This window comes from Cyanobium sp. HWJ4-Hawea, assembly GCF_024345815.1.
Classification (GTDB): Bacteria; Cyanobacteriota; Cyanobacteriia; order PCC-6307; family Cyanobiaceae; genus Cyanobium_A.
On the sequence record NZ_JAGQBV010000011.1, the window covers coordinates 1 to 52,205 of the forward strand.

General features: G+C 62.7%; 55 protein-coding genes, 1 tRNA gene, 1 other RNA gene, 1 pseudogene and 1 riboswitch. Of the genes and pseudogenes, 27 read left to right on the plus strand and 31 right to left on the minus strand.

The window, feature by feature from the left end:
• On the minus strand, window positions 1–913 hold a 913-nt coding region (locus KBY58_RS03930; protein WP_255003035.1), incomplete at its 3' end, for a four-carbon acid sugar kinase family protein.
• 17 nt (window positions 914–930) lie between these two features.
• On the opposite strand from KBY58_RS03930, the gene KBY58_RS03935 reads away from it, so the two are divergent.
• Complete coding sequence (locus KBY58_RS03935; RefSeq protein ID WP_255003037.1) at window positions 931–2,145, plus strand: FAD-binding oxidoreductase; 1,215 nt, start codon at window positions 931–933, stop codon at window positions 2,143–2,145.
• Here the strand turns inward: KBY58_RS03935 and KBY58_RS03940 are convergent.
• A complete protein-coding gene (locus KBY58_RS03940) occupies window positions 2,075–3,028 on the minus strand; it encodes an alpha/beta fold hydrolase (RefSeq protein WP_409995712.1) in 954 nt (317 codons plus the stop codon). The genes KBY58_RS03935 and KBY58_RS03940 overlap by 71 nt on opposite strands.
• Window positions 3,029–3,044: 16 nt before the next feature.
• Here KBY58_RS03940 and KBY58_RS03945 point away from each other — a divergent pair, with 16 nt between their 5' ends.
• Complete coding sequence (locus KBY58_RS03945) at window positions 3,045–3,392, plus strand: hypothetical protein (RefSeq protein ID WP_396099729.1); 348 nt, start codon at window positions 3,045–3,047, stop codon at window positions 3,390–3,392.
• Here the strand turns inward: KBY58_RS03945 and KBY58_RS03950 are convergent.
• Window positions 3,352–3,906 (minus strand): methyltransferase family protein, encoded by a 555-nt coding sequence (locus tag KBY58_RS03950; protein WP_255003041.1) that lies wholly within the window; start codon window positions 3,904–3,906, stop codon window positions 3,352–3,354. The genes KBY58_RS03945 and KBY58_RS03950 overlap by 41 nt on opposite strands.
• Before the next feature lie 73 nt (window positions 3,907–3,979).
• On the opposite strand from KBY58_RS03950, the gene KBY58_RS03955 reads away from it, so the two are divergent.
• Both KBY58_RS03955 and KBY58_RS03960 read left to right on the plus strand, forming a co-directional pair.
• Window positions 3,980–4,120, plus strand: coding sequence for a hypothetical protein (locus tag KBY58_RS03955; protein ID WP_255003043.1), 141 nt, complete (start codon window positions 3,980–3,982; stop codon window positions 4,118–4,120).
• On the plus strand, window positions 4,120–6,636 hold the full coding sequence (locus tag KBY58_RS03960) for a glycogen/starch/alpha-glucan phosphorylase (RefSeq protein ID WP_255003045.1): 2,517 nt from the start codon (window positions 4,120–4,122) through the stop codon (window positions 6,634–6,636). Before KBY58_RS03955 ends, KBY58_RS03960 begins: the two co-directional genes overlap by 1 nt.
• Here the strand turns inward: KBY58_RS03960 and KBY58_RS03965 are convergent.
• A complete protein-coding gene (locus KBY58_RS03965; RefSeq protein ID WP_254934482.1) occupies window positions 6,633–7,154 on the minus strand; it encodes a hypothetical protein in 522 nt (173 codons plus the stop codon). The two genes, KBY58_RS03960 and KBY58_RS03965, sit on opposite strands and share 4 nt — an antisense overlap.
• Window positions 7,155–7,190: 36 nt before the next feature.
• Complete coding sequence (locus KBY58_RS03970; protein WP_254934481.1) at window positions 7,191–7,535, minus strand: hypothetical protein; 345 nt, start codon at window positions 7,533–7,535, stop codon at window positions 7,191–7,193.
• A 777-nt stretch (window positions 7,536–8,312) separates the two neighbouring features.
• Here KBY58_RS03970 and KBY58_RS03975 point away from each other — a divergent pair.
• Window positions 8,313–8,585 (plus strand): hypothetical protein, encoded by a 273-nt coding sequence (locus tag KBY58_RS03975; RefSeq protein ID WP_255003047.1) that lies wholly within the window; start codon window positions 8,313–8,315, stop codon window positions 8,583–8,585.
• Window positions 8,582–8,974 (plus strand): type II toxin-antitoxin system PemK/MazF family toxin, encoded by a 393-nt coding sequence (locus KBY58_RS03980; protein ID WP_255003049.1) that lies wholly within the window; start codon window positions 8,582–8,584, stop codon window positions 8,972–8,974. The genes KBY58_RS03975 and KBY58_RS03980 overlap by 4 nt, the downstream gene beginning before the upstream one ends.
• Before the next feature lie 381 nt (window positions 8,975–9,355).
• On the opposite strand, the gene KBY58_RS03985 is transcribed toward KBY58_RS03980, so the two are convergent.
• Window positions 9,356–9,429: transfer RNA gene (locus KBY58_RS03985), tRNA-Arg, on the minus strand.
• Between the two features lie 34 nt (window positions 9,430–9,463).
• Here KBY58_RS03985 and rnpB point away from each other — a divergent pair.
• Both rnpB and rnc read left to right on the plus strand, forming a co-directional pair.
• An RNA gene (rnpB, locus tag KBY58_RS03990) (RNase P RNA component class A) lies at window positions 9,464–9,878 on the plus strand.
• Between the two features lie 7 nt (window positions 9,879–9,885).
• On the plus strand, window positions 9,886–10,653 hold the full coding sequence (gene rnc / locus KBY58_RS03995; protein WP_255003051.1) for a ribonuclease III: 768 nt from the start codon (window positions 9,886–9,888) through the stop codon (window positions 10,651–10,653).
• Here rnc and KBY58_RS04000 read toward each other — a convergent pair.
• Entirely contained in the window at window positions 10,631–10,810 is a 180-nt protein-coding gene (locus KBY58_RS04000; protein ID WP_254934479.1) for an NAD(P)H dehydrogenase subunit NdhS, read from the minus strand. The two genes, rnc and KBY58_RS04000, sit on opposite strands and share 23 nt — an antisense overlap.
• Before the next feature lie 52 nt (window positions 10,811–10,862).
• On the opposite strand from KBY58_RS04000, the gene rimM reads away from it, so the two are divergent.
• Both rimM and KBY58_RS04010 read left to right on the plus strand, forming a co-directional pair.
• The gene (gene rimM, locus KBY58_RS04005) at window positions 10,863–11,402 is read left to right on the plus strand and encodes a ribosome maturation factor RimM (RefSeq protein WP_254934478.1); all 540 of its coding nucleotides are present in this window, start codon (window positions 10,863–10,865) and stop codon (window positions 11,400–11,402) included.
• Between the two features lie 45 nt (window positions 11,403–11,447).
• On the plus strand, window positions 11,448–12,905 hold the full coding sequence (locus KBY58_RS04010) for a mannose-1-phosphate guanylyltransferase/mannose-6-phosphate isomerase (protein ID WP_255003053.1): 1,458 nt from the start codon (window positions 11,448–11,450) through the stop codon (window positions 12,903–12,905).
• Here KBY58_RS04010 and glmS read toward each other — a convergent pair.
• Window positions 12,892–14,808 (minus strand): glutamine--fructose-6-phosphate transaminase (isomerizing), encoded by a 1,917-nt coding sequence (glmS, locus tag KBY58_RS04015; RefSeq protein ID WP_255003055.1) that lies wholly within the window; start codon window positions 14,806–14,808, stop codon window positions 12,892–12,894. The genes KBY58_RS04010 and glmS overlap by 14 nt on opposite strands.
• A gap of 87 nt (window positions 14,809–14,895) precedes the next feature.
• Complete coding sequence (gene psaC / locus KBY58_RS04020) at window positions 14,896–15,141, minus strand: photosystem I iron-sulfur center protein PsaC (RefSeq protein ID WP_007099573.1); 246 nt, start codon at window positions 15,139–15,141, stop codon at window positions 14,896–14,898.
• Window positions 15,142–15,302: 161 nt separating this feature from the next.
• Between psaC and acpP the strand changes: the two genes are divergently transcribed.
• The 6 genes from acpP (at window position 15,303) to KBY58_RS04050 (ending at window position 21,734) form a co-directional block, all read left to right on the plus strand.
• Window positions 15,303–15,545 (plus strand): acyl carrier protein, encoded by a 243-nt coding sequence (gene acpP, locus KBY58_RS04025; RefSeq protein WP_255003056.1) that lies wholly within the window; start codon window positions 15,303–15,305, stop codon window positions 15,543–15,545.
• Window positions 15,546–15,553: 8 nt separating this feature from the next.
• Window positions 15,554–16,801 carry a beta-ketoacyl-ACP synthase II gene (gene fabF, locus KBY58_RS04030; RefSeq protein ID WP_255003057.1) on the plus strand — a complete coding sequence of 416 codons (1,248 nt, stop codon included), beginning with the start codon at window positions 15,554–15,556 and terminating at the stop codon, window positions 16,799–16,801.
• 35 nt (window positions 16,802–16,836) lie between these two features.
• Window positions 16,837–18,843, plus strand: a complete 2,007-nt coding sequence (gene tkt, locus KBY58_RS04035; protein WP_255003058.1) for a transketolase — start codon at window positions 16,837–16,839, stop codon at window positions 18,841–18,843.
• Between the two features lie 4 nt (window positions 18,844–18,847).
• A complete protein-coding gene (locus KBY58_RS04040) occupies window positions 18,848–19,339 on the plus strand; it encodes a GtrA family protein (protein ID WP_255003060.1) in 492 nt (163 codons plus the stop codon).
• The gene (locus KBY58_RS04045; protein WP_255003062.1) at window positions 19,336–20,025 is read left to right on the plus strand and encodes a glycosyltransferase family 2 protein; all 690 of its coding nucleotides are present in this window, start codon (window positions 19,336–19,338) and stop codon (window positions 20,023–20,025) included. Before KBY58_RS04040 ends, KBY58_RS04045 begins: the two co-directional genes overlap by 4 nt.
• Window positions 20,026–20,117: 92 nt before the next feature.
• A complete protein-coding gene (locus KBY58_RS04050; RefSeq protein WP_255003063.1) occupies window positions 20,118–21,734 on the plus strand; it encodes a hypothetical protein in 1,617 nt (538 codons plus the stop codon).
• Between the two features lie 389 nt (window positions 21,735–22,123).
• Here KBY58_RS04050 and thiC read toward each other — a convergent pair whose 3' ends face one another.
• From thiC to ruvB, 6 genes are all read right to left on the minus strand, one after another.
• The gene (gene thiC / locus KBY58_RS04055) at window positions 22,124–23,509 is read right to left on the minus strand and encodes a phosphomethylpyrimidine synthase ThiC (RefSeq protein ID WP_255003064.1); all 1,386 of its coding nucleotides are present in this window, start codon (window positions 23,507–23,509) and stop codon (window positions 22,124–22,126) included.
• Between the two features lie 42 nt (window positions 23,510–23,551).
• A riboswitch (TPP riboswitch) is annotated at window positions 23,552–23,655 on the minus strand.
• A gap of 29 nt (window positions 23,656–23,684) precedes the next feature.
• Entirely contained in the window at window positions 23,685–24,275 is a 591-nt protein-coding gene (locus KBY58_RS04060; protein WP_255003065.1) for a HEAT repeat domain-containing protein, read from the minus strand.
• Window positions 24,268–24,501: a DUF3188 domain-containing protein gene (locus KBY58_RS04065; protein ID WP_255003066.1), complete on the minus strand. Its 234-nt coding sequence runs from the start codon at window positions 24,499–24,501 to the stop codon at window positions 24,268–24,270. The genes KBY58_RS04060 and KBY58_RS04065 overlap by 8 nt, the downstream gene beginning before the upstream one ends.
• Window positions 24,498–25,730 (minus strand): amidohydrolase, encoded by a 1,233-nt coding sequence (locus KBY58_RS04070; RefSeq protein WP_255003067.1) that lies wholly within the window; start codon window positions 25,728–25,730, stop codon window positions 24,498–24,500. The genes KBY58_RS04065 and KBY58_RS04070 overlap by 4 nt, the downstream gene beginning before the upstream one ends.
• A 38-nt stretch (window positions 25,731–25,768) precedes the next feature.
• Window positions 25,769–26,518, minus strand: a complete 750-nt coding sequence (locus KBY58_RS04075) for a tetratricopeptide repeat protein (RefSeq protein WP_254934649.1) — start codon at window positions 26,516–26,518, stop codon at window positions 25,769–25,771.
• A 17-nt stretch (window positions 26,519–26,535) separates the two neighbouring features.
• The gene (gene ruvB / locus KBY58_RS04080; protein ID WP_255003069.1) at window positions 26,536–27,606 is read right to left on the minus strand and encodes a Holliday junction branch migration DNA helicase RuvB; all 1,071 of its coding nucleotides are present in this window, start codon (window positions 27,604–27,606) and stop codon (window positions 26,536–26,538) included.
• 62 nt (window positions 27,607–27,668) lie between these two features.
• On the opposite strand from ruvB, the gene smpB reads away from it, so the two are divergent.
• Window positions 27,669–28,166, plus strand: a complete 498-nt coding sequence (gene smpB, locus KBY58_RS04085; RefSeq protein WP_255003070.1) for an SsrA-binding protein SmpB — start codon at window positions 27,669–27,671, stop codon at window positions 28,164–28,166.
• On the opposite strand, the gene KBY58_RS04090 is transcribed toward smpB, so the two are convergent.
• Both KBY58_RS04090 and KBY58_RS04095 read right to left on the minus strand, forming a co-directional pair.
• Window positions 28,163–30,130, minus strand: a complete 1,968-nt coding sequence (locus KBY58_RS04090; RefSeq protein ID WP_255003071.1) for a serine/threonine protein kinase — start codon at window positions 30,128–30,130, stop codon at window positions 28,163–28,165. The two genes, smpB and KBY58_RS04090, sit on opposite strands and share 4 nt — an antisense overlap.
• Window positions 30,130–31,158, minus strand: a complete 1,029-nt coding sequence (locus KBY58_RS04095; protein WP_255003072.1) for a cysteine synthase A — start codon at window positions 31,156–31,158, stop codon at window positions 30,130–30,132. The genes KBY58_RS04090 and KBY58_RS04095 overlap by 1 nt, the downstream gene beginning before the upstream one ends.
• A 66-nt stretch (window positions 31,159–31,224) precedes the next feature.
• Between KBY58_RS04095 and egtB the strand changes: the two genes are divergently transcribed.
• The 4 genes from egtB to KBY58_RS04115 are packed head-to-tail and all read left to right on the plus strand — an operon-like array spanning window position 31,225 to window position 34,606.
• Window positions 31,225–32,502, plus strand: a complete 1,278-nt coding sequence (gene egtB / locus KBY58_RS04100; protein WP_255003073.1) for an ergothioneine biosynthesis protein EgtB — start codon at window positions 31,225–31,227, stop codon at window positions 32,500–32,502.
• A 19-nt stretch (window positions 32,503–32,521) separates the two neighbouring features.
• Entirely contained in the window at window positions 32,522–33,493 is a 972-nt protein-coding gene (gene egtD / locus KBY58_RS04105; RefSeq protein ID WP_255003074.1) for an L-histidine N(alpha)-methyltransferase, read from the plus strand.
• An 18-nt stretch (window positions 33,494–33,511) separates the two neighbouring features.
• Complete coding sequence (locus KBY58_RS04110; protein ID WP_255003075.1) at window positions 33,512–33,742, plus strand: hercynine metabolism small protein; 231 nt, start codon at window positions 33,512–33,514, stop codon at window positions 33,740–33,742.
• A 42-nt stretch (window positions 33,743–33,784) separates the two neighbouring features.
• Window positions 33,785–34,606, plus strand: coding sequence for a YdcF family protein (locus KBY58_RS04115; RefSeq protein WP_255003077.1), 822 nt, complete (start codon window positions 33,785–33,787; stop codon window positions 34,604–34,606).
• 4 nt (window positions 34,607–34,610) lie between these two features.
• Here KBY58_RS04115 and KBY58_RS04120 read toward each other — a convergent pair whose 3' ends face one another.
• From KBY58_RS04120 to KBY58_RS04150, 7 genes are all read right to left on the minus strand, one after another.
• Complete coding sequence (locus KBY58_RS04120; protein WP_048016474.1) at window positions 34,611–34,874, minus strand: hypothetical protein; 264 nt, start codon at window positions 34,872–34,874, stop codon at window positions 34,611–34,613.
• Window positions 34,875–34,917: 43 nt separating this feature from the next.
• Window positions 34,918–36,414 carry a lysine--tRNA ligase gene (gene lysS, locus KBY58_RS04125; RefSeq protein ID WP_255003078.1) on the minus strand — a complete coding sequence of 499 codons (1,497 nt, stop codon included), beginning with the start codon at window positions 36,412–36,414 and terminating at the stop codon, window positions 34,918–34,920.
• A 39-nt stretch (window positions 36,415–36,453) separates the two neighbouring features.
• Entirely contained in the window at window positions 36,454–37,257 is an 804-nt protein-coding gene (rpaB, locus tag KBY58_RS04130; protein ID WP_254934458.1) for a response regulator transcription factor RpaB, read from the minus strand.
• A gap of 164 nt (window positions 37,258–37,421) precedes the next feature.
• Window positions 37,422–38,750, minus strand: coding sequence for an ABC transporter substrate-binding protein (locus KBY58_RS04135; RefSeq protein ID WP_255003079.1), 1,329 nt, complete (start codon window positions 38,748–38,750; stop codon window positions 37,422–37,424).
• Window positions 38,747–39,313, minus strand: coding sequence for a rod shape-determining protein MreD (locus KBY58_RS04140; protein ID WP_255003081.1), 567 nt, complete (start codon window positions 39,311–39,313; stop codon window positions 38,747–38,749). The genes KBY58_RS04135 and KBY58_RS04140 overlap by 4 nt, the downstream gene beginning before the upstream one ends.
• Window positions 39,310–40,056 (minus strand): rod shape-determining protein MreC, encoded by a 747-nt coding sequence (gene mreC, locus KBY58_RS04145; RefSeq protein ID WP_255003083.1) that lies wholly within the window; start codon window positions 40,054–40,056, stop codon window positions 39,310–39,312. The genes KBY58_RS04140 and mreC overlap by 4 nt, the downstream gene beginning before the upstream one ends.
• Before the next feature lie 5 nt (window positions 40,057–40,061).
• Window positions 40,062–41,108, minus strand: coding sequence for a rod shape-determining protein (locus tag KBY58_RS04150; protein WP_255003085.1), 1,047 nt, complete (start codon window positions 41,106–41,108; stop codon window positions 40,062–40,064).
• 127 nt (window positions 41,109–41,235) lie between these two features.
• On the opposite strand from KBY58_RS04150, the gene KBY58_RS04155 reads away from it, so the two are divergent.
• Window positions 41,236–41,634 carry a single-stranded DNA-binding protein gene (locus KBY58_RS04155; protein ID WP_255003087.1) on the plus strand — a complete coding sequence of 133 codons (399 nt, stop codon included), beginning with the start codon at window positions 41,236–41,238 and terminating at the stop codon, window positions 41,632–41,634.
• 5 nt (window positions 41,635–41,639) lie between these two features.
• On the opposite strand, the gene KBY58_RS04160 is transcribed toward KBY58_RS04155, so the two are convergent.
• Together KBY58_RS04160 and ahcY are read right to left on the minus strand one after the other, a co-directional pair.
• Window positions 41,640–42,275: a DedA family protein gene (locus KBY58_RS04160; protein ID WP_255003089.1), complete on the minus strand. Its 636-nt coding sequence runs from the start codon at window positions 42,273–42,275 to the stop codon at window positions 41,640–41,642.
• Window positions 42,276–42,283: 8 nt separating this feature from the next.
• Window positions 42,284–43,711 (minus strand): adenosylhomocysteinase, encoded by a 1,428-nt coding sequence (ahcY, locus tag KBY58_RS04165; RefSeq protein ID WP_254934451.1) that lies wholly within the window; start codon window positions 43,709–43,711, stop codon window positions 42,284–42,286.
• Window positions 43,712–43,904: 193 nt separating this feature from the next.
• On the opposite strand from ahcY, the gene tsaE reads away from it, so the two are divergent.
• Window positions 43,905–44,285, plus strand: coding sequence for a tRNA (adenosine(37)-N6)-threonylcarbamoyltransferase complex ATPase subunit type 1 TsaE (gene tsaE, locus KBY58_RS04170; RefSeq protein ID WP_255003094.1), 381 nt, complete (start codon window positions 43,905–43,907; stop codon window positions 44,283–44,285).
• Here tsaE and mutT read toward each other — a convergent pair.
• From mutT to mgtE, 3 genes and pseudogenes are all read right to left on the minus strand, one after another.
• Window positions 44,282–44,674 (minus strand): annotated as a pseudogene (gene mutT / locus KBY58_RS04175) (8-oxo-dGTP diphosphatase MutT); the annotation flags it as partial. The gene tsaE and the pseudogene mutT overlap by 4 nt on opposite strands.
• 19 nt (window positions 44,675–44,693) lie before the next feature.
• On the minus strand, window positions 44,694–45,713 hold the full coding sequence (locus tag KBY58_RS04180) for an RpoD/SigA family RNA polymerase sigma factor (RefSeq protein ID WP_254934647.1): 1,020 nt from the start codon (window positions 45,711–45,713) through the stop codon (window positions 44,694–44,696).
• Window positions 45,714–45,822: 109 nt separating this feature from the next.
• Window positions 45,823–47,199 (minus strand): magnesium transporter, encoded by a 1,377-nt coding sequence (mgtE, locus tag KBY58_RS04185; RefSeq protein ID WP_254934450.1) that lies wholly within the window; start codon window positions 47,197–47,199, stop codon window positions 45,823–45,825.
• A 90-nt stretch (window positions 47,200–47,289) separates the two neighbouring features.
• Here mgtE and KBY58_RS04190 point away from each other — a divergent pair, with 90 nt between their 5' ends.
• Window positions 47,290–47,775 carry a glutathione peroxidase gene (locus KBY58_RS04190; RefSeq protein WP_255003090.1) on the plus strand — a complete coding sequence of 162 codons (486 nt, stop codon included), beginning with the start codon at window positions 47,290–47,292 and terminating at the stop codon, window positions 47,773–47,775.
• Between the two features lie 20 nt (window positions 47,776–47,795).
• Here KBY58_RS04190 and KBY58_RS04195 read toward each other — a convergent pair whose 3' ends face one another.
• Both KBY58_RS04195 and gyrB read right to left on the minus strand, forming a co-directional pair.
• Entirely contained in the window at window positions 47,796–48,122 is a 327-nt protein-coding gene (locus KBY58_RS04195) for an SH3 domain-containing protein (RefSeq protein ID WP_255003091.1), read from the minus strand.
• 5 nt (window positions 48,123–48,127) lie between these two features.
• On the minus strand, window positions 48,128–50,086 hold the full coding sequence (gene gyrB / locus KBY58_RS04200) for a DNA topoisomerase (ATP-hydrolyzing) subunit B (protein WP_254934447.1): 1,959 nt from the start codon (window positions 50,084–50,086) through the stop codon (window positions 48,128–48,130).
• Between the two features lie 114 nt (window positions 50,087–50,200).
• On the opposite strand from gyrB, the gene miaA reads away from it, so the two are divergent.
• From miaA to KBY58_RS04215, 3 genes are all read left to right on the plus strand, one after another.
• A complete protein-coding gene (gene miaA / locus KBY58_RS04205) occupies window positions 50,201–51,109 on the plus strand; it encodes a tRNA (adenosine(37)-N6)-dimethylallyltransferase MiaA (RefSeq protein ID WP_255003092.1) in 909 nt (302 codons plus the stop codon).
• 63 nt (window positions 51,110–51,172) lie between these two features.
• Window positions 51,173–51,745, plus strand: coding sequence for a translation initiation factor IF-3 (gene infC / locus KBY58_RS04210; RefSeq protein ID WP_261350161.1), 573 nt, complete (start codon window positions 51,173–51,175; stop codon window positions 51,743–51,745).
• A gap of 74 nt (window positions 51,746–51,819) precedes the next feature.
• On the plus strand, window positions 51,820–52,205 hold a 386-nt coding region (locus tag KBY58_RS04215), incomplete at its 3' end, for a GntR family transcriptional regulator (RefSeq protein ID WP_255003093.1).

Sequence of the window (52,205 nt, forward strand, 5' to 3'; positions counted from 1 at the left end):
TGCCACTGGCCAGCAGGTGCTCCAGCTGGGCATCGGCCAGGGGCACATGGGAGCCCACCACCACCAACCCCGGCAGGAAATTGCCCCCTAAATCCCGGCGGCGCAGGGCCGCCAAACCCCTGGCATCGAACGGCGGCTCCGGCAGCTCCAGCAGGCCGTTGATCAGGCTGGCGGCCGATTGATAGAGGAACCGCCGCGGCCGGCCCCAACGCTCTGCTGCAGTTGGAGCCGTGAGCTCCCGCACCGCAGCTCCAAAGGCCTCCAGGTGCTGCGGCCGCTCCGCATCCAGCACCACCCAGGGGTTACCTGCCAGCCCGGCCAGGTGGCTGATCAGGCTGTCCTTTGAACCCTCCAGCAGTTGGCTGCTGAGCAACTGAACCGGGCCCGCCCGGCCGCCGGTTTTTTCCCTGATCCAATCCGGCAGGAAGCTGGTGCCGTAGCCAAACAGCCGGTCCTGGGCGAAGGCGCTGCTGTGCACCGGTTGGCCGTGCAGATAGTGAACCCCTCCCGCCGTGGTGCGGCCACCGGGCAAAAAGGCCGGGGCCAGAAAGCTGGCATCGAAGGGCCCCAGTTCGGCTGCTAATTCCTCGGCCAACACCTCGGCCTCCAGGGGGAAATGGCCCCGCAGGGTCGAATCACCGCGGCTGACGATCCAGCAGCGTTCAAAGGTTCCGTTGGCCAATCCAGCCGCCAACTCCGGCTTCAGGGCGCGGCAAATTTCCCGGATCCGCTGGCGGGCATCGCCTGGATCGAGGGCCCGGGTATTGGCCAGCAAAAACAGCAGGGGCGAAGGATGGGCCAAACCCCGGCGCAGGCTGGCGGCATCCCAGCGCAGCAGCAGGGGGCAACTGTGCACCGTCTGGGAGCCGGTGGGGTCGTCGTCTAAGACGACAATCTTGATGGGGGCGGCCATGGCACCATCGTGCCGTGATGACCCCTCAGCCCAGGGAACTACAGGAGCTGGTGCGCACGCTGCATCAGCAGGGCACCCCCTGGCTGCCTTCTGGCCTGGGTAGCCGCCTCGACTGGGGACCCCCTAGCCCGATGGAGTTGGTGCTGAGCTGCAGGGAGCTCAATGGGGTGATCGAGCACAGCCCCGGCGATTTCACCGTGCGGGTGCGGGCCGGCACACCCCTGCTGGAGGTGCAGGCGGCCCTGGCCCAGCACCGGCAATGGTTGGCCATAGATATGCCCTGGGGCAGCGGGCCAAGTGATCTCACCAAAACAACCGGCGCATCCAGTGGCAGCATCGGCGGCCTGGTGGCCCGGGGTCTGGCGGGGGGCTATCGCCAGCGCTACCTGGGCATCCGCGACCAACTAATCGGCATCAGCCTGATCCGCGCCGATGGGGTCGAGGCCAAGGCCGGCGGCAAGGTGGTCAAAAACGTGGCCGGCTACGACCTGATGCGACTGCTGGCCGGCAGTTGGGGGTCGCTGGGCCTGATTACCGAACTGAACCTGCGCACCCTGCCGATTCCGCCCGGGCGCCTGGGCCTCTGGATCCAGGGCGACCTAACTCCCCTGGCCGAACTGGGCCGCTGGCTGCTCAACTCCAGCCTGAGCCCGGAGCGAATTGATTGGTGGCGGCCCGCCCCTGGCCCCCTGGGCCTGGTGGTGAGCCTGGCCAGCATTAGCCGCCAAACCCTCAACGAACAACTGCTTTGCCTGCAGGAGAAAACAGCGGCGATGGGCCTGGCGAGCACCCCCCTGGAGGCCGAAGCCCTGGCCGAGCTGGAGGCTGATGGGCGTGGGGTTGAAGGGCGCGGAGAAGAGGCGCGAGGGGCTAGTGCCGGGGCCGGTTGGCTGTTGCGGCTGGGGCTGCGATCCAGCGAGGCCCGCGCCCTGCTGGCATCCCCGAGCCTGGAGGGGTTTTCGCTGGTGCTGGGGGCAGGCAGTGGCCTGGGTTATGCCTGGTGCGACAAGCATTCGGCTACGGCCATGCCGGCCTACCGGGTGGAGGCCCTGCGGCGGCTCTGCACGGAGCTGGGGGGTTACCTCAACGTGCTTAAGCAACCGCCCACCAGCAGGATTCCAGCCTGGCTGGATACCCCGGCGCGGCCCATGGTCGAAGCGATCAAGCGCCAGTTCGATCCAAAGCAACAGCTGGCCCGGGGCCGCCTGCCTGGGGTTCAGCCACTGCCCTAGGCAGGCCAGGCAGCCCCGCCAGCCAGTCGAGCAGGGCGGCATTGACCTGCTCTGGCACCTCATCATGGGGACAGTGGCCCGCCTCCAGCACCACCTCCTTGGTGCCCTCAGGGGCATGGCGCTGGAATACCGAACGCCGGCCCACCGCATTGATCCAGGGGTCACGGATCCCCCAAAGCAACAACAGGGGCGAGCGCAGCTCGGCAAACAATTCATCGAGGGGCTGGCCCTGGGGAATATCAAACACGGTGCGGAACACGCCAAAGGCGCCCGGATCCAGTGATGGCAGACGAATCGCCTCCACCAGGGCATCGTCGACGTTGGTTTTGTCGATATAAACCTGGTTGAGGGTGCGGCGAATCGTGGCGGGGCGGCGCAGGTTTTCAAATAGCAGCCTTTGCAGCACCGGGCTTTTCAGCAGAGCCCCACCAATTGTTTGGCGGGCAATCGCCCCCCAGCCCTTGGGCGGCGCCTTCTCGTCGCTGAAGGGGCCCGCCGCATTCACCAGCACCACCCCGGCCGACTGCTCCGCCAGGGCTGCCCCAGCTGCCAGGGCGGCAAAGCCCCCCAGGGAATTGCCCACCAGCACCGTGGGCCGGCCGATCTGTTCAGCCACATAGGCGCAAAGTTGGTCGCGCCAGAGCGCTCCGCCGTAGCTGAGCTCCGCCGGCTTGGCGCTGCGGCCAAAGCCCAGTAGGTCGATGGCGTGCACCTCATGGCGCTCGGCCAACACTGGGATGTTGTGGCGCCAATGGTCGGTGGAGGCGCCAAAGCCATGCACCAGCAGGATCGCCGGGCCCTCGGGCTGGGCAGGTGCCGCCGTCACGGCATAGACGGGATGGCCGGCGTAGCTCCAGGGCTGCGGATTCGACACAGGAGCCACCACGTAGGTCGCCAGGGTGGTTGATGCTAGGGAGATCCGCAGCGCACCATTGCCCCTCACCAGCCCGGACTGGATCCCCTTCCTGCCGGGGATCGCCCTCTGGGCCCTGGCGCTCTATCTGCCCTTGAGCGTCCCCCTTGCCCGCCTGGAGGAAGTGTTGGCGGCAGGCTCCCTGCCGGAGGCGGTCCAGCAGGTGGTGCTGGTGATCAGCAGCCTGCTGCTAGCCCTCACCATCGGGGTGCTGGCCGACCTCGCCCTGAGCTGGGCCCTTGGCCCCGACTGGGCCAGCAGCCTCGGCCTGATCGCCGCCGGCTGGGGGTTGTTCACAGCACTCGCCAGTCGAGCCAGGGAAGGTGGGGAATAATGGCCGGCGTGCGTCGGCGGTAATCCAGATAGCTGGGGTGAACCGCCGCCAGGGCCCGCTCCTCCCGGCGCGCCTTGCCACCCAGCACGGCCGCCAGACCCAGCAACAAGCCCAGATGCAAAAGGCTGCCCAGGGCCATGGCCACCCCCAGCGAGCACAACAGCACCGCTTGATAGAGGGGATGGCGGCAGCGGCCATAGGCACCGCTGATCACCAGAGGGGCGCCCGGGATCGGATCGGGCAGGGGGGTCAGGCTGGCTCCGAGACCGAAGAACGCCTGGGCCGCCAGGGTTAGGCCCACCAGGAACAGCCCAGCTCCGCCGAGGGCCAGCGGCAGGGGCCAGGCATAGCCAAAGGCTCCCGGGGCAGGCCAGGGGGGCAGCAGGTGCGCCGTGATTAGGCCCAACTGGGCCAGCAGCCACCACTCGCCATGGCGGTTGTCGAACCAGCCGGCCCAGGTGAAGCCCCAGACAGTGCGCCAGTTAGGGGCGCAGCCATCCTTTTTGTTCGGCATCGCTGAGCTGGCCGGAAAGCGCCAGCCTGAGAAAGCAGCAGTCTGAGCAGGATCGCCCCCAGGCAATTTTGATGTGCTGTTCACCACCAAAGGGCCTTTGATCCGCAATTTCCATGGCTACCCGTGGCACATTCGACGCCTGACCCATGTCTTCCCAGCTGAGCCGGCGATGAACAATCAAATCGACCGCTGGCGCTGGGAGCTTTCAGCCTGATGACCACACCACGCAACCTGCGCCTGCCCACCCCGGGCTGCTTCGCCGACCCTGACCGCAGCGGCCTCGCTGCGGAAGACGTGTTCGACGGCATGACCGAACACCTCTTTTTCACCCTCGGGAAACTGGCCCCCACCGCCAGCCGCCATGACCTCTACATGGCCCTCAGCTTCGCGGTGCGCGACCGGCTGATGACCCGCTATCTGGCGGGTATCGAAGCGCTCAGCGCCACCCCCACCCGCGTGGTGGCCTACCTATCGGCCGAATTCCTGATCGGTCCCCAGCTGGGCAACAACCTGCTGATGCTGGGCATCCAAGAGGAGGCGGCAGAGGCCCTGCGCCGTTTTGGCATCGACGACATCAACGACATCCTCGACGTAGAAGAGGAGCCGGGCCTGGGCAATGGCGGCCTCGGGCGGCTGGCGGCCTGCTTCCTCGAATCCCTGGCATCCCTGGAAATCCCTGCTACCGGCTACGGAATTCGCTACGAATTCGGCATCTTCGACCAGCTAATTCGTGACGGCTGGCAGGTTGAAATCACCGACAAATGGCTCAAGGGTGGATGGCCCTGGGAAATCCCCCACCCAGACCAGGCCTGCTTTGTGGGCTTTGGCGGCCGCTCCGAAAGCTACAAAGACGAGCAGGGCGCCTACCGGGTGCGCTGGATCCCTGAAGAGCATGCGATTGGCATCCCCCACGACGTGCCCGTCCTGGGGTATCGGGTGAATACCTGCGACCGGCTGCGGCTGTGGCGGGCCGATGCCACCGAGTCGTTTGACTTCTATGCCTTCAACAGCGGCGACTACTACGGCGCCGTCGAAGAGAAGGTGGGTTCGGAAACCCTCTCGAAGGTGCTGTATCCCAACGATGGCACCGATGAGGGCCGTCGCCTGCGCCTGAAGCAGCAGCACTTCTTCGTTTCCTGCTCCCTGCAGGACATGATCCGCAACCTCGATGCCCGGGGCATCCCAATCACCGATTTTCCCGACCACTGGGCGGTCCAGCTGAACGACACCCACCCCTCGATTGCGGTGGCCGAGCTGATGCGGCTGCTGATCGACGACAAGCACCTCGAGTGGGATGCGGCCTGGGACATCACCAGCCGCTCCCTGGCCTACACCAACCACACCCTGCTGCCGGAAGCCCTAGAGAAGTGGGGCCTGCCCCTGTTTGGCTCCCTGCTGCCGAGGCACCTGGAGCTGATCTACGAGATCAACAACCGCTTCCTCCAACAGGTTCGGCTCAAGTACCCCGCCAATGAGGCGATCCTGCGCAAGGTTTCGATCATTGATGAGGACGGCACCAAGGCCGTGCGCATGGCCCATCTGGCCACGGTGGCCTCGCACCACGTCAACGGCGTGGCCGCCCTCCACAGCGACCTGGTCAAAAGTGAGCTGTTCCCCGAATTTGCGGCCCTCTGGCCGGAGAAATTCACCAATGTGACCAATGGGGTCACCCCCAGGCGCTGGATCGCCCTGGCCAACCCCCAGCTCTCGGCCCTGCTCAACGAGGCCATCGGCGATGGCTGGGTCAACGACCTCGACCAGCTCAAGGGCCTGGAGCGCTTCAGCGAAGACAGCGCCTTCCTGGAGCGTTGGGGCGCCACCAAGCTGGCGGTTAAGACCCATCTCAGCAACTACATCCATCGCCACAACGGAGTTTTGGTGGATCCGGCCTCGCTCTTCGACGTGCAGGTAAAGCGGATCCACGAATACAAGCGCCAGCACCTCAATGCCCTGCAGGTGATTGCCCACTACCTGCGCATCAAGAACGGCACCGCCGGCGACGCCGCCCCCCGCACCGTGATCTTTGGCGGCAAGGCCGCCCCGGGTTACGCCATGGCCAAGCTGATTATTCGCCTGATCAACGGCATCGCCGAAACGATCAATGCCGACCCCGAGATGGAGGGGCGGCTGAAGGTGATCTTCCTGGCGGATTACAACGTCAAGTTGGGGGAAAGGGTCTATCCCGCCTCCGATCTTTCGGAGCAGATATCCACCGCCGGCAAGGAGGCCTCCGGCACCGGCAACATGAAATTTGCCATGAATGGGGCGCTCACCATCGGCACCCTCGATGGCGCCAACGTGGAAATTCGTGAGCAGGTGGGAGCTGAAAACTTCTTCCTGTTTGGCAAAACCGCAGAGGAAATTGCCGCCCTGGGCAGTGCCGGCTACCGCCCCTGGGAGCTAATTGGCAGCATGCCCGAGCTCACCGAGATCCTGCGGCTGATCGAGCAGGGCCACTTCAGCCATGGCGACAGCGACCTATTCCGGCCGCTGCTGCAAAACCTCACCGGCAGCGATCCCTTCTTTGTGTTGACTGATTTCAACGACTACCTGCGCGCCCAGGGGGAAGTGGACCAGGCCTGGCTTAACCGGCCCCACTGGAACCGGATGTCGTTGTTGAATACTGCCCGCACAGGCTTTTTCTCCTCCGATCGCTCGATCAAGGATTACGCCAAGCGGATTTGGAAGGCCGAGAGCTACCCGGTCACGATCACCTGCGAACTCGACTAGTTCGGCAGGTCCGGGGTTTGGTGCAGCAGGCGGTTCAAGCGCAGCCGGTCCGCATTGAGCGGATCGGGGGCCAGTTCACCGGCCAACTCCCGGAAGGCCTGCTCCACTTCCTCGGGCACCCGCACATCAAAGATGCGCTCCATCAGGGCCTCGATCGAAAACAGGTGGGCATTGATGTTTTCCAGGTCAGCCATGGCCTGCTGGAGCTGGTCGGGCCCATCTTCAGCCGATTCAGAGCTGGCTTGATGGCTCTCTGCAGCGATCGCCCTCGGGGCCGGGGCCAGGTTGGCCGCACCCTCCTGATCTTTATTTAGCTCTTCCTGCTTCTCGTCTTGCTTTTGGAGCTCTTCGCGTTTCTGCAGCTCTTCCATCACCCGGCCCGCCAGGGTGCGAAAAGATTGCAAGGCAGCCCAATTGAGCTCCTGCTGCTGGCGCAGGGTGGGATTTTCACGGATCAATCGGTCGTGTTCCCGATAAAACCGTTGGCAATCAGGGCATTGGCAGGGCTCTTCTGGCACCGCAGTCCCTAGTCCTTTGAAGGACCATCATGGCATTCAGGCGGCCAGGGGTCCGTCATCAAGGAAGTTGTCGCCATAGGCATCGCCTAGGTCATCGGTCAAATCACTGGCTGCGGGCAGGGGAATCTCGATGGTGGTGACCACGTTGATCACGTCGCGCAACCGCATCGAATCGGCAAACCAACCCATGGCCTGTTCCACATCCCCGCGCTTTTCAGCATCGGTGGCCTGTTCTTCGTGGGCCTCAGCCAGCAACGCCAACCAACAGAGGCAACGGGCCTGCACCACCGAGAGATCGAGCTCATCGGGCTGGCTATCGGCAATCCGCTCACTTTCCTGTTGCACCAGCAAACGCAGGCGCAGATCGTGGAGCTGGGTCATCGCAGTGAAACGATTCCCCATACGCTAGCGGCGGTGGCCGAAATGGCCAAGCCACCACCTGTAGCGGCGGCTACCGAGTTGCTGGCAGGGGGATTACGGGGCTGGCGGGACTCGAACCCACGACCTACGGTTTAGGAAACCGAGTGAGCTGCAGACGTCACAAAGACTTTTGGGGCGGGGTCGAGGCCGGAGTGAGCCGCCGCGGCCGCTGCTGTTCTCCCACTAAACCTCTGCGTCCAATCTCCATGACTAGCCATCACCCCAAGCACTCGGACAACTTGTCCAGACAGGTCTTGCCGGCCGTGCCCCGAGTTCCCCGCACACGCTGACACCCAACTGCACTCATGACGATGCGGAAGCCCTGGTTCTGGAGCACCTGGAATTCGCTTATCGGGGGCCGGGCACTACTCCGCCCGAACGCCGATCCCTCGCGACGATCTTCAGCAGGGAGCTGCTATTGGTCTGCGGAAGGCGGCCCGCCGCTACGACCCAGGCCACGCCCCGGGCATTTCTTCGCCTTTGCCCGCCCGTTCATCAACGGCGAGATCGGCCACTACCTGCGTGACAAGGGGTTCCCGCTCGGGATCCCTGGCCGCTGGCGGGAACTGCATGCCCGCAGCCGAAAGTTGATGCAGAGCGGCTGCTCCGCCGAGGAAGTGCCCCTGCTGCTGAGGATCAGTCTGGAGCGATGGCCCGAGACCGTACAAGCCTGCGCCGTAAGAGTGGTGGCTCTGCCGGTGGAAGGGTGGGAGCCAGAATCTTGATCTCCAATTACTCTTGAACTCAAGACCGCTGGGGTTGGCGGTTAACGAACCGGCCATGACACCAGCCGATCAAGCCACTCCTAAAGCAGATACAGCCTTTTCCGTCCGCCGCCGCCAGGGACGTGACCGGAGCGTGATCCAGGTGAGTAGCTCCGTGAGCGCCATGGATGCCCTACGGGCGCGCATCAGGACCCAAAGCAAGAAGGTGGCTGTTCATATCCAGACCGATCTGGCAGCCCAAGCATTCATCGACGACTGGACCACCCCTGAGCAGCAGAACCGTTGATCGCAGTCTTGGAGCTCAAGGCAGGTCAGATCGTCACCGTTGACTGGCGCAAGGATCCCGATGATCCAGCTATGGATCCCCACCCCCCTGAGCCCAACAGGCTTAGGCCAGCAGTGATGGTGCAGGACACAGAACTTTTTGATCCCTCCTACCCCACGGTTCTGGTTGTACCGATGACCGGTGACCGCGAACTGGTGATGGCAGATCTGACGGTAGTTCTGCAGCCCACAGCGACCAATGGCTGCAAAAAGGTGAGCTACTTGGTGCCTCAGAACCTCACGTGCGTTGCCAAGACGCGCATCAAAGAGGTGACTGACTCCCAAATCACCGAGGCGCAGCTGCAGAAACTGCGCCAGCTGATCGTGCTGATGATCGGCGCCCTCACCTGAGACTCCCGTCGGCAATAGGGGGAAAGCTCCACACACCCTGAGCCAGCCCTTCTTGGGAGACGACGGCATGCGCCTGGACAAAGTTGCCATGACCCGCTCAGGCCACCTCAGGTGCCCACCCCTGCTGCGATAAAGAAGTTCAGGTTGCCCGCAGGCGTACCCGACCACCCGACACATCAAGGGTGACCCCGTGGCCTTTCAGCTTCAGAGCAGCGTTCTGGCGGGCGAGCCAGGGATCGGACGGGGGCACCAGATTTGCCTAATCATGGTCGATTCGGGCCAATTTGCCTAATTTTTTGCCTAACGCCAGAGCCCGGCTGAAGCGACCTTTTTAGCCCTTGCTTCCCAGAAAAACCTAGCCAAGACTGGGTTTATGAAAGACGGGGCTGGCGGGACTCGAACCCACGACCTACGGTTTAGGAAACCGTCGCTCTATCCGGCTGAGCTACAGCCCCCCGCGGAAAACCCGCAGGGGCATTATGGGATGTGAAAGCAGGCGAGGTGGTCGCGATCAAGGCGGGCAGGCCCTTGGGCCCAGCCACACTTGATTGAGGAAAGTCCGGGCTCCCCAATGGCCAGGCTTGCTGGGTAACGCCCAGTGCGGGTGACCGTGAGGAGAGTGCCACAGAAACACACCGCCGATGGCCCGGGTTTACCCGTGGCACAGGTAAGGGTGCAAGGGTGCGGTAAGAGCGCACCAGCAGCATCGAGAGGTGCTGGCTAGGTAAACCCCGGCTAGGAGCAAGGCCCAGGGACAACGGTTGGCCATGGAACCAGTCCCGACAAAAGTGCGCCGCTTGAGGCCACCGGCAACGGTGGTCCTAGACAGATGATCACCCCCAAGGTGCAAGGCTTTTGCCACGGACCAAGGTGAACAGAACCCGGCTTATGTCCTGCTTTCACCCCCTTAAATGAACCCAGATCGACGCCAGCAACTGGTTGCCTTTCTGCAGACGCTTGGGGTCGATCCCCTCGCCCCTGGCGGGCCCGGCGCTGCGGAGCAGGCCCTGGCGCCGGTGGAGGAGGCCCTTACCCACAGCTCCACCGGCAGGGTCCAAAACCACGAGCGGTTGGAATTTTTAGGCGATGCGGTGCTGCGGCTGGCGGCCTCGGATTTTCTGCAGCAGCAGCATGGCGAGCTGAGCGTGGGTCGCTGCTCAGCCCTACGGGCCCAACTGGTCAGTGACCGCTGGCTGGCCGAGCTGGGGGAGCGCTGCGGCATTGATGCGGTGCTGCAGCTGGGGCCGATGGCCAGCGGCGACCTGGCGGGTAAAGCCACCGTGCGGGCCGAGTGTGCAGAAGCCCTGATCGGTGCCCTCTATGAGGCCTGGGGCGGCAGGGAGGGTGGCGGGCTACAACCCGTGCACCAATGGCTCACGCCCCACTGGCAGGCAGCAAGCCGGGAGCTCCTGGCCGATCCCGACCTACACAACTGGAAATCGGCCCTACAGGAATGGAGCCAGGCCCAGGCCGCAGGTTTGCCCAGCTACAGCTGCAGCGAACAAAGCCAGGTGCATGCCGATCCCAAACGGTTTCGCTGCACGGTGGCGATCAATGGCGAGCAAAGGGGCGAGGGATCCGGGCCCTCTAGGCGCGCCGCCGAACAGGACGCGGCCCGGGTGGCCATCGCATCGATCCGCAAAGCCGGCCCTGGGCTCAGGCCTGCTCGAGGGTCTTGAGCGGCAGGGTCACCAGCTTGTCCCAGTTGCCACCCTCAAACAGCACCGCGGCCCGGCTGCCGCTGATCCGCTGCACAAAGCCCTTGTAGCCGTTGTAAATCGAGCGGCCATCACGCACCACCACCGTGGAACCGGGAAGGATCGGCAGAGCGGCCATGGAAGCCAAGGGGACGTGTTGCCATTATCGACTTAACCAAGGCCGGCTGGCGATGGAAAACGGTCAAAGTGCCGACTTGAACGAAGAGTTGATGGTGGTGGGCAAGCTGGTGGCGGCCCAGGGGCTCAAGGGTGAGCTGCGCATTTTGCCCCTGAGCGATTTTTCCCAGCGCTTCACCGAGGCGGGTCAACGCTGGTTGCAACGCCGCCAGGATCCCCCGCGCAGCATCGAGCTAATCAGCGGCAGACAGCTGCCGGGCAAGGAGCTTTTTGTGGTGCGATTGGCCGGGGTGGAGAGCCGCGAAGCCGCTGAAGCCCTGGTGGGGGAGCAGCTCCTGGTGCCCGCCAACGATCGCCCCCAGCTGGCCGAGGGGGAATTTCACCTGCTCGATCTGGTGGGGCTTGAGGTGCGGCTCGAGGGAGAAAAAATTGGCACCATCAGCGACCTGATCCACGCCGGCAACGATCTGCTGGAAATCGACCTGGGCGTGCGCAAAATCCTGGTGCCCTTTGTGGAGGCGATCGTGCCCCAGGTGGAGATCAAGGCCGGCTGGGTGGCAATCACTCCACCGCCTGGCTTGCTGGAGCTCTAGGCCCAAGAACCGTTTGAATGGTGCTGCCTCCAGCAACCGGCCGCCGTGAGCACCCTGGTACCCGTAATCCTCTGCGGTGGCACCGGCACCCGGCTGTGGCCCCTGTCTAGGGCCAGCTATCCCAAGCAGTATTGGCCCCTAGCTGGCGCCGGGGATGAAACCCTGCTCCAGCAAACCCAGCTGCGGCTTAAGGGCCTCGCGGGCCTGGCGCCGCCGCTGCTGATCTGCAACGAAGACCACCGCTTCATCGTGGCCGAGCAAATGCGCCAGATCGACGTGGAACCGGCGGCGATCCTGCTCGAACCGATTGGTCGTAACACCGCACCGGCCGTGGCGGTGGCAGCACTGCAGGCCACGGCCTGGGGCGAGGACCCACTGCTTTTGATCCTGGCCGCAGACCACGTGATCCGCGATGCCGCCCAATTCCGCCGCACCGTGGCCGCCGGCATGGCTGCCGCAGAAAACGGCCAACTGGTGACCTTTGGCATCGTGCCGACTGCCCCGGAAACGGGCTATGGCTACATCGAGGCGACCGAACCCCTCCCGACCGGCTCGGGCGACCAGGCCCCCATACCGATTGCACGGTTCGTGGAAAAACCCGACCGCGCCACGGCCGAGCAGTTTTTGGCCAGCGGTCGCTTCACCTGGAACAGCGGCATGTTCCTGTTTAAGGCCAGCACCATCCTGGCGGAGCTGGAACGCCTGGTACCCGAGGTGGTGGGCGCCTGTCGGGGCGCCATCGCCAACGATTCGGCGGACCTGGAATTTCTAAGGCTGGAGCGGGAAGCCTTCGCCAACTGCCCCAACATCGCCATCGACGTGGCCGTGATGGAGCAGACCCAACTCGGGGCCGTGCTGCCCCTGGCCGCCGGTTGGAGTGATGTGGGCAGCTGGAGTGCCCTCTGGGAAACCGCCGACCAGGACGGCGAGGGCAACGTGCTGCGGGGCCGGGTAATCAGCGAAGGCAGCCGCAACTGCTACCTGCGCAGCGAACACCGGCTGGTGGTAGGCCTGGGCGTGGAGGATCTGGTGGTGGTCGAAACCGACGACGTGGTGCTGGTCGCCCACCGCGATCGGGCCCAGGAGATCAAGGGGATCGTCGGGCAGCTGGAGCGCAGCGGGGCACCGGAAAGCAAGGCCCATCGCCGCATCTACCGGCCCTGGGGCCACTACGACGGCGTCACCGAAGGTGAACGCTGGCAGGTGAAAAAAATAGAGGTAAAACCGGGCGCCAGCCTGTCGCTGCAGATGCACCACCACCGGGCGGAGCACTGGATCGTGGTCAAGGGCACGGCGGTGGTGGAAAAGGATGGCTCCCAGGAGCTGGTGGGTGAAAACCAGAGCACCTACATCCCCCTGGGCTGCAAGCACCGGCTCTCAAACCCCGGCCAAATCCCCGTGCAGCTGATCGAGGTGCAGAGCGGCCCCTACCTGGGCGAAGACGACATCGTGCGCTTTGAGGATCGCTACGGCCGCACCGACCCAGTGCCTACTCCACGGTGACGCTCTTGGCCAGGTTGCGGGGTTGATCCACATCCAGGCCCCGATGGGCAGCGATGTGATAACTCAGCAGCTGCATTGGAATCACCGTCAGCAGGGGGCTCAAGAGCTCATCCACCACCGGCACCGGCAGCAGCTCATCAAACAAATCGGTGTCTGGGCCAACGGGAGCCACACCAATCAAACGGGCATCACGGGCCTTGGCCTCCTGGGCGTTGCTGAGCACCTTGTCGAAGACAGTGCCTGGCACCGCAATCGACACCACCGGCACCTTGGCATCGAGCAGGGCGATCGGACCATGCTTCATCTCACCGGCGGGATATCCCTCGGCGTGGATGTAGCTGATTTCCTTGAGCTTTAGGGCCCCTTCCAGGGCAATCGGGAAGTTGATACCCCGCCCCAGGAAGATCACATCCTGAGTGCCCTCAAATTGGTGGGCCAGCTGGGCGCAGCGGCGATCGCAATCCTGCACCAGTTGCTCGAGCTGCTGGGGGATCAGGCGCAGCTGGGCCACCAGGGAATGGAGTTGCCCAAGCCTGGCTGGGTCTTGCCCTTGGCGCCGCTCGGCAAAAGCCAGGGCCAGGGCGTAGAAGGCCAACAGTTGGCCCAGGAAGGTTTTGGTGGCGGCCACACCCACCTCAATGCCCGCACCGATATCGAGGATGTGGGGCACCAGCCGGCCCAGGGAGCTCTCGGGGCGGTTGGTGATCCCCAGGAACCTGGGGGCAAAGGCGGGATCTGCCGCCCGCTGGCGGCGCTCCTGCTCCATGGCCAAGGCAGCCAGGGTGTCGGCCGTTTCTCCCGATTGGGTTACCCCGATCGTGAGGGTGTGGGGCGCCAGCGGCGGCGGCGAATAGCGAAATTCACTGGCGTAAAACACGCTGGTGGGGATGCCGGCCAGCTGCTCCAGCAGGTAGGCCCCCACCTGGGCCGCATGGCGACTGGTGCCGCAGGCCAGGATCTGGATGCGCTCCACCCCCTCGTAAACCGACTCATCCAGCGGAAGGGCCACCAGGGCGTCTTCTGGCAGATGGCGGGCCACCCAAAGTGCCGCCGTTTCGGGCTGCTCGTGGATCTCCTTGAGCATGAAGTGGCGGAAACTGCGCTTGTCGGCCACGTGCTCGGTGCCGCTGAGCAGGCTGGGGCTGCGCTGCACCCGCTCGCCTGCGGCGTCGTAGAGCTCAATCCCCAAGGGCGTCAGCAGGGCCACCTCGCCGTCCTCCATCGGCAGGATTGTGCGGGTGAAACCCGCCAGGGCGGGGGTGTCGCTGGCACATAGAAATTCACCCTCGCCAAGGCCAATCAGCAGCGGCGCCGCCCTGCGGGCCACCACCAGGGCCCCCGGGGCCCCAGCCCAGACCACCGCCAGGGCATAGGCCCCATGCAGCAGGGGCAACACCTCCTGCACCGCCTGCAATAGCAGGCTGCCGCCGCCAACCCTGCCGGCTGCCAGCCCGTCGCCGCCCTGGAGCCGGGCCAGCTGGCGGGCCAGGAGATGGGGAATCACCTCGGTGTCGGTCTCGGAGAGAAAAACCACCCCCTCTGCCTGCAGTTCTTCCCTGAGGCTGCGGTGGTTCTCGATGATTCCGTTCTGCACCACCGCCAACTGGCCGCTGCCATCTAGGTGGGGATGGGCATTGCGCTCTTCTGGTTTGCCGTGGGTGGCCCAGCGGGTATGGCCAATGCCGCAGTGGCCGGGGGCCCCATGGGCCTCGAAGCGGGCCGTGAGGTTTACGAGCTTGCCTTCGGCCTTGAGGCAATGGAGCTGGCCGGCGTTGCTGCCGGCTTGCAAGTCAATGGTGGCGATGCCCGCGGAGTCGTAGCCCCGATATTCCAGCTGGCGCAGGCCCTCCAGCAACTGGGGGGCCGCCTCCCGCGAACCAATTAGGGCAACGATGCCGCACATAGGGGGGTATATCTACAAAAAAGCCCGGCACTTAGGCCGGGCTTGAGCTTATGGGAGCTTGGCGTTGAGTTCGCCAGATGGCCCGAATTAATAGGCGAGACCCATCGAGCGGCTGGTCTCGTCGCCGAGGTAGACGCGAATGCTGAGGAAGTCGGTGGGGCAGGCGGTTTCGCAGCGCTTGCAGCCCACACAGTCTTCGGTGCGGGGCGAAGAGGCGATCTGGCCCGCCTTACAGCCGTCCCAGGGCACCATTTCGAGCACGTCTAGGGGGCAAGCACGAACGCACTGGGTGCAGCCGATGCAGGTGTCGTAGATCTTGACGGCGTGGGACATGTGCCTCGGTACGGAGTTGCCGGGAACAGACGGCGAGGGTCTCAAATTACCGAGAGCGCGCACCTTCTATCTGCGGCCCAGCTGAGGCCGTCACCCTTGTTCATACGCCGGGGTGAACTGGACAGAACGACCCGTAGAGTGCGTCGACTCTCACAGCGACCATGTCCCAGGAAGCGATCTTCGAGAAAGTGCGCTCGATCGTGGCCGAGCAGCTCAGCGTTGATGCAGGCGAGGTGAAGTCGGAATCCAACTTCCAAAACGATCTCGGCGCCGACTCCCTCGACACCGTCGAGCTGGTGATGGCCCTGGAAGAGGCTTTCGACATCGAAATCCCCGACGAAGCTGCTGAAGGCATCACCACCGTTGGTGACGCCGTCAAGTTCATCCAGGAAAAGCAGGCCTGAGCCGCTCCATGGTGCAGGGTCTCCACCGCGTCGTCGTCACTGGCCTGGGCGCGGTCACACCAATTGGCAACGACGTTTCCAGCTACTGGGAAGGGTTGAGCACGGGCCGCAATGGCGTGGCAGGGATCACCCTGTTCGACGCCTCCCGGCACGCCTGTCGCTTCGCCGCCGAAGTGAAGGGTTTTGATCCCTCGGGTTGGCTTGAACCCAAGGAAGCAAAGCGCTGGGATCGCTTCTGCCAGTTCGGGGTGGTGGCGGCCAAGCAGGCCATTGCCCACGCGGGCCTCACCATTGATGAGAGCAACCAGCACCGGGTAGGTACGGCCATCGGCTCGGGCGTGGGTGGGCTGTTGATGATGGAAACCCAGGCCCAGGTGATGAGCGAACGGGGGCCCGATCGGGTCAGCCCGTTCTGCGTGCCGATGATGATCCCCAACATGGCCACGGGCCTGGCCGCCATTGCCCTGGGGGCCAAGGGTCCCAGCAGCGCCGTGGCCACCGCCTGCGCCGCCGGCTCCAACGCCATCGGCGACGCCTTCCGGCTGATCCAGATGGGTTACGCCGATGTAATGGTCTGCGGGGGCGCCGAATCGGCGATCACGCCCTTGGGCGTGGCTGGGTTTGCCAGTGCCAAGGCCCTTTCCTTCCGCAACGACGACCCCGCCACGGCCAGCCGCCCCTTCGATGCGGAGCGCAATGGCTTTGTGATCGGTGAGGGCGCTGGAATTGTGGTGCTCGAAAGCCTGGAGCACGCCCAGGCCCGAGGCGCCCAGGTGCTCGCTGAGGTGGTGGGTTATGGCATGACCTGCGATGCCCACCACATCACCTCCCCCTCCCCCGGCGGCGTGGGTGGGGCTGAAGCAATGCGCCTGGCCATCCAGGACGCTGGCTTGGAAGCCAAGGACGTCGACTACGTCAACGCCCATGGCACCAGCACCCAGGCCAACGACAGCAACGAGAGCTCGGCGATCAAAAGCGCCCTGGGCGAGCGGGCTTACCAAATCCCGGTGAGTTCCACCAAGTCAATGACCGGCCACCTTCTCGGTGGCAGTGGCGGCATTGAGGCGGTTGCTGCCGTTCTGGCGATGGAGCACGGCCTTGTGCCGCCTACCATCAATTACCAAAATCCCGATCCCAACTGTGATCTGGATGTCGTTCCCAACCAGGCCCGGGAACACAAACTAAACGTGGTGCTCTCCAATTCCTTTGGTTTTGGTGGCCACAACGTCTGCCTGGCCTTCCGCCGCATGGCGTAAGCCAAGCCACTCCTTCCCCCTAACCCCGTCGTCCCATGGTTGCTGCCCCATCCACCTCTGTTGAGTCGCTCTGCGTCAACAGCATTCGCTTTCTGGCGATCGACGCCGTCAACAAGTCGAATTCGGGGCACCCGGGGCTGCCCATGGGTTGCGCACCCATGGCATTTGCCCTCTGGGACAAGGTTCTTCAGCACAACCCCAAGAACCCCAAGTGGTTCAACCGCGACCGCTTCGTGCTCTCGGCCGGCCACGGCTGCATGTTGCTCTACGCCCTGCTGCACCTGAGCGGCTACGACTCCGTCTCGATCGAGGACATCAAGCAGTTCCGCCAGTGGGGATCGGCCACCCCAGGCCACCCGGAAACATTTGAAACCGCGGGCGTCGAAGTAACCACAGGCCCCCTCGGGCAGGGCATCTCCAACGCCGTGGGCCTGGCCCTGGCGGAGGCCCACCTGGCCGCAAAATTCAACAAGCCTGGCCTCAAGCTCGTCGATCACCACACCTTCGTGATCATGGGTGACGGCTGCCATCAGGAGGGTGTTTCCAGTGAGGCCGCCTCCCTGGCCGGCCACCTGGGCCTGGGCAAGCTGATCGCCCTCTACGACGACAACCACATCACCATCGACGGAAACACCAACGTTTCCTTCACAGAGGATGTGCTCAAGCGCTATGACGCCTACGGCTGGCACACCATCCACGTGAAGGATGGCAACACCGATGTGGCCGCCATTGCCAAAGCAATCGAGGAAGCCAAGGCCGTCACCGATCGGCCCTCGATGATCAAGGTGACCACCACCATCGGCTACGGCTCCCCCAACAAAGCCAACACCGCCGGCGTCCACGGCGCCGCCCTCGGTGCTGAGGAAGCAGCCCTAACCCGTAAGGCCCTTGACTGGAACTACGGCGACTTTGAAGTACCCCAGGAGGCCTACGACCACTGGCGTCAAGCGATTAACCGCGGCGCAGCCCTTGAATCCGAGTGGAACCAAACACTCGCTGATTACCGCAGCCAATATGCGGCCGAAGCTGCTGAATTCGAACGCCAACTGCGGGGCGAATTGCCCGCCAACTGGGACGCCAGCCTGCCCAGCTATGGCGCCGATGACAAGGGACTGGCCACCCGCCAGCACTCCTACAACTGCCTAAACGCTTTTGGCCCTGGCCTGCCGGAATTGATCGGCGGTTCCGCCGACCTCACCCACTCCAACTTGACCGACATCAAGGGGGAGAAGGGCTTCCAGAAGGGATCCGAGGCCAATCGCTACCTGCACTTCGGGGTGCGCGAGCACGCCATGGCGGCGATCATGAACGGCATCGCCTATCACGGCAGCGGCCTGATCCCCTACGGCGGCACCTTCGCCGTGTTCGCTGGCTACATGGTGGGCGCCATGCGTCTTTCCGCCCTCAGCGAATTGGGTGTGATCTATGTGCTCACCCACGACTCGATTGGCCTGGGTGAGGACGGCCCGACCCACCAGCCGATCGAAACCCTGGCCAGCCTGCGGGCGATCCCCAACATGCTGGTGATCCGCCCAGGTGATGGCAACGAAACCAGCGGCGCTTACCAGGTGGCAATCACCAACCGCAAGCGGCCCACGGTGATGTTCCTCAGCCGCCAGGCAATGGCCAACCAGGCCAACTCCAAGGCAGCCCATGTGGCCAAAGGCGGTTACATCCTGGAAGACAGCAACGGCAGCCCCGACCTGATCCTGATCGGCTCAGGCACGGAGCTGGAGCTCTGCACCAAGGCAGCAACCCAACTGCGCGCCGAAGGTAAAAACGTGCGGGTGGTTTCGATGCCCTGCGTTGAGCTGTTTGAAGAGCAGGATGCCGCTTACCGCGAAAGCGTGCTGCCCGCCGCCTGCCGCAAGCGCCTGGTGGTGGAAGCCTCCAGCTCCTTTGGCTGGCACAAGTACACCGGCTTCGATGGCGACACCGTCTCGATCGATCGCTTTGGTGCCTCTGCCCCAGGCCCCCTACTGCTCGAGAAGTTCGGCTTCACCGTCGAAAACGTGGTGGCCAAGGCGAAAGCCCTGGGCTGAAGCAATGCCGGTCGAATCTGCTGATCACCAAGCTAAAGAGGGCTATCAGCTATCTAAATCTCCTGCTGCCACAAGGCTCAGGAGATTTTATTTTATAAAGAATAGAAACAATGGCCCAATAAAGCAGCAAGGCCAAAAACGCCGCTTTGGCATTGCCGGCGCGTTGAACGTCCTGATCACCAATGGAGTACTACAGGCGTTGCTTGCAAGCAATCAAGTGACAATCACCATGGCAACCCTAACAAGTCAGATAATCAATACGACGTTGGGATACCTAATATACGGAAGAGTGGTTTTCAAGACAAAAGGCCTAGGACGCCACCGCCCGATAATTCGATACTTAATCCTAATGTCAGCGATGTGGGGACTAAACACAGTTGGCATCAAAATAGGGATAGCTTTAACAATAAAAAAGAGCATCATGGCAGCCGCAATTATACCGTTCTTAGCCGTGCCATCCTTTTTAGTGCAAAAATACTGGGTCTTCAAAAAATGAAACTTAGCATTATCGTCCCCTGCTACAACGAATCAATAACAATCCTTGCGCTCATTGACGCCGTAAAGAAATCGCCCATTAGCGAACGCGAGATCATAATTGTTGATGACGGCTCAACAGATGGAACCAGAGAAATTCTTGCCACAATTGAAGACTCGGAAGTCCGAGTTATCCTTCACGCCCATAACATGGGGAAAGGAGCAGCTTTGCGTACAGGATTTGCAGCCGCGACAGGTGATATCTGTATTGTTCAAGATGCAGACCTGGAATACGATCCACAGGAGTTTCCGATAGTAATCCAACCAATTCTGGATGGGAAAGCAGATGTGGTCTTCGGCAGCCGCTTTCAGGGCGGGAGACCGCACAGGGTGGTCTATTTCTGGCACCGAGTCGGGAACGGTTTCTTAACGCTGCTGAGCAATTTATTCACGGACTTAAATCTTTCAGACATGGAAACATGTTATAAAGCCTTCAGCCGCGAGGTGATTCAATCAATCAACATTCGCGAGAATCGCTTTGGATTTGAACCAGAGGTGACAGCAAAGATTGCCAAGATGAATTTAAGAATATACGAGGTTGGCATTTCTTACTACGGACGAACATATGACGAAGGCAAGAAAATTGGATGGCGGGATGGCTTTAGAGCTATCTACTGCATTTTCAAATACAACCTAACCAAAGGCTGATGCAGAGAAGAGAGACTACAACGTTGAACGCAAAAAGCCTAACTCCAAGGGCGCAACTCTCAGCCAAAGAGTGTATTTGGCTTCTAATAAGCATGCTGCTGGGAGCTCTCTATATTGTCTCAGCGGTTGACCCTGCACGAATGGATGCAGACATCATTGTATCCACGTTAGCCTCTCTGAAGAATCCGACTTTGTACTATTGGGGGCAGGACAGGCTGTTTTCGTTAATACCCATGATGCTACTACCCTTCAGGAATATCGAATGGAACCTGTACCTTAATACTTTTTTTCATGCGGCTTTTTTCTCTGCCTTGATCCTTATAATACAGCAGTCAATAGACGGCAATAGAATCAAAACTATAGGCACACTAATGGCAACACTTATAGTATTGAATTACATCATGCCTACATCTGAGCTATTTACATTTGCCAAGCACGCACAGCCTTATGCAGCATCAACTGTATTCATGATCGCAGCTTTCTGGATAGACTCAAGATTGACCAGGCCTGAAAATTGGAAGAAGCAAATTGCAATTTGCACTGTCATAGCAATAGTTTCACTTCTATTGAATCCTTTGACTCTATTATTTGGCCTGGGCCTGCTATTGCCTAGGTCAATAACTTACCCAAAGTTGCATTTATCAGCTTTTCAAGATCGCGATGGTATCACTAATCTGCGATGGTTAGCTATCCTTTTTTCAGCCTTTTTAGTTGCAGTCATTTCAAAATATTTTTACTCTCAAAGTTACGATATTACTAGAACCACATTAGGGGTTAATATTTCATACTTCACTCCCGCACTAAGAATAACAGTAGAGCGCTTAATTGAATCTTTTGATAGAAATTACTTTGCAATGTGCGCTGCAGCGCTTGGATTTCTTACTTGTCTTTACACGTGCCTAAGCCGATTGAGTGATTTTATCTACAATATACTGACTGAGGAAGTTTTGTCGCCAAAACAAACTGCCGAGACCGTAGCAAGTATTCCCTTATACGATGCCATTGCTTGCGCCGCAATTGTTAACTTGCTAACACTGATACCCATTCTCTCTTCGGAATGGTATCGCCTTAATGACTACAGTCTAAGGTATATTTTTCCTGTCTATTTAGTGATAATTATTGGGCTGTGCAGAATCATAAATTTTATATTTTCCTTATTGCTGGTCAACTCTATGCTGAGTAGCAACATCCATTCGGCACGAGGAATCAGAAATGTTGGCACGTACATGGCATTAACAAGCTGCATTGTCGCCATTTTAATCAGCTCATTTAGGCCAATTGCCCCAAGTTTATTGACATATAAAGAATTTTCCCGAGTACAACCAGCATACAGGGATTTATTAAATAGCGTTCAGGTTACTGACAATACATTTATAGGGGGTAGCTATTGGCTTAGCTGGCCATTTAAAGCCTTGGGCTTAAGCGAAGGATATGATATAGGAGTAATCACAGATCGCTCGAGATTTGATCCTATTTCCAGACAGAGAGAAGACATTCTTGACGATCACATTAGAAAGGGAGAAGGATTTACCTTTATATGCCTATCCGAGGGTCAAGGAATTAGCAATTGCGAAAGTTTCTTGAAAGACAAGATCCAAAGCATCTCCGGCAACTTTAGAGATTGGGAACAGAATGTAGAAGGAAAACCAATAACTTATTTAATTTATGGAGAAATGCGTTCAACAGAGATGCGTTACGAATCATCTTAGACTTGGGGAATCTCCAAATCGGTTGGAGCCTTGATGGTCACTGGGCTTATTTTTTTAAACAGACAGTTACTGGGCTTATTGTGAAAAGCCAATGGTGACCCTGGCCAACATTCAAGGCAGTCAATACAAAAAATTAATCAATCTTCAGATTAAATCCGAGATTTTAAGCAATAAATTATCCTGCGCAATGTCGCAAAGAGTTGAAGCCCCAAGAGGGTGCTAAACGAATCAAGTAACTCCGGTGCGCACACTAAAAGTCCAGAGAAGATTGTTTATGGGATTCGATTATGCCAATACAAATATCGGAAACAACACCTAGCCCGCAATCACTATCTTAAGTGGTAGCGACAGGGGCCAGAAATGATCAGTATGGAATAAGCAGAAACTAATTAGAGAGCAGATGGCTCTCTAATTAGTTTTTGCTTCGCCAACACCTGCTCCAGCCCTGCCAGATCCTCATCGGTGATCTTGGTTTGCATCGGGCAGTGCTTAGGGCCGCACATCGAACAGAACTCGGCCTGCTTATAGATATCGGCCGGCAGGGTTTCGTCGTGGTATTCCCGAGCCCGTTCGGGATCTAGCGACAGATCAAACTGCTTGTTCCAGTCGAAGGCGTAGCGGGCCCGGCTCAGTTCGTCGTCGCGGTCGCGAGCGCCCGGGCGGTGGCGGGCAATGTCTGCGGCGTGGGCGGCGATCTTGTAGGCGATCAGACCCTCGCGGACGTCTTCGGCATTGGGCAGACCCAGGTGCTCCTTGGGGGTCACGTAGCAAAGCATGGCCGTGCCGTACCAGCCGGCCATGGCCGCGCCGATGGCGCTAGTGATGTGGTCGTAGCCGGGGGCAATGTCGGTGACAAGGGGGCCGAGCACATAGAAGGGGGCCTCGCTGCACTCCTCCATCTGCTTCTTGACGTTGAACTCGATCTGATCCATCGGCACATGGCCCGGACCCTCCACCATCACCTGGATGTCGTGCTCCCAGGCGCGGCGGGTGAGCTGGCCCAGGGTTTTGAGCTCAGCCAGCTGGGCGGCATCGGAGGCGTCGTGCTGGCAACCGGGCCGCAGCGAATCGCCAAGAGAGAAGCTGCAGTCGTAGCGCTTGAAGATTTCGATGATGTCATCGAAATGGGTGAACAGGGGGTTTTGTTTGTGGTGATACAGCATCCACTGGGCCAGGATGCCACCGCCGCGGCTGACGATGCCGGTGAGGCGACCCTTGACCAGGGGTAGGTGCTCGATCAGCAGGCCGGCGTGGATTGTCTGGTAGTCGACCCCCTGCTGGCAGTGCTTTTCGATGATGTGCAGGAAGTCATCGGCATCGAGCTTCTCGATCGAGCCATGCACGCTCTCGAGGGCCTGATAGACGGGCACTGTGCCGATAGGTACCGGCGAGGCATTGATGATCGCCGTGCGCACCTCATCGAGGTTGACGCCGCCGGTGGAGAGGTCCATCACCGTGTCGGCGCCATATTTCACCGCCAGGCGCAGCTTGGACACCTCCTCATCCAAATCGGAAGCGTTGGGCGAGGCGCCGATGTTGGCGTTGACCTTGCACCTACTGGCAATGCCGATCGCCATCGGCTCCAGGTTGGGGTGGTTGATGTTGGCCGGGATGATCATCCGGCCCCGGGCCACCTCCTCCATCACCAGGGATTCGGGCAGGTTTTCCAGCTTGGCCACAAAGGCCATTTCCTCAGTGACCACCCCCTTACGGGCGTAGTGCATCTGGGAGACATTGGCTTGGCCGCGACGCTTCTCAATCCAGGCGCTACGCATGACAGGGCTACAAAAAAGGCGGGGCGCAGCCTGAGATGTCTTCACATTCCTGATCCACTTCCCTGCGCCGGCATTACCCGGATCAGGTTCGGAGGGTGTGATCTCAGCCCAAGGCGAAAATTCGCCGGGCACCCCTAGTGACTACCCCAACCTAGCAAGGTTGGCCTGGGGCCGCCTAGGCCTGCAATCCGTTGAGGGCCGCCGCCACCACCCTGTGGTCGGAATCGCTTTGCATCGCTTGCAGGGCCAGACGGGCCTCGCCATGGCCGTGGTCGCGCACCAAGCGGCCCAGGATCTCGGTGCCCCCCACCCGCACGGTGCCATCGCTATCGGCGATGGCCATCTCGGCCAGCTCAAACAGCCAGGCGGCCTCAATCCCGGGCTGCTCCGCCAGGGCCGAAAGGATGCTGCAGCGCACGAGCCACTGCTGATCAGCTGCAAAGGCAGCCCGCAACAGGGGCCAGGAGCGCTCCAGGGAATGGCTCACCAGGGAATTGGCCGCCTCGGCGCGCACATTGGCGTCATCGTCATGCTGGAGGGCCCGCACCAGGGCCAGCCAGCCAACCTCGCTCTGCTTCACTCCTAGGCCCGCACAGCTCAGGGAGCGCACCATGAACTCCTGCTGCTCCAAACCCAACAGCAGCAGGGGAATGGCCTGGGCCTCGGGCAGGGTTCGCAGACCAACCAAAGCGGGCATCGCTCGGCTGGGGTCGCCGGAGCCAATGGCGGCCCGCAGGGCATCGAGATCAGGGGAGGGATTAGCCATGGGGTTCCTGCTTGTCTTCATCCTGGCGGAGAGCGAGCAGCAACTCGCGGCGCCAGCGGCGGCGGTGCACCCCACTGCTGATCAAAAGGCCGGAGCCAATCAACAGGGCCGGCAGCGCCTGGAGTTTGTCGACCCCCTGGCGCTGCAGCAGCACCACAACCGCCAGGGCAATCAACAGGGGCGAGGAGAGGGCCAGCAGGCCCTGGAGCAGGGGGCGTTGCTTCATGGCGCTGACTCCGGCGCTGGTTGGCTGGACCCGGCCATCCAGCGCAGCAGGCTGGCGGTGAGCACCCTGATGCCCACGGCAATGGCAGCCTCGTCGGGGGCAAAGGTGTTGCTGTGTAAGGGGGTACAGCCCTCGGGGCCGGCCACCCCCAGGCGAAACATCGTGCCGCGGGTGCCCTCGAGCAGGTGGGCAAAATCCTCGGCCCCCAAAGAGGGTTGATCCAGCCACTGCACCTGGCTGGCCCCCAGCACCTCAGTGGCTGCCGCAGCCACCAACTGGGTAAGCTCGGGATCGTTGTGCACCGGCGGCGAGATGCAGCGATAGCGCACCCGGGCCTGGCCGCCATGGCCTTGGCAAAGGGCCTGGACCGTGTCCTCAATCCAGGCCGGCAGCTGGGCATGGAGCTCGGTGTCGAGGCAGCGCACCGTGCCCAACAGGCGCACGTGGTCGGCAATCACATTGAAGGCCTTGCCGCCCTCAATGCGGCCAAAGCTCACCACCACGGGTTGCAGGGCATCCAGGCGGCGACTGATCGCCTCCTGCAAACCACTCACCACCCGGGCCGCAATCCAAATCGCATCGGTGGATTGGTGGGGTCTGGCCCCATGGCCGCCCTCGCCGATCACCTCCACCTCCAATTCCCCCGCCGCCGCGGTCAAGCTGCCGCTGCGCACCCCAACCGTGCCCACCGCCAAACTCGGAAAGACATGCACGCCAAATAGGGCGTCCACCCCATCCATCGCCCCGGCATCGCGCATCCAGCTGGCCCCCTGGGCCGTTTCCTCGGCCGGTTGAAACAGCAGCCGCACCCTGGCGCCGAGCTGGCCGGGCTGGCGTTGGTCCAGGTCCGCCAGGAGCTGGGCCACTCCCAGCCCCACCACCGTGTGTAGGTCGTGGCCACAGGCATGCATCAGGCCCTGGTGGATGGAGGCGTAATCCAAGCCACTGCGCTCCTCAATAGGCAGGGCATCCATGTCGACCCGCAGGGCCACCAAAGGAACCCCTTCGCCGCTCGGCCCCAGTTCAGCCACCACCCCCGTGCGCCCCACGCCTTCTTGCACCTGCCAGCCCCAGCGCCGCAACTCGCCAGCCACCAGGGCCGCGGTTTGCTGCTCATGGCCACTGAGTTCGGGGTGGCGGTGGAGATGACGGCGCAGTTGGATCAAATCCGGCAGGGCCTCCTGGAGGCTCGCCTCAAGGCCAAGCTTTTCCAGTACGGGAGTTTCCAAGCCTTTGGTTGCCAAGCCGTGGGTTGCCAATCCGTTCATCACGCCTCCAGGGCCAGGAAATGGCCAAGGGCCTGCACCGGTTTAGGGGGCCAGCGCCGGGTCTGCAGTAACCATTCTCCCTGGCGATAGCGGGGATCGAGGCCCGAGGCCGCGGCCCAGTTGCTCTCCGCCTCTCCAAAGGCACCCTTTTGCCAGAGCAGGGCCGTCAGGGCAGCGCGAGCATCGGCAAACAGCGGATAGCGGCGGATCAGGTTGCGGAGCTCCCTTTCGGCCGAATCCAGCTCCCCCAATTGAAAGGTGGCCAGGGCGAGGCTGGAGCGGGCCATGGCAAAACCGGGTCGCTCATCTGCCGCCGCCTGGAAGGCATCCCGGGCCGCTGGCCAATCGCCCAGGGAACCCTGGACGTTGCCGAGGTTGTAGAGGGCAGAGGCCCGCACTTCACCAGCTTGTTCTGGCGGCAGGGCCAAAATCCAGCGGTAATCGGCTTCTGCCGCCTGCCACTGGCCCAAGGCCTCCTCGGCGGTGCCCCGGTTGAGGTGGGGGTCGGGGCTTTCGGGCTCCAGCCCAATCGCCTCGGTTTGGTCGGCAATTGCGGCCTCGGGATCCCCGAGGGCGAGCTGCACATTGCCCCGGTTGCTCCAGGCCGCCGCATCCCTGGGGGCCACCTCGATCACCTGGTCCCAAAGCGCCAAGGCATCAGCAAAGCTGCCCTCGCGGCTGGCGGCCAGGGCCTGATCAAAAAGTTGGGGGAGGGCCAGCTGGGTCGCCAGCTGCACCGCCAGAAGCATCGCCAACAGGGAGGGGATCACGCCGCCGCCCAGCCCAGGTGCGCCCGGCCCGCGGGGGTGACGATCCGACCCCTAGGAGTGCGCTGCAAAAAACCCAACTGGAGCAGGTAGGGCTCCACCACTGCCTCCAGGGTGGAGGCGTCTTCCCCCAGGCCCGCCGCCAGGGTGTCGAGGCCCACCGGTCCGCCGCCATAGCCCTCAAGCACCAGGGTGAGAAGGCGCCGATCGCTGGCATCCAGGCCCCGCCCATCGACCCGGTGCAGGCTCAGGGCCTCATCCACCAGGGCCCGGCCAATCTGCTGATGGCCGCGCACGGAGGCCACGTCCCGCACCCGCCTAAGCAGGCGATTGGCGATGCGGGGGGTGCCGCGGCAACGGCGGGCCACCTCCAGGGCTGCCTCCTGCTCCAGCTGCAACTCCAAAATTCCGGCTGCCCGTTGCACGATCGCCTGCAGGTCGTCAAGTCCGTAGAACTCCAGCCGCTGGATCAGGCCAAAACGATCCCTCAGGGGCGAACTCAAGGAACCCGCCCGGGTGGTGGCGCCCACCAGGGTGAAGGGGGCCAGGGGCAGGCTGCGAGTGCGGGCCGTGGTGCCCTTGCCCACGGTTAGATCGAGGCGGAAATCCTCCATGGCGGGGTAGAGGATTTCCTCAGCCACCCTGTTAAGCCGGTGGATTTCGTCGATAAACAGCAGCTCCCGGGGCTGCAAATTGACCAGCAGACCCACGATGTCGCGGGGGCGCTCCAGGGCCGGGGCACTGGTTATGCGGCAACGGACCCCCAACTCCTCGGCGAGCACCAGAGCCATGGTGGTTTTGCCCAGGCCGGGGGGGCCATAGAGCAAAACGTGGTCGAGGGCCTCTTCACGGCTGCGGGTGGCCTCAATCGCAATCGCCAATACCTGCTTCAGCTCGGCCTGGCCGATGTAGTCGGCAAAGCGCTTGGGGCGCAGGCCGTCCTCCCGCTGAATCAACTCCGGATTTGCCCCTGGATTTTCTTCTGAAGCCCCTGGAGTCGGATTCGGATCCACCAGCCGCGACGCCGGCTTGGCCGGCTCCCGGCCGGCGTTGGAGGAAACGATCGCCATCTAGCGAGGGTAACGGGGGCTCCCTAGGGTCGGAAGTGCAAGGGGACGCTTAGGAAGCAGCAATGGCGAAGGGGGGAGGCAAAAAAAGCGCTAAGGCCCTGCGCGATGCCGCCAACAAATTGCTTGCCGACAACCGGTTCGCGCGCCACCAATACGAGATCCTCGAAACCGTGGAATGCGGCCTGGAGTTGCTGGGCACCGAGGTGAAATCAATTCGGGCCGGCAGCGCCAATCTCCGCGACGGCTTTTGCCTGATCCGTAAGGGCGAGCTGCAACTGCACAACGTGCACATCTCCCCCCACAGCCACGCTGGCGCCTTCTTCAACCACGAACCCCTGAGGGTGCGCAAGCTGCTGGCCCACCGCAAGGAAATCGACAAGCTGCGCATTGCCCTCGATCAAAAGGGCCTGACCCTGATCCCCCTAAACCTGCACCTGAAAGGTTCCTGGATCAAGGCCACCATCGGCCTGGGCAAGGGCCGAAAACTGCACGACAAGCGCAATGAGGAGCGCCGCAAACAGGACATCAAGGACGCAAAGCAGGCAATCGCCCGCCTCTAGCCAGGCGGTGCTGGTGGTGGTGCCACTGGTGGTGGTTCGTTGATTGGCGGCAACACCTCAGGTGTTATGGGCGCCACTGGCTGGATCCGGGGGGCTGGCGGATCGGCCCGCAAAGAAAGGGTGATCAGCCCAGGTGCCACCCCCTCATTGGTAACGAGCAGCTGCACCGGAGAGCGGGATTGGGCGCCCAGGCTCACCACCCGCAGCGGACCCTTGGCCTCCAGCAAGTTGCCTTCGGCGCCAAAGACACTCATCTGCATCAATGGGGACCCATTTACCCCCAACACCAACCGGTAACCGGCCGGCAATCGCACGGGGAACAGGCGTGCTCCGCCCGCATCCACCTGGGCAGAGAGAACCCGGGTTTCCAGGGGCTGGGCCTGAATCGCCTCGATCTGCACGTTGGCAAGGCTCTGCTCAGCCGCCGCAAACCAGAGCTGCCGGAAGGGTTCTGGGGGAATGTCTTCGCCGGGGCGCCCCGGCAACAGGTTTTGGGCACTGCCGGAAACCAGCTGGCGCAACACCGCGGAACTCAGACCCTGGCTGAGCAGGGAGCTTTGGCGCCGCTGCCAATCGCCTTCGCTGTAGGTGCCAAGGCGCTGGCGAATGGCGAGGGGCAACTGCTCCACCCGCGCCAACCACTCCTCCGCCAGCTCGTTCCAAACCTTGCGCAGGGGGGCGTCGTCGAGGGAGTCGCTGGGCAAACGGCCACCCCGCTCCGGGAATTGGGCCAGCAAACCGGCATCCACCAATTTGAGGAACCAGGCCCGGTCGACCTGGAGTGCCCGTAGGCGATTTAGCAATTGCTGGCGCTGGTCCACCTCCGCCGAAGGCAGGCTGCGGGGCAGCTGCAGACCCGTTTGGGGGAGGGGCAGGGAAAACTTGCCGCGGCTCAACCACAGCCAACCGAGGGCCGTGCCCACGATCGCTGAAATCACCAGGGCAATGATCACCGGCCAAACCCCACCCTCGGCGGCCTCCTCCCGCTCTTCGCTGCGGCTCTGGTTGCGGCTGGATTTGCGGCTGGGGGCTGGTGCCGAAGCAGGCTCTGGAGAGGGAGCCGGTTCTGGCGGTGCTGCTGGTGCCGGTTCAGGCGCAGGGGTGCTGGCTTCGGGTTGCACTGCAGCCGGTGGCACCAAAACCACTGTGCGATCGGCCCGGGGCACCGGGCCAGTGCTCTCGGGCATAGGCAGGGTTTGGAAGGCCGCCAGGGCCTGGGCCGCAGTGCCAAAACGCTCGCCGGGATCCCGGCTCAACAGGCGCGCCAACAGGGGCTGGAGCTCCGGGCTCTCCTTCAAAGTGCCGGGCCAGCGCCACTCCAGGCTGAGGGGATCGAGCAGCTGGGCCGGAGCCTCGCCACTGAGCAACACCAAGCCCATCACCCCCAGGGCGTGGAGATCCATCCAGGGCTCCGGACTGCAGCCCCGGGCCAATTCCGGCGGCCCGTAGCCGGGCGTAACGCAGGCCAGGCCGCAAACCAGCCCGAAATCCAGCAGCACCGGCAGGCCATCGCGGTCGCGGCGCAGCAGATTGGCCGGGCAGAGATCGCCATGCACCAGCGCCTGGCCATGGAGCACGGTCAACACGGGCAGGAGCTGGCGCAGCAGCAATAAAACCTCGCCGGCACCAAACACCAGCTGGCGCTCGGAGCGGGCCTCAAGCAACTGCTGATAGGTGCGGCCCTCCTGCCATTCGCGCACCAACCAGAGCTGGTCTCCAGCAGTTATGGCAGCCCCCAACCGGGGCACCTGGGGATGGAGCAACCCCTGCAGCCGACTCCACAGCTGCAGGGCCTGGCCCCGGTCCTGGTTGGCCCCAAGTTGGCGCAGGGCCACGGGGGAATCTCCAGCAAGGGTGTCGGTGGCGCGCCACAGCCTGCCCTGCACCCCATCGCTGAGGCACTGCTCAAGCCGATAGCGCTCGGCGATCAACTGGCCCGTCAACATCTCCACAGACAAATCCATCAGCCCGCCTCCAGCCCAAACCTTTGGGGTTGGCGCAGGCCCATGCCCGCCAGCCAGTCGCCGTCGTAGAGGCGGGAGCGGTAGCGATCACCGCTGTCGCAGAGCACGGTCACGATCGTGTGGCCAGGGCCCAGGCGCCTGGCCGTTTCTACGGCCGCGGCCACATTGATGCCCACCGAGCCCCCCAAAAACAGCCCCTCCTGCCAGAGCAAGCCGTAGATGGTGTCGAGGGCGGATTGGTCGTCGATGCGCACGGCGTCGTCGATCGGGGCACCCTCCAGGTTGGCGGTGACCCGGCTGTTGCCAATCCCCTCGGTGATCGAACTTCCCGAAATGCTGAGGTCGCCAGACTTTGCCCAGCCATAGAGGCCGCTGCCATGGGGATCGGCCAGGACACAGCGCACCTTGGGGTTCTGCTCCTTTAGATAGAGGGCCACCCCGGCATAGGTGCCGCCGGTGCCGGTGGCGGCCACCCAGGCATCGACGCCGCCAGCGGTTTGCCGCCAAATTTCCGGGCCGGTGCTGTTGTAGTGGGCGCGGCGGTTGGCGAGGTTGTCGAACTGGTTAGCCCAAACGGCACCGGGGGTTTCCTCGGCAATGCGGCCGGAGAGTTTTACGTAGTTGTTGGGATCCCGGTAGGGCACTGCGGGCACCGTGCGCACCTCGGCACCAAGGCTGCGCAACAGGCCGATCTTCTCGGCTGATTGGGTCTCGGGGATCACGATCAGGGCCCTGTAGCCCCTGGCGTTGCAGAGGTGGGTGAGACCAATGCCGGTGTTGCCGGCGGTGCCCTCCACGATCGTGCCCCCGGGCTGCAGCAGCCCCTCCTGCTCGGCCTCCAACAGGATCCCCAGGGCTGCCCGATCCTTCACCGAACCGCCGGGGTTCATGAATTCGGCCTTGCCCAGGATCGTGCAACCGGTGAGCTCACTGGGCCCATGCAGCCGAATCAGCGGGGTATCGCCAACCGCGCCCACAAACCCATTGGTAATTCCGGAAGCGCTTTCGCCCATGGCGCTGGCCTGCATCAAACAATCTGGCTGTGGCGCGATCGTAGGCAAGCTCCCTAAGGTCGGGCCTTTAGTAGGGGATCAATGGCTGTGGCGACGGGCACCAGCACGGCACCCCAAGAGCTGCTGGCTCGCCTGCAAGTGGTGCGCCACCACAGCGTGGCGCTGATTGCCCCCCTCGACCCGGAGGATCTCTGCCTGCAGGGGATGGCGGATGCCAGCCCACCCAAATGGCACCTGGGCCATACCACCTGGTTTTTTGAAACCTTCCTGCTGGAGGCGGCCTGTTTCAAGGCCCATTTCAGGGGGGCGTTGGCGGCATTTGAGGCGGCCGATCCCCGCTGGGGCTTCCTGTTCAACAGCTACTACGACAGCGTTGGTGCCCGCCACCCCAGGCCGGAGCGCGGTCTGTTGACCCGCCCGCCAATCGATGGGGTTTTGGCCTGGCGCAAGCGGGTGGATGCGTCCCTGGAGGCCGTTTTGGATGCTGCCCTGGCCGAGCCCAGCACTCCGGAGGCAATTCGCTGGCTGCAGCTACTGGAATTGGGGCTGCAACATGAGCAGCAACACCAGGAACTACTGCTCACAGACCTACTCGATGGGTTCAGCCGCAACCCGCTCGAGCCCGCCTACGGAGGCGCCTACGAAAGCCAATACGAAAGCTCCTACCAACAGGACTGGAGCCCGGAGCCTGGCCCATGGCTAAACCATCCCGGCGGCTTGGTGAGCATCGGCATAGACAGCGAAGCTTTCCATTTCGACAACGAAACCCCCCGGCACCGCCAGTGGCTGGAGCCCTTTGCCCTGGCCAGTCGGCTGGTTACCAATGGCGAGTACGCCAGCTTCATCGCCGACGGGGGCTACGAACGGCCCGAGCTGTGGATGAGTGAGGGCTGGGCCAGGGCGCAGCAGCAACAGTGGCAGGCACCCCGCTACTGGCGCGGGGAGTGGGAATTCAGCCTGGGTGGTCGCCAGGCACGGCAAGCCCAGGCACCGGTGCGCCACCTCAGCTGGTTTGAGGCCGATGCCTACGCCCGCTGGGCCGGGGCACGCCTACCAACGGAGGCCGAGTGGGAGGTGGCAGCTAGCCAAGCCCAATCGCCACTGGCCCAGGCAGAGCTTCCCCAGGCAAATGGACTGCTCTGGCAATGGACCGCCAGCCCCTACCGCCCCTATCCGGGCTTTGCTCCGGCGGCAGGGGCAGTGGGGGAATACAACGGCAAATTCATGAGTTCGCAGATGGTGCTTAGGGGCAGCTCCTTCCTCACACCGCCCGGCCATGCCCGGCCCAGCTACCGCAACTACTACCCTCCTGCATGCCGCTGGATGGCCTCCGGCCTGCGGCTCGCCAAAGACACCTGAACAGGGCCCTGCCAATTGCATGCTGATCGACCTGCACCCCCAAGCGGCCGACGTGGCCCGGCTGGTCAGCCTGGGCATGGCCAAACAGCCCAAGCAGCTGCCCGCCTGGCTGCTCTACGACGCCGAGGGTTCCAGGCTGTTTGAGGCGATCTGTGAGCAGCCGGAATACGGCCTCACCCGCACCGAAACGGCCCTGCTCGAGCGCCATGCCCCTGCCCTAGCCCAGGCCCTGGGCCCGGGGGTGTTGGTAGAATTTGGCGCCGGCAGCGCCCGCAAAGTCGGCCCCCTGCTCAGGTCGCTCAAACCGCCCGCCTACGTACCCCTCGACATCAGCGCCGAGCACCTGGCAAACGCCTGCGTCGAATTGCGCCAGCACTTCCCCCAGGTGCCCGTGCTGGGTATCTGCTGCGACTACAGCCAGCTGGACCAACTGCCGGCCCATCCCCTGCTGGAGGGCCAAGCCCGGCTGGGTTTCTACCCAGGCAGCTCCCTCGGCAATTTCACCCCAACGGATGCCCAGGCCCTGCTTTGCCAGCTCTCCAAGCTGCTGGGCCCCGGGGGGAAACTGTTGATCGGCATCGACCAACCCAAGGCCGTGGAGCGGCTCGAAGCGGCCTACAACGATGCGGCAGGGGTATCGGCGGCCTTTGCCAAAAATCTGTTGGTGCGGCTCAACCGCGACCTGGCCGGCAATTTTGATCCCCAATTATTTAGCTATCGGGCCCGCTGGGAGGCGGAGCACAGCCGGATCGCCATGGCCCTGGTGAGTGCAAGGGAGCAATCGGTGCAACTGGCGGGCCAGGTCTGGAGCTTCGGCGCCGGCGAGGAATTGATCACTGAACACAGCTTCAAATACGACCCCGAGGCCTTTAGGGCCCTGGCCGCGGCCGCAGGCTGGAGCTGCAGCCAAAGCTGGAGTGATCCCCAGGGGGATTTGTCGTTGCACCTGCTGGTGCAAGCAGACCCCGCCATTGCGGGCAGACTCTGCTGAGGCAGCACGGAGCTGAGAATGGGCAGGGAAGAGCAGCGGGCGGCCATGCGCCAGGTGCGCGAAGGCTTGATTGACGAGCTCGAGGATCTTTACCGAGACGCCTTTGATCGAATCAGCGAAAAGGACCTCGGCGAAGGGGCCATCGCCCGCCTGACCCAGTTGCTGCTTCGCTCCAGGGAGGCCGCGATTACGCCCCTACAGGAGGAAATCGAAGCGCCCCTAATCACCCGCGCCCCAGAAAGCGCCTAAACCCAAAAACAAAACCACAAACCACCTGCCCAAGTGCCCGCCATGGGGTTTCTGCTGAGCAAACTGCTGCCCCTGGCCCTCTATCCCCTGGGCTTGGCTTTGCTGCTGCAACTCACCGGGCAAATTGGCCAAGCCAGGCAAGCCGCCCGTGGCCACAAATGCTATTGGGGCCGCTGGCTTTCGGGCAGCGGCATTGCCCTGCTGTGGATTTTTGCCATGCCCCTGACGGCGCGGCAGTTGGTCTGGGGCCTGGAGGAGCGCAGTGCCGCCCTCACGCCCAAAACAATCCCCAGGGCTGATGCGGTGGTGGTGCTTGGCGGCGGCCTGAGGCCCCAGCTGCCGCCAAGGCGCGCAGTGGAGGTGGCAGAGGGCGGTGATCGCCTACTTACGGGCCTGCGGCTATTGCGCCAAGACAGGGCGCCTGTGCTGATCACCAGCGGCGCCCAGGTGAGCTTCACCGCCGCCGATCCGGCCCCGCCAGAGGCCTTCTGGGCCAGGGATTTGGCCCTGGAGCTGGGGGCAAAACCAGGCCAAATCCTGGTAAATCCAGGCTCCCGCACCACCGCCGAAGAAGCCAGAGACATCGGCCTGCTGGCCAAAAACCGTGGCTGGAAGCGGGTCCTATTGGTGACAAGCGCCTTCCACATGCCCAGGGCCCTGGCCACCTTCCAGCAGCGCAGTGGCCTGACGGTGATCCCCGTGGCCTGTGATTATCAGCTCCCAAGCCGGGCTTTTTACGGCCGCCCCAGCCCCGGCAACACCCTCAAGAGCCTGTTGCCCGATGCCGAATTCCTCTACCTAAGCACCATTGCCCTGAAGGAGCACATCGGCCTACTCACCTACAAACTGAAGGGCTGGGGCTAGCCCCCTATTTTTTAGGTGCCGGTGGCACCAGGCTGACGCCTTCGGGGGGAGGGGTGGGATCGGGATCGGCGATCAGCATGTGCTGGAGCACAATCTCGGGGCGTTCACTGTCTCGCCAGCGAATCCGATAGGCGGGCATCTTGGTGCCGCGGCTGGTGGTTTGCTCCACCGGCTCCATCACCCAGCCGCGCCGCGAGCGACCCTGGGGGTTGCGCTTCACCACCGCATCCGCGTGTTTGAAGCGAAAACCGACGCGCTCACCGCTCATTGGTTAGAGGTTCCCGTGGTGGGACATGTCCTATTAAGGATCATTATCCCACTGCGCCCGGCCGCAACAGCGGGAAGGCAATCACATCGCGAATGGAGGGGCTGTCGGTGAGCAGCATCACCAGCCGATCAATGCCAATGCCCAGGCCGCCGGTGGGGGGCATCCCCACCTCCAGGGCCTGGATGAAGTCCTCGTCTACCCCCTGGGCCTCCAGGTCACCGGCTGCCCTGCGGGCCTGCTGGGACTCCAACCGCTGGCGCTGATCCACCGGATCAATCAACTCGCTAAATGCATTGGCGGTCTCGCGGCCCACGATGAACAACTCAAAACGCTCCACCATCCCGGGCTTACTGCGGTGGGCGCGGGCGAGGGGGGAGTTTTCCACCGGATAATCGATCACGAAGGTGGGCTGGATCAGATCCGCTTCCACCTTCTGCTCAAAGGCCTCCACCAACAGCCGTCCCACCGAATCAGCCAAGGCCGGCACCTCCAACCCCTGGGCCCCCATCGCTGCTGCCGCTTGATCGCGGCTGCCGAACTGGGTAAAATCAAGGCCAGTGGCGTCCTCGACAAGCTGGTGCATCGTGGCCCGCCGCCAGGGCGGAGCCAGATCGATCTCCGTGCCCTGGTAGGTGATCTGGGTGCTGCCGCAAACCTGTTGGCAGACGTGGGCCAGCAGCTGCTCGGTGAGCTCCATCATGTCGGTGTAGTCGGCGTAGGCCTGGTAGACCTCCACGGAAGTGAATTCGGGGTTGTGGCGAGTGCTCACCCCCTCATTGCGGAAGATCCGGCCGAGCTCATAGACCCGCTCAAAACCTCCCACCACCAGCCTCTTGAGGTGCAACTCGGTGGCAATCCGCAGGGTGAGCGGCAGGTCGAGGGCGTTGTGGTGGGTTTCAAAGGGCCGGGCATCGGCACCGCCCGGCACGCTTTGCAGCACCGGCGTTTCGATCTCCAGGAAATCGCGATCGTCAAGCCAGCGGCGCATGGCACTCACCGCCTGGGCCCGGCGCCGGAAGGTTTCCCGGGTATGGGGTGAAACGATCAGGTCTAGATAGCGCTGGCGATAGCGCTTCTCCACATCGACCAGGCCATGCCACTTATCCGGCAGGGGCTGGAGGCTCTTGCTGAGCATGGTCCAGCCTTTCACCTTCACCGAGAGCTCGCCCCGATCGGTGCGCCGCAGGCTGCCCTGCACCCCAATTAGGTCGCCCGCATCCACCAGGGAGGTGAGGTGGGCAAAGGCCTCGGGATCGTCCAGAATCTCCGCTTCGAGGGTGGCCTTCTCAATAAATAATTGGATCGGGCCGGTTTCATCGGCCAAGGTGAAAAAGGCGAGCTTGCCCATCACCCGACGGGTCATCACCCGGCCGGCCACGGAAACAGCCACATCCCTCTCGGTGCCGTTGGCCAAATCGGCATGGGCCTCCTGCAGCTGGGCCGTGCGGTGGCTGGGCTCAAAGCGCAGGGCATAGGGCCCCTGACCCAAAGCCGCTAGGGCTTCAGCTTTTTCAAGGCGGGTCTCGCGCAGATCCGACAAGGCAGGCAGCGATCAGCTGGGCCCATCCTGCAGGAGCACTCAGCCTGCGCTAGCCAAGGCCGCATCGCCCATGCGCTGGGAGGCATAGCCGGTGCCGCGCACGGTGAGGATCAACTCGGGGTTGCGGGGATCGGGCTCGAGCTTGCCGCGCAGGCGGGCCACATAAACATCCACCACCCGCAGGTCGGCGGCACGGCGCGGCGGATAGCCCCAAAGCTGCTCAAGGATTTCTGCCCTGGGAACCACCCTGCCGGGCTCGCGAAAGAGCAGCTCTAGCAGGCTGAATTCGGTATAAGTGAGGGCAATGCGCTCGCCATCGCGGGTCACCTGGCGGCGGTTGGTGTCGACCACCAGATCGCCAACCCGCAAAACACCACTGCCGGCAGGCACTTCCCTGGGCTCGTTGGCGGCGGAGCCCCGGCCCACCCGGCGCAGGATCGTGGCAATGCGGGCCTCCAGCTCCTTGGGGCTAAAGGGCTTGGGCAGGAAGTCATCGGCGCCTAGGTCGAGGCCAGAAACCCTTTCGGCAATGGCATCGAGGGCGGAGAGAAAAATGATCGGCACGCAGGATTCAGCCCGCAACCGCCGACAGACCGCAAAGCCATCGAGCTTGGGCAACATCACATCGAGCACCACCAGATCGGGCTGCTCCTGGTGGAAAAGGGTGAGGGCCTCCTCGCCGTCTTCTGCGCAAACCACCCGGTAACCAGCCAATTGCAGGCGCATCACCAGCACCCGGCGCACGGCCGCCTCGTCGTCGACCACCAGCACGGTTGCCTTGGCATCAGCACCCCCATCTGCCCCTGGAATCTGGCCCTGATTCAGCCTTTCCTCCAGGAGCATCTAGTCGGACCCGCGATTAAGAATCACAACATTAGCCTGCAGCCCCTCTTACGGTCATCCCCCAAAGCCTCTCCAGCGGAGGCGATCTAGGCAGATTTAAGGATTTCTTCAGGAACCGAACTGCCGATTCTTTGCTGTGATTTCCATTTAATTCACCGATTAATTCACCAGCGGGCGCTGGCATAGAGATTCCACTGGTGCTCCGCCGCGGCCAGGGCCGCATCACTGGAGAGCTCTCCCAACATTGCCCGCTGCAACTGGGTGTAGAGGATCGCCTGCAGGCGCTTCACCCCGGGGATGGAGGGCACCAGCACCTTGGCGTGACGCAGGGTTTGGGCGGAAAGCAGGCGCGCCTTTTGGACCAAAGGCCCCGATGAACCCGGCTGATCCAGATCCCTTTCGAGCTCCTCTAGGGCTGCCACTGCTGAGGGCAACACCCGGGCCTGCTGGGCAAAGGCGAGTTGGTTAGGGGCGTTGGTGAGCATCAGGCCAAAGCTGATCGCTTCAGGGGCCATGGCACTTTGCTTGGGCACCGCCAGGTTCATCATCGCCACGTTGGCCTCACCACTGGCACCCAAAAGCGGCGGATAGGGGGCCGTATGGGCGGCAACGCCGGGGGCATTGGTTTGCAGATTGGCGAGGAAATCCGGGCCCGTGGCCACCTGGGCCAGGTCCCCCGCTTGATAGAGCTCCACCGCCCGCCGATAGCCCTGGCTGACCACCTCCTTGGGCAGCAAACCGCGGCGGTAGAGATCACTCCAAAAACCAAAGGCCTGGCGCCCTGCCGGGCTGTTGAAGGCGGCTTGGTGGTCGCCATCCAGCAGCTGCACCCCCATCTGCACAAAGGTTTCCAGCAGCTCGGCCGAATCGTCGGGTACCACTGAGATGAAGAGGGCGTAGCGACCGGTGCGCTTGCGCATGACCTGGGCGTAGGCCGGCACCTGCTCCCAATGGCTAGGTGGCTGCTCCAAACCCGCCTGCTCCAGGAGGCGCCGGTTGGCCATGGTGATCCGGGTGGTGAGATACCAGGGCAGGGCGAATTGGGCGCCAGCCGCCTGGCCCGCCTGCCAGATCTGGGGCAAATAGGTGGAGGCTGCGCCGGAGGGGAGCAGGGGCGTGAGATCCAACAGGCCGCCCTTGCTGGCCAGGTTAGCGGCAAAGGGGGGATTGAGGTTGACCAAATCGGGGGCAGTACGGGCAAACACCGCCGCCAGCAATTTGCGCTCGGCCGAGCCCCAGGGCACATCGGTCCAGCGCACCCGCACCCCGGGATTTTGGCTTTCCCAGGCCTGGATCACGCCATTGATGTAGCCGTTGAACTTGGGGGCCAGATCCAGGGTCCACACATTCAAGATGCGATTCCCGTCTGCTCCCGGGCCGGCCCCGTTACCACCCTTGCCCCGGCCACAACTGGCCAATGCCGCTGCCGCCGAGCCGCCGGCCAGCAGGGCCATTAATTGGCGCCTACTGAGACGTTGCACTTGCTGATTCATTGCTTAGGTAAGGGTGAACGGCGCCCACCCAGGCTCTTGCGGCGCCAGAACAGCAGCTGCAGGGAGCACAAAGGCGGGGCCAGTAGGGCCGTAAGCAGGGTTTGGGCAAACCAGGTGTAGGTGGTCTGGTGGAAAGCCTGACTGAAAAGCTGGCCAGGGGGTTGGCCGGCCCAGCGGAAGGCCACCAGCTCCTGAACCAGCACGCTGAAACCCAACAGCAAACTGCCCAGCAGGGCCAACAGACCCAGGCTGAAACTGCGCTCAATTGGCAAGCCCTTACTGCCCAAGCGACCCCACCACCAGCCCAGGAGTAGCAGCGCCGGCACCTGGCTGCTGAAGCCCAAGTGCAGGCCATCAAGCAGCAGGGCCAAACCCAGGCCCGCCATGGCCCCCGCCAGCGGTCCGCCAACCAGGGCCCAAGGCAACAACCACAGCACCGACCAGGCCGGGGCCACACCCCCCAGCTTCAGCAGCCAGGGCGAGGCCAGGCTGAGAAAGGGCACCACCAGGGCCGTGGCCAGCCACCAGCCAGGCCCCTGGGCGATCCGGCCCCAGCCAGTCATCGCCCACCCACCAGCACCTTGACCCAATCGAGGGCATCGGAGCGCACCGCCAACTGCACAATCGCCTCTGGCGCCGGAGATGCCAGGCCATTCACCGTTTGGACTACGCCAACGGCGATGTTGGGGGGCACCAGGCTGCTGGCCGGGGAGGTGAACACCAGATCACCGGGCCTCACGCCCGGATCCTTCTCCACAAAGTGCAGCACGGGCCGGCCGCTGCCCACCCCCACCAGCAAACCCTGTTGGCGGGTGCGGGGCACCCAGACGCCCACATGGCTACGGCGATCGGTGAGCAGGGTGACGCTGGAGGTGGTGGGGGTAACGCTGGCCACACGGCCCACCAGGCCCCCGGGCGCCAGCACCGAATCGCCGGGGCTCACACCCTTCAGGGAGCCTTGGCCGATTAGCAGTTGCTGCCACCAGCCACCGCTATCCCTGGAAATCACCGGGGCCTCGAGGGAGCCATTTGCTGAGGATCGCAACTGAAGAACTGCCCTCAGTCGGTCGTTGTCGGCCTTGAGCTGTTGCAGCTGGCCCTGGTCCTCGAGGCGCTGGGCCTGCCTCACCCATTCACCCTGGGCCGTTCCTGGCCAAAAGGGGCGACTGAGCAGGGCATAGGCATCCAAAATCCCGGCCCCCTTGCTGAGCCGAATCCCCACCAAGGCCAGCAACAACACCCCCCAAGGCCAGGCCTGGCGGATCTGCCGCAGGGGCGGAAGGCGAAGCCTGCGGCCGGCCGGCATCAAATTCAGGTGGAATGGCGGGCGAAGTCAGGGGTATCGAGCACCCTCTGCAGCCGGGCGTAGTCCTCTAGGACCATGCCGCAACCATTGACGACGCAAAGGAGGGGGTCTTCCGCCACATGGGTGAGGATCCCGGTCTCGTGGCTGATCAGGTCGCTGATGCCGCGAACGAGGGCACCACCACCCGCCAGCATGATGCCGCGGTCCACGATGTCGGCGGCCAACTCGGGTGGGGTGCGCTCCAGGGTCCGTTTCACCGCTTCGACGATCACGTTGAGGGGCTCGACCATGGCCTCCCGGATGTCTCCGGCGCGCACGTTGATGGTGCGGGGTAGGCCCGAAAGCAGGTGCAGGCCCCTCACATCCAAGGAGGTGTTGTCGTGGGCGTCGTCGCGGAAAGCGGAACCGATCCGGATCTTGATGTCTTCTGCAGTGCGCTCGCCCACTACCAGGTTGTGGACCTTCTTGAGATAGACGCCAATGGCATCACTGAGCTCATCGCCGGCAACCCGCACCGACTCACTCATCACCGTGCCACCCAGGCTGAGCACAGCCACTTCAGTGGTTCCGCCGCCGATGTCCACAATCATGGTGCCGACGGGCTCGGTGACGGGCAGGCCCGCCCCAATGGCTGCCGCCACGGGCTCATCGATCAGGTGCACCTCGCGGGCACCAGCCAGGCCTGCTTCACGCACGGCGCGGCGCTCGACGCCGGTGACCCCACTGGGGATGCCAATCACCAAGCGGGGGGCGACGATGCCGCGGCCCTCGTTGCCCTTCTGGATAAAGGCCTTAATCATCTGCTCGGCCGCATCGAAGTCGGCGATGACGCCATCGCGCAGGGGCCGAATGGCACGGATATTGCCCGGAGTGCGGCCCAGCATCAACTTGGCCTCGTTGCCCACGGCCAAGGGCACGCCGCGCTCCAGATCCAAGGCCACCACTGAGGGCTCCTGCAGAACAATCCCCTTCCCTGACACGTACATCAGGGTGTTGGCCGTTCCCAGGTCGATACCGATATCGCGCGAGAACTGGAAACGACGGAAAAACACAGAAAACCCGGTCTGTAGCCCTAAATCATACGGCGGTGGTACAGCCGGGCTTAAGGGTGGAACTGATGTTGCGTGGCTCCCTAACCGGGTGCCGCATCATTAAGTCAATCGAACAGGAGACAACGCCATGGGCGTCAATTCCATCACCCTCGTGGGCCGAGCAGGCCGCGACCCCGAAGTGCGCTACTTCGAATCGGGAAGCATGGTCGCCAACCTCACCCTTGCGGTGAACCGCCGCAGCGCCAACGACGAACCGGACTGGTTCAACCTGGAGGTCTGGGGCAAGCAGGCCCAGGTAGCCGCGGACTATGTCCGCAAGGGCTCCCTGGTGGGGATCATCGGCAGCTTCAAGCTCGACCGCTGGACCGACCGGGCCAGCGGCGAAGAGCGCACCAAACCCGTGATTCGGGTTGATCGGCTCGAACTGCTGGGCTCCAAGCGCGATGCCGAAGCAGGCGGCGGCAACTACGGCAATGCCGGTGGCTTTGGGGGCGGTGAGCCCAGCGAAGAAGAAGTGCCCTTCTGAACCAGTTAGGTGCTGGAGTTGCGCTGTTTCCAAAGGCGCAGCCCCAGCAAGGCCACCACAGCCAGAATCGCCAAAGCAATCAGCTTGTTTACCAAGCCCTCCACAGGCTTGATCGCCAGGAGCACCTGTTGCCAGTTGCGGCCCAGGGCCCAGCCGGCAGTTGTCAGGGCCAAGTTCCAGACCAGACTGCCGGCCGTGGTCCAAAACAAAAAGGGTCCAAAGGGCATCTGCTCAACACCCGCTGGCACAGAAATCAGGGTGCGGATAGCTGGAATCAGCCGTCCCCAAAACACCACCGCAGCACCGTGGTTCTTGAACCAGACGCGGGATTTATCAAGATCCTCCACAGACAGGCCCACCCAGCGACCATGGCGGGCTGTCCATTGTTTGAGGCGTTCCTCATTCACCAGCCGGCCAATGCCATACCAGGGCAAGGTCCCAAGCACCGTGCCAAGTAGACCTGCTAGCACCACACCCACAAAATTGAGGTGCCCCTGGCCCACATAAAAGCCAGCCAGGGGCATGATCAGCTCCGATGGAATCGGAGGGATCACGTTCTCAAGCACCATCGCCGCAATGATTCCCAGGTAACCCCATTGGGTCACCAGTTGCTCCACAAAGCCATTGAGGTCATGAAGCATGGGATTGCTCAGTAGCGGTAGTGGTCCAGTTTGTAGGGACCGGCCACCGGCACGTTGATGTAGGCGGCCTGCTCGGAGCTGAGCTCGGTGAGCTTGGCGCCGATCTTCTCGAGGTGGAGGCGAGCCACCATCTCATCGAGCTGCTTGGGCAGCACGTAGACCTCCTTGGCGTATTGGTCGCCCTTGGTGAACAGCTCGATCTGGGCCAACACCTGGTTGGTGAAGGAGGCGCTCATCACGAAGCTGGGGTGGCCGGTGGCGCAACCCAGGTTCACCAGCCGACCCTCGGCCAGGAGGATGATCTTGTTGCCGCTGGGCAGCACGATGTGGTCCACCTGGGGCTTGATGTTGTCCCAGGGGTACTGCTTGAGCGAAGCCACATCGATCTCATTGTCGAAGTGGCCGATGTTGCAAACGATCGCCTGATCCTTCATCTGGATCAGGTGCTCGTGCTTGATCACCTTGAAGTTGCCGGTGGCGGTCACAAAGATGTCGACATCACCCACCACGTCGTCGAGGCGCACCACCCGGTAGCCCTCCATCGCCGCCTGCAGGGCGCAGATCGGATCGATCTCGGCAATCATCACGGTGGCGCCAAGGCCCCGCAGCGACTGGGCCGAACCCTTGCCCACGTCGCCGTAGCCCATCACCAGGGCCACCTTGCCCGCCACCATCACATCGGTGGCGCGCTTGATCGAATCCACCAGCGACTCACGGCAGCCGTAGAGGTTGTCGAACTTGCTCTTAGTGACTGAATCGTTGACGTTGATAGCGGGGAAAGGCAGTTCGCCGCTCTTCTGCATTTGATAGAGACGTGCCACACCAGTGGTGGTCTCCTCGGTGACGCCCTGGATGTTGGCGTAGATGCGGGAATAGAAGCCGGGCTGGGCAGCCAGCTTCTGGCGAATGCTGTTGAAGAGGGCGGTCTCCTCTTCGTTGGAGGGGTTGTTGAGAACGGAAGGATCCTTTTCAGCCTTGGTGCCAAGCACCACCAGGCCAGTGGCATCTCCGCCGTCGTCGAGGATCATGTTGGGCGTGCCGCCATCGCCCCACTCGAGGATGCGGTGGGTGAAGGCCCAGTACTCATCAAGGGTTTCACCCTTGTAGGCGAACACCGGAACGTTGGCGGCCGCAATCGCGGCGGCGGCGTGGTCCTGGGTGGAGAAGATGTTGCAGCTGGCCCAGCGCACCTCAGCACCGAGAACCGTGAGGGTTTCGATCAGAACGGCGGTCTGGATCGTCATGTGCAGGGAACCCGCGATGCGGGCGCCCTTGAGGGGTTGGCTGGCGCCGTATTTGGAGCGCAGGGCCATCAGGCCAGGCATCTCGGTTTCGGCAATTGCCATCTCCTTGCGGCCGAAATCGGCCAGGCCAAGGTCGGCGATCACATAGGTACTGGTGCTCTGCAGGGCAGGAGCAGTGGGGGAAGCCACCATGGTTTTTTTAGGGGGGATCAACTCTCTCCCGGCTGGGAGGAGTGGGAAATATCTGCAGAGACGCCGAGGCTTCGGGCTCGCTTAAGGCCAATCTAACTTGGTGAATAGCGGCTAGCGCGAGCTGGATTCCCTGAAGCGCCACCTGGCCAATGCAGCGGCAACCCAGGCCTTTGGGGCCGAACTGGCCCAGCTGCTGCCGGCAGGAGCCCTACTGCTGCTGTTTGGCGATCTTGGAGCCGGCAAAACCTGCCTGGTGCAGGGTCTGGCGGTGGGTTTGGGCATCGAGGAGCCGATCACGAGCCCGACCTTTGCCCTCGCCCAGCACTACCTGGCAACCGATGCCGGTGGCGCCCTGGTGCACCTGGATCTCTACCGGCTGGAGCAGCCCGCCGCCGCCGACGAACTCTTTGCCCAGGAAGAGGAGGAGGCGCTGGCTCTTGGGGCCCTGCTGGCGGTGGAGTGGCCCGAGCGGCTCAGCCGCCTGCCCCAGGCTTGCTGGCGGATCCAGCTCAGCCTGACCGATGCCAACGATCCGGACGCCGGGCGGGTGGCGGAATTAATTACCCCTTTTTAATTACCCCTGACTAAAAGCAAGGCCCCAATGATCTGGGCGTTGGCTGCTGGGAAGGGGTAATCGCCAAGCTGCTCAGGCCGCACCCAGCGCACCTGCTGGGATGCCAGGGGCTGGGGCTCACCGCTGAGCCAGGTGCACAGGTGAACCACAAAGCGCAGCTTCTTTGGGCCGTAGGCGTGCTCCACCACGATCAGTTGGGCGCCCACCGCCACCTCGATCGCCAGCTCTTCGGCCAGCTCCCGGCGAATCGTCTCAGGGATTGCTTCTCCAGGCTCCTGCTTGCCGCCCGGAAATTCCCAGAGCCCACCCAGCAGGCCGCCTTCGAGGCGCTGGTCGATCAGCACATCACCGGCCCGATTGAGCACCACCCCAACGCCGATCAGCCGATAGGTCACTGGAGATTGGGGCTCAGCTGGCTACGTAGGCCTCAACCGCATCGCTAAGGCGACGCAAACCAGCTAGGCCATCACGCTCCAGGTTGCGAACCCGATCACGGCTAATGCCCAGGATGCGGCCAATGCCCGTGAGGCTCATCGGTTCTTCCAGGCCAATGCCAGCCGCTATGCCTGCCGCTATGCCGCCATTCATCCCAGCCGCACCAAGCTCACTGCCCGTATCGATCCCATAGCGCATTTTTAAAACCCTTCCCTGCAGTTCTGGCAGTTGCTCCAGCAGCGCCCGCAGGTCTCCCTTCAGGCATTCACCGTTCAGTTGATCCTCTGGCAGTTCACCATCACCCGCCAGTAAATCCAGCAGTTCGGTGTCGTCGCCATCTCCCACCTTCGTTTCCAGGCTCACCGGTTGGCGCGCCCGGCACAGCAGGTCCTTCACCTCCTCCTCCGGCAGCTCCACGTAGCTCGCCAACTCCGTCACCGTTGGGGTACGGCCCAGTTCCTGGCTCAGTTCCCTTTGGCCCTTTTTCAGCTTGTTCAGGGTTTCGGTGATGTGGATCGGCAGGCGGATTGTCCTGCTCTTTTCAGCAATCGCCCTGGTGATCCCCTGGCGGATCCACCAGTAGGCATAGGTCGAAAACTTATAGCCGCGGGTGGGGTCGAATTTCTCCACTCCCCTCACCAGGCCGATCGTTCCCTCCTGGATCAGATCCAGCAGTTCCATATTCCGCTTGGTGTACTTCTTGGCCACGCTCACCACCAGCCGCAAATTGGCAGCCACCATCCGCTCCTTGGCCCGGCGACCGCCCTTTAGGCGCTTCTTTAAAAGGGCAGCTTCCATGCCCGCAGCAGCTGCAAGTTGGTCCTGGCTGGGCTTGGCACCAAGCTTCTGCTCCAAGTCCTGTTCGATCTCCTCAATCGACATGAGCTCCTGCACTTGGCGGCCCAGGGTGATTTCCTGCTCATGGCTGAGCAACGGCACACGGCCGATGTCACGCAAATAGGAGCGCACAAGGTCGCCATCGACATGGGGCATCTGGCGATCGGCTTTTAGAGGGGCTACTGCGACAACCACTGGACTGGCCCTTGAAGATGTGTGAAGCCTAACCTAAAGAAGTGTGAAGCTCTCTCATCTTGCCTCGGCTTTAAGCATATTTGCTCAAAAGCCAGGTGGCGGTCTGCAGGTAGATGAATACCCCGGCCACGTCCGTGGCCGTGGCGATGAAGGGCGCCGACATCAGGGCCGGATCAAGGCCAATCCGATCAAAGAGCAGGGGCAGGGCCGATCCGGCGGTGGCCGCCAGGGTGGTGATGGCCACCAGGCTGAAGCCAGCGGCGCCGGCGACGATCCAGCTGTGGGACACATAAAAAGCCCAGGGCACCACCACCAACACCATCAAAAGGCCCAGCAGCGCCCCTGCCACCGACTCCCGCCAGATCACCTGCCAATGGCCCAGGGCCTGGATGCGCTGGGTACTCAAGCCCCTAATCACCACGGTGGAGCTCTGGGCGCCCACGTTGCCACCGGTGCCGATCAACAGGGGAATGAAGGCCGCCAGAAGCACCACCTGCTTGAGCACGTGGTCGTTGGAGGCAATTACTGCGGCGGTGCCGCTATTGGCCAATAGCAACACCAACAGCCACAACACCCGCCGGCGGGCAACGGTAAAAAGGTTGCTTTGGAAGTAGTCGTCATCGTCACCGGCCTGCACAGCACCGGCGGCGTAGAGGTCGCGGGTAGCCTCCTGCTCGATCACGTCAATCACGTCGTCGACGGTGACAATCCCCACCAAGCGCTCCTCGCGGTCCACCACCGGCACCGCCAGAAAGTCGTAGCGCTGGATTGCCCGGGCCACCTCCTCCTGGTCGGTTTCGGTGGAAACACTCACCACCTCGCGGGTCATCACCGCGCCGATGCGCTGGTCGGGTTCGGCCACCACCAGATCCCGCAGGGAAAGAATGCCCGTGAGGTGGCGGGAGGCATCGGTCACGTAGAGGCTGTAAACCGTTTCGGTTTCACGGGCCCTACAGCGCACGATCTCCAGGGCCTGGGCGGCGGTTTGCACCTCCTTGAGGTCGATGAATTCGGTGGTCATCAAGCGACCTGCCGTTTCGGCCTGGTAGCCCAAAAGCTCGGCCGTAATCCGCCGCTCCGCCGGGCTCAGCTCGGCCAACAGCCGCCGCACCACCTTGGCGGGCAACTCATCAAATAGACGCACCCGATCATCCGGCGACATCTCCTCGACCAGCTCGAGCACCTCGCCGGACCGGAGCCGTTCCAGCAGGCTCTGCTGGACAGAGGGCTCGAGGTATTCGTAGACGGCAATGGCCTCATCCTTGGGCAGCAGGCGAAAGGCCAGGGCCTGCAGGGTGCGCGGCAGGCTGCCGATCGCCTCTGCCGTATCGACCTCCTGCACCGGTTGGAGCAGCAGCTTTGCCCCGTCATAGTTGCCCACCTGCAGGAGGGCCTCCAGCTGCTGGGCCACCACCTCGGCGACCTGGGCCCCATTTGCTTCGCTCATCAGCCTGGTGCACCCGTAAGCACGAGTTTATGGAGCGGTGGCTAAGGTCGATTTTCCCAGAGCCGCGGCAGTTCCCCTGCCCCAACCCAGATGAGCAGCCTGCAAAACCCTGTTTCCGTAAGTGAAGTGGCGGTGCGTGATGCCCAAGGGGCGGAACGCAAGCTCGGTGAATGGGGCGGCAAGGTGTTGTTGATCGTGAATGTGGCAAGCCGTTGCGGCTTCACCCGCCAATACGCCGGCCTGCAGGGCCTGCAGGAGAGCTACGGCCCCCAGGGATTTGAGGTGCTGGGCTTCCCCTGCAACGATTTTGGCGCCCAGGAGCCGGGAACCATGGCCGAGATCCAGCAGTTCTGCAGCACCACCTACGGCGCCAACTTCAGCCTGTTTGAAAAGGTGGAGATGGCCGATGAGCCCTACACCACCCTGACCAAGGCCGAACCGGCCGGTGCCGTGGCCTGGAACTTTGAGAAATTCCTGATCGGCAAGGACGGCAGCGTGCTGGGCCGCTACAAGAGCAATGTGGAGCCCGATTCCGCCGAACTGAAGGCCGCGATCGAAGCTGCCCTAGCTGGTTAGTTAGCTGCCTGGTTAGGCCCTTAAGCCGGCAACCAGCCGCGGCGGGCCAGGCCGGCCCGATCAGCCAGCTCGACCTGTAGCCAGCGCTCACCCCCTGGGGCCTGCCAATGCCGCAGCACCCTCAGGGGGGCATCCGCCCCTATGGCCGCCAGGGCGGGGGCCTGCTGGCGGGGAGCACAGAGGAGCTGGGCGGGGGCCTCGCTCAGCAGGGGTTCCATCATCGATTGACGGCGCCGCACCTCAGGTTGGCGCCGATCGGCACCACCTGCGGGCAAGCCAGCCGGTGCCAACAGGGCAAAACCCAATAGGGCCACCCAACGCCATGCGGGGATGGGCCGGAGCTGCAAAGGCTTCAAATGTCGAGCTGGGCGAGATCCAGCGAGGCACTGTGGGTTTCGATGAACTCGCGGCGGGGGGCCACCTTGTCGCCCATCAGGATTGTGAAGATCCGGTCGGCCTCGAGGGCATCTTCAATTTCCACCCGTTTCATCATGCGGGTGGTGGGATCCATGGTGGTTTCCCAGAGCTGCTTGGGCATCATTTCGCCGAGGCCCTTAAAGCGCTGGATCGTGTAGTTGGCCTTCTCGCCAAAACCCTCGATCGTCTTTTTTAGATCGCCTTCGTTGTAGCAATAGGTGTGGTTCTTACCGCGCTCAACCTTGTAAAGCGGCGGGCAGGCGATGTAGATGTAGCCGCCTTCCACCAAGGCCCGCTGGTAGCGGAAGAAGAAGGTAAGGATCAGGGTACGGATGTGGGCGCCGTCAACGTCGGCGTCGGTCATGATCACGATCCGGTGGTAACGAAGACTCTTTTCATCGAATTCTTCGCCCTTAATGCCCAGGCCCAGGCCAGTGATTAGGGCCTGGATCTCGGTGTTTTTGTAGATCTTGGCGTCGTCGGTTTTCTCAATGTTGAGGATCTTGCCCCGCAGGGGCAGGATCGCCTGGAAGCGACGGTCGCGGCCCTGCTTGGCGGAGCCGCCAGCGGAGTCACCCTCCACGATATAAATCTCAGATTCGCTCGGATCGCGGGAGCTGCAATCGGCCAACTTGCCCGGCAGGGTGGAGCTCTCCAGCACCGATTTGCGGCGCACCAATTCCCGGGCCCGGCGGGCGGCTTCAGCAGCATTGAAAGCCTGGATGGCCTTCTCAAGGATCAAATCAATTACGCCTGGATTGAATTCCAGGTATTCGGCCAGGGCCTCACCCACCAGGGTGTCAACAATGCCCCGCACTTCGGTGTTGCCCAGCTTGGTTTTGGTTTGGCCCTCAAATTCCGGATCCGGAACCTTGACCGACAACACGGCTGTGAGGCCCTCGCGGATGTTTTCACCGGCCAAGTTGCCATCGGCCTCCTTGCGCTTACCGCGCTTTTTGGCAAAGGTGTTGAGGGTGCGGGTTAGCACCGTTTTGAGGCCCTCAATGTGGGTGCCCCCATCCACGGTGCGGATGTTATTGGCAAAGCCGAGAATGCTGTCGGAGTAAGCATCAACGCACCACTGCAGGGCGGCCTCCACCTGCACGCCCTCCTTTTCGGAGTTCACATAGATGATGTCGGGATGGAGGGGATCCTTCTCGGCATTCATGTACGCCACGTATTCCTTGATGCCGCCCTCGTAGCAATAGATCTCCTCATGGGGGGAGCCATCGGCGCCGCGGGCGCTGGCTCGATTGTCCTGGAAGATGATCCGCACACCGCCATTGAGATAGGCGAGTTCCCGGAGGCGCGAAGAGAGGGTTTGGTAATCAAATTCAATGCCGACTGAGAAGATCTCGATATCGGGCTTAAAGCAAATAGAAGTACCAGTGCGGCCCTTGTCGCCGGGGGCGGATTTAAGGATGTCGATCGGTGCACCCCGCTCGAAGCGCTGGGTGTGCACCTGGTCTTGGCGGTGCACCGTGACCTCCACCCACTCACTAAGCGCATTGACCACCGAGACGCCCACCCCGTGCAGGCCGCCGGACACCTTGTAGCCACCGGATCCAAACTTGCCGCCCGCGTGGAGCACGGTCAGCACCGTTTCCAGGGCGCTCTTGCCGGTGCGCGGGTGAATATCAGTGGGGATGCCGCGGCCGTTGTCGGTGACGGCGCAGGATCCGTCCTCGTTAAGGACCACCAGGATTTGGTCGCAATGGCCGGCTAGGGCCTCGTCGACAGAGTTGTCGACCACCTCATAGACCAGGTGGTGCAGGCCGCGGGGACCGGTGGTTCCGATGTACATCCCCGGCCGTTTACGGACCGGTTCCAGGCCCTCCAGCACCTGAATCTGCTCGGCGCCATAGGCGGCTTGGACTTTGCTGGCGTCGCTCATGCAGGAAGATTTCCCCAGGGATTTGGCATCAGGACAGCGAAATCCCGGGGCAGGACTAGCGAGGAATGGTTTTTCAGAACCTTCTTCGATGGCCAATTTACCACCGGCAAACACGTGCAGACCACCTCACCACTTGTGATCGTGCTGCTGGGGCCCACCGCCAGCGGCAAGACCGCCCTGGCCATCGAACTGGCCCAGGCCCTGGATCTGGCGGTGCTGAACGTGGATTCGCGCCAGCTCTACCGATATATGGATGTGGGCACAGCCAAGCCCAGCCCCGAGCAGCAGGCCCTGGTGCGCCACGAGCTGCTGGACCTGCGCGATCCAGACGCACCGATCAACCTGCAGGAATTTGCAGCCCTGGCCGGCCCCGCCATCGAGGCCGAGCTGCAGCGCAGGGGTTTGGCCCTGCTGGCCGGCGGCAGTGGCCTGTATCTCAAAAGCCTGACCCAGGGGCTCCAACCGCCTGCGGTGCCCCCCCAGCCGGAACTGCGCCAGCAGCTCAGCACCCTGGGCCAGGCCAGCTGCCACCAACTGCTTTGCCAGGCCGATCCCGTCGCCGCCGCCCGGATTGGTGGCGCCGATGCGGTACGCACCCAACGGGCCCTGGAGGTGATCTATGCCACCGGCCGCAGCCTCAGCAGCCAGCAAACCCACCAGGCGCCGCCCTGGCGGGTGCTGGAACTGGGCCTAAATCCGGCAGACGGCCAGGGGCGCATCGCCCAGCGCACCAGGGCGATCTACGGCGAGGGGCTGTTGCCAGAAACCCAGGCCCTAATCAGCCGATTTGGGGCCGACCTACCGCTGCTGGAAACGATTGGCTATGGCGAGGCCAAGCTAGTGCTTTCAGGGGATCTGGCCGAAAGCGAGGCGATTGCACTCACCGAGCAGCGCACCCGCCAATTCGCCAAGCGCCAGCGCACCTGGTTTCGCCGCCAACATCAGCCGATCTGGCTGGAGGGCGCAGAACCGAGCCAGCAGTGCAACCAATGCCTGCAAGAAATCGCACGCGTTCTAGGCTGAATTGTTGCTACGTGGCTTTGTCGGCCACTTTTGTGGCGCAACAGCCAACCTTCGCCCCCCTGAATGCCTCCTCGTCCCCGGTTTGACCGTCGTGCTCCCGTGCGGGAGCTGCCCAACATCAACGACCGCATCAGCTACCCCAACCTGCGGGTGGTGGATGCAGACGGCAGCCAACTGGGGGTGATCACTCGGGAAGAGGCCCTCGAGGTCGCCAAGGACCGGGAACTGGATCTGGTGCTGGTGAGCGAAAAGGCCGATCCACCGGTTTGCCGGATCATGGATTACGGCAAATACAAATTTGAGCAGGAAAAGAAGGCCAAGGAGGCCAAGAAAAAGTCGCACCAGACCGAGGTTAAGGAAGTCAAGATGCGCTACAAGATCGACTCGCACGACTATCAGGTGCGGATCGGTCAGGCAAGCCGCTTCCTCAAGGACGGCGACAAGGTGAAGTGCACGGTGATCTTCCGCGGCCGGGAAATCCAGCACACGGCCCTGGCGGAAGTGCTGCTGTATCGGATGGCCAAGGACCTCGAAGAAAACGCCGACGTCCAACAGACCCCCAAGCGGGAAGGTCGCAACATGATCATGTTCCTCAGCCCCCGCAAAGGCTCCACCAGCAAGGCTGCGGCCGAATAGGGGCCAAAGCGGCAATTGTCACCAGGGCCGAAGCTTCGTATGGTGGCCACCAGCCCATCTGGCCCAACCCCGGCGTGCGATTCCACATCCAGCAGGAAAGCGACATTCCGGCGTCGACCCAGCTGTACAACCAAATCTGCTTCGCCATCGCTGCCAGGCACTACCCGCCCGGCCATCGCTTGCCCAGTACGCGCCAACTGGCGATGCAGACGGGCCTGCACCGCAACACGATCAGCAAGGTTTACCGGCAGCTGGAGACCGATGGCGTCGTGGAGGCGATGGCCGGCTCGGGCATCTACGTGCGCGACCAACAGAACCCGCGCGAACTAAAAGCCCCTCCAGGCCCCCGCAGCCGGGCCCTGCCAGACATCGACAAGGACGTGCGCCAAAGTGTGGATGGCCTGCTCAATGCGGGTTGCACCCTGCAGCAGGCCCGCGATCTATTCACCCGGGAAATCGA

Coding starts and splice junctions, on each gene's coding strand:
- KBY58_RS04160 (WP_255003089.1), bottom strand. CDS start 42,275: ATGCTTCATGACCTCAATGGCTTTGTGGAGCAACTGGTGACCCAATGG.
- infC (WP_261350161.1), top strand. CDS start 51,173: ATGCCTCCTCGTCCCCGGTTTGACCGTCGTGCTCCCGTGCGGGAGCTG.
- thiC (WP_255003064.1), bottom strand. CDS start 23,509: ATGCGTAGCGCCTGGATTGAGAAGCGTCGCGGCCAAGCCAATGTCTCC.
- egtB (WP_255003073.1), top strand. CDS start 31,225: ATGGCTGTGGCGACGGGCACCAGCACGGCACCCCAAGAGCTGCTGGCT.
- ruvB (WP_255003069.1), bottom strand. CDS start 27,606: ATGGCGATCGTTTCCTCCAACGCCGGCCGGGAGCCGGCCAAGCCGGCG.
- tkt (WP_255003058.1), top strand. CDS start 16,837: ATGGTTGCTGCCCCATCCACCTCTGTTGAGTCGCTCTGCGTCAACAGC.
- KBY58_RS04180 (WP_254934647.1), bottom strand. CDS start 45,713: ATGCCCCATGTCGATGGCGACCTTGTGCGCTCCTATTTGCGTGACATC.
- mreC (WP_255003083.1), bottom strand. CDS start 40,056: ATGCCGGCCGGCCGCAGGCTTCGCCTTCCGCCCCTGCGGCAGATCCGC.
- rnc (WP_255003051.1), top strand. CDS start 9,886: ATGAACCCAGATCGACGCCAGCAACTGGTTGCCTTTCTGCAGACGCTT.
- rpaB (WP_254934458.1), bottom strand. CDS start 37,257: ATGCTCCTGGAGGAAAGGCTGAATCAGGGCCAGATTCCAGGGGCAGAT.
- KBY58_RS04060 (WP_255003065.1), bottom strand. CDS start 24,275: ATGGCTAATCCCTCCCCTGATCTCGATGCCCTGCGGGCCGCCATTGGC.
- gyrB (WP_254934447.1), bottom strand. CDS start 50,086: ATGAGCGACGCCAGCAAAGTCCAAGCCGCCTATGGCGCCGAGCAGATT.
- KBY58_RS04045 (WP_255003062.1), top strand. CDS start 19,336: ATGAAACTTAGCATTATCGTCCCCTGCTACAACGAATCAATAACAATC.
- KBY58_RS04075 (WP_254934649.1), bottom strand. CDS start 26,518: ATGCTTCTGGCGGTGCAGCTGGCGACCCAGCTGGCCCTCCCCCAACTT.
- KBY58_RS04140 (WP_255003081.1), bottom strand. CDS start 39,313: ATGACTGGCTGGGGCCGGATCGCCCAGGGGCCTGGCTGGTGGCTGGCC.
- psaC (WP_007099573.1), bottom strand. CDS start 15,141: ATGTCCCACGCCGTCAAGATCTACGACACCTGCATCGGCTGCACCCAG.
- smpB (WP_255003070.1), top strand. CDS start 27,669: ATGGCGAAGGGGGGAGGCAAAAAAAGCGCTAAGGCCCTGCGCGATGCC.
- KBY58_RS04120 (WP_048016474.1), bottom strand. CDS start 34,874: ATGAGCGGTGAGCGCGTCGGTTTTCGCTTCAAACACGCGGATGCGGTG.
- KBY58_RS03960 (WP_255003045.1), top strand. CDS start 4,120: ATGACCACACCACGCAACCTGCGCCTGCCCACCCCGGGCTGCTTCGCC.
- acpP (WP_255003056.1), top strand. CDS start 15,303: ATGTCCCAGGAAGCGATCTTCGAGAAAGTGCGCTCGATCGTGGCCGAG.
- KBY58_RS04090 (WP_255003071.1), bottom strand. CDS start 30,130: ATGGATTTGTCTGTGGAGATGTTGACGGGCCAGTTGATCGCCGAGCGC.
- KBY58_RS04115 (WP_255003077.1), top strand. CDS start 33,785: ATGGGGTTTCTGCTGAGCAAACTGCTGCCCCTGGCCCTCTATCCCCTG.
- KBY58_RS04040 (WP_255003060.1), top strand. CDS start 18,848: ATGCCGGTCGAATCTGCTGATCACCAAGCTAAAGAGGGCTATCAGCTA.
- KBY58_RS04110 (WP_255003075.1), top strand. CDS start 33,512: ATGGGCAGGGAAGAGCAGCGGGCGGCCATGCGCCAGGTGCGCGAAGGC.
- mgtE (WP_254934450.1), bottom strand. CDS start 47,199: ATGAGCGAAGCAAATGGGGCCCAGGTCGCCGAGGTGGTGGCCCAGCAG.
- KBY58_RS04095 (WP_255003072.1), bottom strand. CDS start 31,158: ATGCAGGCCAGCGCCATGGGCGAAAGCGCTTCCGGAATTACCAATGGG.
- KBY58_RS04050 (WP_255003063.1), top strand. CDS start 20,118: ATGCTGCTGGGAGCTCTCTATATTGTCTCAGCGGTTGACCCTGCACGA.
- KBY58_RS04000 (WP_254934479.1), bottom strand. CDS start 10,810: ATGGCCGCTCTGCCGATCCTTCCCGGTTCCACGGTGGTGGTGCGTGAT.
- KBY58_RS03950 (WP_255003041.1), bottom strand. CDS start 3,906: ATGCCGAACAAAAAGGATGGCTGCGCCCCTAACTGGCGCACTGTCTGG.
- glmS (WP_255003055.1), bottom strand. CDS start 14,808: ATGTGCGGCATCGTTGCCCTAATTGGTTCGCGGGAGGCGGCCCCCCAG.
- rimM (WP_254934478.1), top strand. CDS start 10,863: ATGGAAAACGGTCAAAGTGCCGACTTGAACGAAGAGTTGATGGTGGTG.
- fabF (WP_255003057.1), top strand. CDS start 15,554: ATGGTGCAGGGTCTCCACCGCGTCGTCGTCACTGGCCTGGGCGCGGTC.
- ahcY (WP_254934451.1), bottom strand. CDS start 43,711: ATGGTGGCTTCCCCCACTGCTCCTGCCCTGCAGAGCACCAGTACCTAT.
- KBY58_RS04190 (WP_255003090.1), top strand. CDS start 47,290: ATGAGCAGCCTGCAAAACCCTGTTTCCGTAAGTGAAGTGGCGGTGCGT.
- KBY58_RS04135 (WP_255003079.1), bottom strand. CDS start 38,750: ATGAATCAGCAAGTGCAACGTCTCAGTAGGCGCCAATTAATGGCCCTG.
- egtD (WP_255003074.1), top strand. CDS start 32,522: ATGCTGATCGACCTGCACCCCCAAGCGGCCGACGTGGCCCGGCTGGTC.
- KBY58_RS03935 (WP_255003037.1), top strand. CDS start 931: ATGACCCCTCAGCCCAGGGAACTACAGGAGCTGGTGCGCACGCTGCAT.
- KBY58_RS04155 (WP_255003087.1), top strand. CDS start 41,236: ATGGGCGTCAATTCCATCACCCTCGTGGGCCGAGCAGGCCGCGACCCC.
- KBY58_RS04065 (WP_255003066.1), bottom strand. CDS start 24,501: ATGAAGCAACGCCCCCTGCTCCAGGGCCTGCTGGCCCTCTCCTCGCCC.
- KBY58_RS03970 (WP_254934481.1), bottom strand. CDS start 7,535: ATGACCCAGCTCCACGATCTGCGCCTGCGTTTGCTGGTGCAACAGGAA.